Source organism: Streptomyces sp. NPDC002623, from assembly GCF_053592635.1.
This window is the reverse complement of sequence record NZ_JBSFWB010000019.1, coordinates 128,252-185,512: the sequence shown is the minus strand read 5'-3', so window position 1 is coordinate 185,512 and position 57,261 is coordinate 128,252. Positions and strand designations below refer to the sequence as shown.

General features: G+C 71.4%; 50 protein-coding genes (2 of these 50 only partly in view). 37 read left to right on the top strand and 13 right to left on the bottom strand.

The window, feature by feature from the left end; genetic code table 11:
* On the bottom strand, positions 1 to 18 hold the 5' end (the start) of the coding sequence (cofC, locus tag ACWD4O_RS30965; protein ID WP_451284874.1) for a 2-phospho-L-lactate guanylyltransferase. It extends 621 nt beyond the left edge of the window; the window shows 18 of its 639 coding nt (coding positions 1–18); its start codon is at positions 16 to 18; its stop codon lies off the left edge, out of view.
* A 162-nt stretch (positions 19 to 180) separates the two neighbouring features.
* Here cofC and ACWD4O_RS30960 point away from each other — a divergent pair, with 162 nt between their 5' ends.
* From ACWD4O_RS30960 to ACWD4O_RS30950, 3 genes are read left to right on the top strand one after another with little or no spacing between them, the layout of a single operon-like run.
* On the top strand, positions 181 to 1,014 hold the full coding sequence (locus tag ACWD4O_RS30960) for a lysophospholipid acyltransferase family protein (protein WP_451284872.1): 834 nt from the start codon (positions 181 to 183) through the stop codon (positions 1,012 to 1,014).
* Positions 1,011 to 2,021 (top strand): NAD(P)H-dependent glycerol-3-phosphate dehydrogenase, encoded by a 1,011-nt coding sequence (locus tag ACWD4O_RS30955; protein WP_451284870.1) that lies wholly within the window; start codon positions 1,011 to 1,013, stop codon positions 2,019 to 2,021. Before ACWD4O_RS30960 ends, ACWD4O_RS30955 begins: the two co-directional genes overlap by 4 nt.
* Positions 2,022 to 2,080: 59 nt before the next feature.
* Positions 2,081 to 3,238: a D-alanine--D-alanine ligase family protein gene (locus ACWD4O_RS30950; protein ID WP_451284869.1), complete on the top strand. Its 1,158-nt coding sequence runs from the start codon at positions 2,081 to 2,083 to the stop codon at positions 3,236 to 3,238.
* Positions 3,239 to 3,327: 89 nt separating this feature from the next.
* Here ACWD4O_RS30950 and ACWD4O_RS30945 read toward each other — a convergent pair whose 3' ends face one another.
* Complete coding sequence (locus ACWD4O_RS30945; protein WP_451284867.1) at positions 3,328 to 3,810, bottom strand: DUF3515 domain-containing protein; 483 nt, start codon at positions 3,808 to 3,810, stop codon at positions 3,328 to 3,330.
* 20 nt (positions 3,811 to 3,830) lie between these two features.
* Positions 3,831 to 4,064 (bottom strand): Lrp/AsnC family transcriptional regulator, encoded by a 234-nt coding sequence (locus ACWD4O_RS30940; RefSeq protein ID WP_451048086.1) that lies wholly within the window; start codon positions 4,062 to 4,064, stop codon positions 3,831 to 3,833.
* A gap of 206 nt (positions 4,065 to 4,270) precedes the next feature.
* On the opposite strand from ACWD4O_RS30940, the gene ACWD4O_RS30935 reads away from it, so the two are divergent.
* A complete protein-coding gene (locus ACWD4O_RS30935) occupies positions 4,271 to 5,236 on the top strand; it encodes a thiamine-phosphate kinase (RefSeq protein ID WP_451284865.1) in 966 nt (321 codons plus the stop codon).
* Complete coding sequence (gene thiD / locus ACWD4O_RS30930) at positions 5,233 to 6,057, top strand: bifunctional hydroxymethylpyrimidine kinase/phosphomethylpyrimidine kinase (RefSeq protein WP_451284863.1); 825 nt, start codon at positions 5,233 to 5,235, stop codon at positions 6,055 to 6,057. Before ACWD4O_RS30935 ends, thiD begins: the two co-directional genes overlap by 4 nt.
* Here the strand turns inward: thiD and ACWD4O_RS30925 are convergent.
* From ACWD4O_RS30925 to rpmB, 3 genes are all read right to left on the bottom strand, one after another.
* Positions 6,008 to 7,213, bottom strand: a complete 1,206-nt coding sequence (locus ACWD4O_RS30925; RefSeq protein WP_451284861.1) for an FAD-dependent monooxygenase — start codon at positions 7,211 to 7,213, stop codon at positions 6,008 to 6,010. The genes thiD and ACWD4O_RS30925 overlap by 50 nt on opposite strands.
* Positions 7,214 to 7,248: 35 nt before the next feature.
* Positions 7,249 to 10,353, bottom strand: coding sequence for an AfsR/SARP family transcriptional regulator (locus tag ACWD4O_RS30920; RefSeq protein ID WP_451284859.1), 3,105 nt, complete (start codon positions 10,351 to 10,353; stop codon positions 7,249 to 7,251).
* A 152-nt stretch (positions 10,354 to 10,505) separates the two neighbouring features.
* Positions 10,506 to 10,691 (bottom strand): 50S ribosomal protein L28, encoded by a 186-nt coding sequence (gene rpmB / locus ACWD4O_RS30915; protein WP_013000438.1) that lies wholly within the window; start codon positions 10,689 to 10,691, stop codon positions 10,506 to 10,508.
* A 287-nt stretch (positions 10,692 to 10,978) separates the two neighbouring features.
* On the opposite strand from rpmB, the gene ACWD4O_RS30910 reads away from it, so the two are divergent.
* A complete protein-coding gene (locus ACWD4O_RS30910) occupies positions 10,979 to 12,721 on the top strand; it encodes a DAK2 domain-containing protein (RefSeq protein ID WP_451284857.1) in 1,743 nt (580 codons plus the stop codon).
* A gap of 52 nt (positions 12,722 to 12,773) precedes the next feature.
* Here ACWD4O_RS30910 and ACWD4O_RS30905 read toward each other — a convergent pair whose 3' ends face one another.
* Entirely contained in the window at positions 12,774 to 15,770 is a 2,997-nt protein-coding gene (locus ACWD4O_RS30905) for a tetratricopeptide repeat protein (protein ID WP_451284856.1), read from the bottom strand.
* Positions 15,763 to 17,625, bottom strand: coding sequence for an HSP90 family protein (locus tag ACWD4O_RS30900; protein ID WP_451284854.1), 1,863 nt, complete (start codon positions 17,623 to 17,625; stop codon positions 15,763 to 15,765). Before ACWD4O_RS30900 ends, ACWD4O_RS30905 begins: the two co-directional genes overlap by 8 nt.
* A gap of 167 nt (positions 17,626 to 17,792) precedes the next feature.
* Here ACWD4O_RS30900 and recG point away from each other — a divergent pair, with 167 nt between their 5' ends.
* The 8 genes from recG (at position 17,793) to mutM (ending at position 25,116) form a co-directional block, all read left to right on the top strand.
* A complete protein-coding gene (gene recG / locus ACWD4O_RS30895; protein WP_451284852.1) occupies positions 17,793 to 20,015 on the top strand; it encodes an ATP-dependent DNA helicase RecG in 2,223 nt (740 codons plus the stop codon).
* A gap of 88 nt (positions 20,016 to 20,103) precedes the next feature.
* On the top strand, positions 20,104 to 20,724 hold the full coding sequence (gene rsmD, locus ACWD4O_RS30890) for a 16S rRNA (guanine(966)-N(2))-methyltransferase RsmD (protein WP_451284894.1): 621 nt from the start codon (positions 20,104 to 20,106) through the stop codon (positions 20,722 to 20,724).
* Between the two features lie 26 nt (positions 20,725 to 20,750).
* The gene (coaD, locus tag ACWD4O_RS30885) at positions 20,751 to 21,230 is read left to right on the top strand and encodes a pantetheine-phosphate adenylyltransferase (protein WP_358806600.1); all 480 of its coding nucleotides are present in this window, start codon (positions 20,751 to 20,753) and stop codon (positions 21,228 to 21,230) included.
* Positions 21,231 to 21,288: 58 nt separating this feature from the next.
* Complete coding sequence (locus ACWD4O_RS30880; RefSeq protein ID WP_451284850.1) at positions 21,289 to 22,338, top strand: cell division initiation protein; 1,050 nt, start codon at positions 21,289 to 21,291, stop codon at positions 22,336 to 22,338.
* Between the two features lie 161 nt (positions 22,339 to 22,499).
* A complete protein-coding gene (locus tag ACWD4O_RS30875) occupies positions 22,500 to 23,153 on the top strand; it encodes a YceD family protein (RefSeq protein WP_451284848.1) in 654 nt (217 codons plus the stop codon).
* 2 nt (positions 23,154 to 23,155) lie between these two features.
* On the top strand, positions 23,156 to 23,329 hold the full coding sequence (gene rpmF / locus ACWD4O_RS30870) for a 50S ribosomal protein L32 (RefSeq protein ID WP_007493396.1): 174 nt from the start codon (positions 23,156 to 23,158) through the stop codon (positions 23,327 to 23,329).
* Between the two features lie 19 nt (positions 23,330 to 23,348).
* On the top strand, positions 23,349 to 24,164 hold the full coding sequence (gene rnc / locus ACWD4O_RS30865) for a ribonuclease III (protein WP_351911645.1): 816 nt from the start codon (positions 23,349 to 23,351) through the stop codon (positions 24,162 to 24,164).
* A 91-nt stretch (positions 24,165 to 24,255) separates the two neighbouring features.
* Positions 24,256 to 25,116, top strand: coding sequence for a bifunctional DNA-formamidopyrimidine glycosylase/DNA-(apurinic or apyrimidinic site) lyase (gene mutM / locus ACWD4O_RS30860; protein ID WP_451284846.1), 861 nt, complete (start codon positions 24,256 to 24,258; stop codon positions 25,114 to 25,116).
* Here mutM and ACWD4O_RS30855 read toward each other — a convergent pair.
* Positions 25,089 to 25,490, bottom strand: a complete 402-nt coding sequence (locus tag ACWD4O_RS30855) for a winged helix-turn-helix transcriptional regulator (RefSeq protein ID WP_451284844.1) — start codon at positions 25,488 to 25,490, stop codon at positions 25,089 to 25,091. The two genes, mutM and ACWD4O_RS30855, sit on opposite strands and share 28 nt — an antisense overlap.
* Positions 25,491 to 25,596: 106 nt before the next feature.
* Here ACWD4O_RS30855 and ACWD4O_RS30850 point away from each other — a divergent pair, with 106 nt between their 5' ends.
* Positions 25,597 to 26,211, top strand: coding sequence for a flavodoxin family protein (locus ACWD4O_RS30850; RefSeq protein ID WP_451284842.1), 615 nt, complete (start codon positions 25,597 to 25,599; stop codon positions 26,209 to 26,211).
* A gap of 28 nt (positions 26,212 to 26,239) precedes the next feature.
* On the opposite strand, the gene ACWD4O_RS30845 is transcribed toward ACWD4O_RS30850, so the two are convergent.
* Positions 26,240 to 27,388, bottom strand: coding sequence for a CAP domain-containing protein (locus tag ACWD4O_RS30845; protein WP_451284840.1), 1,149 nt, complete (start codon positions 27,386 to 27,388; stop codon positions 26,240 to 26,242).
* Between the two features lie 197 nt (positions 27,389 to 27,585).
* On the opposite strand from ACWD4O_RS30845, the gene ACWD4O_RS30840 reads away from it, so the two are divergent.
* The 4 genes from ACWD4O_RS30840 to ACWD4O_RS30825 all read left to right on the top strand — a co-directional run bounded on the left by ACWD4O_RS30840 (position 27,586) and on the right by ACWD4O_RS30825 (position 33,898).
* Positions 27,586 to 27,867 carry an acylphosphatase gene (locus tag ACWD4O_RS30840; RefSeq protein ID WP_307165601.1) on the top strand — a complete coding sequence of 94 codons (282 nt, stop codon included), beginning with the start codon at positions 27,586 to 27,588 and terminating at the stop codon, positions 27,865 to 27,867.
* Positions 27,868 to 28,247: 380 nt separating this feature from the next.
* Entirely contained in the window at positions 28,248 to 28,451 is a 204-nt protein-coding gene (locus tag ACWD4O_RS30835; protein ID WP_020128723.1) for a hypothetical protein, read from the top strand.
* A gap of 279 nt (positions 28,452 to 28,730) precedes the next feature.
* Positions 28,731 to 32,288: a chromosome segregation protein SMC gene (smc, locus tag ACWD4O_RS30830; protein ID WP_451284838.1), complete on the top strand. Its 3,558-nt coding sequence runs from the start codon at positions 28,731 to 28,733 to the stop codon at positions 32,286 to 32,288.
* Between the two features lie 284 nt (positions 32,289 to 32,572).
* Positions 32,573 to 33,898: a sugar porter family MFS transporter gene (locus ACWD4O_RS30825; protein ID WP_451284892.1), complete on the top strand. Its 1,326-nt coding sequence runs from the start codon at positions 32,573 to 32,575 to the stop codon at positions 33,896 to 33,898.
* A 105-nt stretch (positions 33,899 to 34,003) separates the two neighbouring features.
* On the opposite strand, the gene ACWD4O_RS30820 is transcribed toward ACWD4O_RS30825, so the two are convergent.
* Positions 34,004 to 34,972 carry an LLM class flavin-dependent oxidoreductase gene (locus tag ACWD4O_RS30820; protein WP_451284836.1) on the bottom strand — a complete coding sequence of 323 codons (969 nt, stop codon included), beginning with the start codon at positions 34,970 to 34,972 and terminating at the stop codon, positions 34,004 to 34,006.
* Positions 34,973 to 35,113: 141 nt separating this feature from the next.
* Between ACWD4O_RS30820 and ftsY the strand changes: the two genes are divergently transcribed.
* Positions 35,114 to 36,325 carry a signal recognition particle-docking protein FtsY gene (gene ftsY, locus ACWD4O_RS30815; protein WP_451284834.1) on the top strand — a complete coding sequence of 404 codons (1,212 nt, stop codon included), beginning with the start codon at positions 35,114 to 35,116 and terminating at the stop codon, positions 36,323 to 36,325.
* A 168-nt stretch (positions 36,326 to 36,493) separates the two neighbouring features.
* Here the strand turns inward: ftsY and ACWD4O_RS30810 are convergent, their stop codons facing one another.
* Positions 36,494 to 37,150, bottom strand: coding sequence for a bifunctional DNA primase/polymerase (locus ACWD4O_RS30810; protein ID WP_451284832.1), 657 nt, complete (start codon positions 37,148 to 37,150; stop codon positions 36,494 to 36,496).
* Between the two features lie 447 nt (positions 37,151 to 37,597).
* Here ACWD4O_RS30810 and nsdA point away from each other — a divergent pair, with 447 nt between their 5' ends.
* The 6 genes from nsdA to ftsH all read left to right on the top strand — a co-directional run bounded on the left by nsdA (position 37,598) and on the right by ftsH (position 47,320).
* Positions 37,598 to 39,082, top strand: coding sequence for a transcriptional repressor NsdA (gene nsdA, locus ACWD4O_RS30805; protein WP_351911635.1), 1,485 nt, complete (start codon positions 37,598 to 37,600; stop codon positions 39,080 to 39,082).
* 336 nt (positions 39,083 to 39,418) lie between these two features.
* The gene (locus ACWD4O_RS30800) at positions 39,419 to 40,762 is read left to right on the top strand and encodes an ammonium transporter (RefSeq protein ID WP_451284831.1); all 1,344 of its coding nucleotides are present in this window, start codon (positions 39,419 to 39,421) and stop codon (positions 40,760 to 40,762) included.
* Positions 40,759 to 41,097, top strand: coding sequence for a P-II family nitrogen regulator (locus ACWD4O_RS30795; protein WP_003997576.1), 339 nt, complete (start codon positions 40,759 to 40,761; stop codon positions 41,095 to 41,097). The genes ACWD4O_RS30800 and ACWD4O_RS30795 overlap by 4 nt, the downstream gene beginning before the upstream one ends.
* Before the next feature lie 26 nt (positions 41,098 to 41,123).
* A complete protein-coding gene (locus tag ACWD4O_RS30790) occupies positions 41,124 to 43,583 on the top strand; it encodes a [protein-PII] uridylyltransferase (protein ID WP_451284828.1) in 2,460 nt (819 codons plus the stop codon).
* 156 nt (positions 43,584 to 43,739) lie between these two features.
* The gene (gene ffh, locus ACWD4O_RS30785; RefSeq protein ID WP_451284826.1) at positions 43,740 to 45,290 is read left to right on the top strand and encodes a signal recognition particle protein; all 1,551 of its coding nucleotides are present in this window, start codon (positions 43,740 to 43,742) and stop codon (positions 45,288 to 45,290) included.
* Positions 45,291 to 45,385: 95 nt separating this feature from the next.
* A complete protein-coding gene (gene ftsH / locus ACWD4O_RS30780) occupies positions 45,386 to 47,320 on the top strand; it encodes an ATP-dependent zinc metalloprotease FtsH (protein ID WP_451284824.1) in 1,935 nt (644 codons plus the stop codon).
* A gap of 144 nt (positions 47,321 to 47,464) precedes the next feature.
* On the opposite strand, the gene ACWD4O_RS30775 is transcribed toward ftsH, so the two are convergent.
* Positions 47,465 to 48,358, bottom strand: a complete 894-nt coding sequence (locus ACWD4O_RS30775; protein WP_451284822.1) for an SAM-dependent methyltransferase — start codon at positions 48,356 to 48,358, stop codon at positions 47,465 to 47,467.
* A gap of 199 nt (positions 48,359 to 48,557) precedes the next feature.
* On the opposite strand from ACWD4O_RS30775, the gene proS reads away from it, so the two are divergent.
* From proS to lepB (ACWD4O_RS30720), 11 genes are all read left to right on the top strand, one after another.
* On the top strand, positions 48,558 to 49,973 hold the full coding sequence (gene proS, locus ACWD4O_RS30770; protein WP_451284821.1) for a proline--tRNA ligase: 1,416 nt from the start codon (positions 48,558 to 48,560) through the stop codon (positions 49,971 to 49,973).
* Between the two features lie 259 nt (positions 49,974 to 50,232).
* Complete coding sequence (locus tag ACWD4O_RS30765) at positions 50,233 to 50,829, top strand: hypothetical protein (protein ID WP_451284819.1); 597 nt, start codon at positions 50,233 to 50,235, stop codon at positions 50,827 to 50,829.
* Between the two features lie 290 nt (positions 50,830 to 51,119).
* Positions 51,120 to 51,542, top strand: coding sequence for a 30S ribosomal protein S16 (gene rpsP / locus ACWD4O_RS30760; protein ID WP_451284817.1), 423 nt, complete (start codon positions 51,120 to 51,122; stop codon positions 51,540 to 51,542).
* 5 nt (positions 51,543 to 51,547) lie between these two features.
* Positions 51,548 to 51,787: an RNA-binding protein gene (locus tag ACWD4O_RS30755; protein ID WP_003973401.1), complete on the top strand. Its 240-nt coding sequence runs from the start codon at positions 51,548 to 51,550 to the stop codon at positions 51,785 to 51,787.
* Between the two features lie 85 nt (positions 51,788 to 51,872).
* Positions 51,873 to 52,433 carry a ribosome maturation factor RimM gene (gene rimM, locus ACWD4O_RS30750; RefSeq protein WP_451284815.1) on the top strand — a complete coding sequence of 187 codons (561 nt, stop codon included), beginning with the start codon at positions 51,873 to 51,875 and terminating at the stop codon, positions 52,431 to 52,433.
* A complete protein-coding gene (trmD, locus tag ACWD4O_RS30745; RefSeq protein ID WP_451284813.1) occupies positions 52,433 to 53,266 on the top strand; it encodes a tRNA (guanosine(37)-N1)-methyltransferase TrmD in 834 nt (277 codons plus the stop codon). The genes rimM and trmD overlap by 1 nt, the downstream gene beginning before the upstream one ends.
* A 137-nt stretch (positions 53,267 to 53,403) precedes the next feature.
* Positions 53,404 to 53,754 carry a 50S ribosomal protein L19 gene (rplS, locus tag ACWD4O_RS30740; RefSeq protein WP_351911624.1) on the top strand — a complete coding sequence of 117 codons (351 nt, stop codon included), beginning with the start codon at positions 53,404 to 53,406 and terminating at the stop codon, positions 53,752 to 53,754.
* A 45-nt stretch (positions 53,755 to 53,799) separates the two neighbouring features.
* Entirely contained in the window at positions 53,800 to 54,498 is a 699-nt protein-coding gene (gene lepB / locus ACWD4O_RS30735) for a signal peptidase I (protein WP_451284812.1), read from the top strand.
* Positions 54,491 to 55,588, top strand: a complete 1,098-nt coding sequence (lepB, locus tag ACWD4O_RS30730) for a signal peptidase I (protein ID WP_451284811.1) — start codon at positions 54,491 to 54,493, stop codon at positions 55,586 to 55,588. The genes lepB (ACWD4O_RS30735) and lepB (ACWD4O_RS30730) overlap by 8 nt, the downstream gene beginning before the upstream one ends.
* A complete protein-coding gene (lepB, locus tag ACWD4O_RS30725) occupies positions 55,476 to 56,456 on the top strand; it encodes a signal peptidase I (RefSeq protein WP_451284810.1) in 981 nt (326 codons plus the stop codon). Before lepB (ACWD4O_RS30730) ends, lepB (ACWD4O_RS30725) begins: the two co-directional genes overlap by 113 nt.
* Positions 56,457 to 56,565: 109 nt before the next feature.
* Positions 56,566 to 57,261 carry the 5' portion of a signal peptidase I gene (gene lepB / locus ACWD4O_RS30720; protein WP_451284808.1) on the top strand. The gene runs 84 nt beyond the window's last position, so only the first 696 of its 780 coding nucleotides appear in the window; the start codon lies at positions 56,566 to 56,568; its stop codon lies beyond the right edge, outside the window.

Sequence of the window (57,261 nt, the reverse complement as noted above, 5' to 3'; positions counted from 1 at the left end):
GACCAAGGTCCACTGCACCGGCGTACCGTTCCTCTCTTGTCGCGGCCATTGTCACCCGGTCCATCCGTCGGTCGGGCGGGCGGGCGTACCGTGTTCTCGACAGACCGGCGGCCCGGGGCGACACTTGTGCGGCCCCAGGCCCCGGAGCAGGCTTGGGAAGTCCTAGAGGAAGGTGTCCGCGTGCCCAGCCGCAGAATCGGCTTCTGGTACCGCTTCGCAGCGGTCCTCTGCAAACCCTGGCTGGTGGTTCTGATCAAGCGGGACTGGCGCGGAATGGAGCACATTCCGGCCGAGGGTGGATTTATCACCGCGGTGAACCACAATTCGCATGTCGATCCCTTCGCATACGCGCACTTTCAGTACAACAGTGGGCGCGTGCCGCGATTCCTCGCGAAGAGCGGGCTTTTCAAGGAGGGATTCGTCGGCGCCGCGATGCGCGGCACCGGACAGATCCCCGTCTACCGCGAGACCACGGACGCGCTCAGCGCTTTCCGGGCCGCGATCGAGGCCGTGGAACGCGGAGAGTGCGTCGCGTTCTACCCGGAGGGCACCATCACCCGGGATCCCGACCAGTGGCCCATGGTCGCCAAGACGGGCGCCGCGCGCGTCGCCCTGACGACCAAGTGCCCGGTGATCCCCGTCGCCCAGTGGGGCGCCAACGAACTTCTGCCGCCGTACGCCAAGAAGCTCGACGTCCTTCCGCGCAAGACCCACCATGTGCTCGCGGGCCCGCCCGTGGACCTGGCGCGGTTCTACGGCCAGGAGATGACCCCCGAGCTCCTCAAGGAGGCGACGGAGGTCATCATGGCGGCCGTCACCGGCCAGCTGGAGGAGATCCGCGGCGAGAAGGCGCCCGAGACGCCTTACGACCCGCGCCTGGAGCGGATCGAGCAGCGCCGCCGCACCCAGGAGGAGACCGGTGCCGAGACCGGTGCCGAGACCGACGCGGAGGCCGGTGCGGAGCCCGGTCACGCGCAGGTCAGTCACGAGCACGAGGGGGAGAACAGCAAGTGAGCAAGTCCGTGAAGGCGGCGGTGTTCAGCGCCGGTTCATGGGGGACGGCCTTCGGTATGGTCCTCGCCGACGCGGGGTGCGAGGTCACCCTGTGGGCGCGGCGCCCGGAGGTGGCCGAGGCGATCAACACCGGCCGTGCCAACCCCGACTACTTCCCCGGCATCGAGCTTCCGGAGAACCTGCGGGCCACGACGGATCCCGCCGAGGCCGCCGCCGACGCCGACTACACGGTCCTGTCGGTGCCCTCGCAGACCCTGCGCGCCAACCTCGCCGCCTGGACGCCGCTGCTCGCCCCGAACACCGTCCTGGTGTCGCTGATGAAGGGCGTCGAGCTCGGCACGACCATGCGGATGAGCGAGGTGATCGAGGACGTCGCCAAGGTGGGCCAGGACCGGATCGCCGTGGTCACCGGACCCAACCTGGCGAAGGAGATCGCCTCCCGCATGCCGGCCGCGGCCGTCGTCGCCTGCACCGACGAGGCCGTCGCCCAGCGGCTCCAGGCCGCCTGCCACACGCCGTACTTCCGCCCGTACACCAACACCGACGTGGTGGGCTGCGAGCTGGGCGGCGCGGTCAAGAACGTCATCGGCCTCGCGGTGGGCATCGCGGACGGCATGGGGCTCGGCGACAACGCCAAGGGCTCGCTGATCACGCGCGGCCTGGCCGAGACCACCCGGCTGGGCCTGGCGATGGGCGCGGACCCGCTCACCTTCGCCGGACTCGCGGGCCTCGGCGACCTGGTGGCGACCTGTTCCTCGCCGCTGTCGCGCAACCACACCTTCGGCACCAACCTCGGCAAGGGCATGACCCTGCAGGAGACCATCGCGGTCACCCGGCAGACCGCCGAGGGCGTCAAGTCCTGCGAGTCCGTGGCGGATCTGGCCCGCCGGCACGGCGTCGACATGCCCATCACCGAGACGGTCGTCGACATCGTCCACGAGGGCAAGCCTCCGGTGGTCGCCCTCAAGGAGCTGATGTCGCGCAGCGCGAAGCCCGAGCGACGCTGAGCGAACCCGGTGGGCGGACGCTGACTCGCGGCCCTACCACCGGGTACCCTCATGCCGATATGAGCACCGAGAACCTCCCCCAGAGCCCCCAGGCGCCCGCTCGCAAGCCGCGGGTGGCCGTCGTCTTCGGCGGACGCAGCTCCGAGCACGGGATCTCCGTGGTCACGGCCGGCGCGGTCCTGCGGGCCATCGACCGGACCAAGTACGAGGTCCTGCCGATCGGCATCACGCGCGAGGGCCGCTGGTTCCTCACCGCCGACGAGCCCGAGCGGATGGCGATCACCGACCGCCGTACGCCCGACGTCGACGAACTCGCCGAGTCGCGGGACGGCGGCGTGGTGCTCCCCGTCGACCCCGCCAACCGCGAAGTCGTCTACTACGAGCCCGGATCCGTGCCCAAGGCGCTCGGCGAGGTCGACGTCGTCTTCCCGGTGCTGCACGGCCCCTACGGCGAGGACGGCACCCTGCAGGGCCTGCTGGAGCTCTCCGGCGTCCCGTACGTGGGCTCGGGCGTGCTCGCCTCGGCCGTCGGCCAGGACAAGGAGTACATGAAGCGGGTGTTCACCTCCTTCGGGCTCAAGGTCGGCCCGTACGTGGTGATCCGGCCGCGCGAGTGGGCGCAGGACGAGTCCGCCGCCCGCAAGAAGATCATCGACTTCGCCGGCGAGCACGGCTGGCCGCTCTTCGTGAAGCCCGCGCGCGCGGGCTCGTCCATCGGCATCACCAAGGTCGACGACCTCTCCGGGCTCGACGAGGCGATCGCCGAGGCCCAGCGCCACGACCCGAAGATCCTGATCGAGGCCGCGCTGCGGGGCCGCGAGATCGAGTGCGGCGTCCTGGAGTTCGAGGACGGCCCCCGCGCCTCCGCCCCGGCGGAGATCCCGCCGCCGGACGCGCACGCCTACTACGACTTCGACGCCAAGTACATCGACTCGACCCCGGGGATCGTCCCCGCGCCGCTGACGCCCGAGGAGACCGCCGAGGTCCAGCGCCTCGCGGTGGACGCGTTCGAGGCGGCGTCCTGCGAGGGCCTGGTCCGCGCGGACTTCTTCCTCACGGAGGAGGGCGAGTTCGTCATCAACGAGATCAACACGATGCCCGGCTTCACCCCGATCTCGATGTACCCGGCGATGTGGCAGGCGAGCGGCATCGAGTACCCGGAGCTGGTGGACCGCCTGGTCCAGGCGGCGCTGCGCCGTTCGACGGGGCTGCGCTGATCCGCTGAAGGGGCGCGGGGAACTGCGCGACCGGCCACAACGGCGCTGCACCGGAACGACGGCGCAGCGCGGCACGTCCAGCGGAGCGCCTAGTCGGCGATCCCCTCGGGGATCGCCTTCTTGACGGAGGCGGCGACGTCGACGAGCGGTGCCAAACCGTCTCCCGTGCGGTCCTCGGGGATCGTCACCTCGACGTAGGCCCTGCGCAGCGTCGTGGTGAACCGGAACGAGCCGCCGTCCTGCTCCTCCAGCAGCCAGCCGACGCCGTCGACCTCGACGCCGTCCGCGTTCTCGTCGCTCATCTTCTCGGGTCGTTCGACACCGCAGCGCAGTATGATCGCCGGGTTCCCCCAGCCCGCGGTCAGAGCGGACGCGGGTGAGGGATCCCGGCGGCCCTGGTCGTCCACGGTGGACGGCAGCTCCTTGTCCAGGTTTCGGCACAGCTCGGTGACCGTTGCCGAGGGGCTGGGAACCGCCGCCGACGTGTCACCGTCTGCTGAGGAGCAGCCCACCGCAGCGAGCAGGAGGGCGAGCGAGGGCAGGCCGATGGGCCGGTGACGGAAAAGGTTCACCGGCCAAGGTTAGACGGGGGCTACAGATGCACGACCGGGCAGGTCAAAGTGCGGGTGATCCCGTCCACCTGCTGGACCTTGGCGACCACCATGCGGCCGAGGTCGTCCACCGTGTCGGCCTGGGCCCGCACGATCACGTCATAGGGTCCCGTCACGTCCTCGGCCTGGACCACGCCAGGAATCTTGCTGATCTCCTCGGCGACGATCGACGCTTTGCCGACCTCCGTCTGGATGAGGATGTACGCCTGTACCACGGAACCTCCAGGGCGGCCACGAGGATCATGTGGGAAAAGGAAACGCCACGGTATCGCGTCGCCGCTCACCGCGGGGAGACCTGCGGGGACGGCGGCTCGCGCGCCGGGGTGCGGGCACGGCAGAACTTGACGGCTCTCTCGACCGTATCGAGGACACTGGTTACGCGCGACCGGGCACGGACAGGCAAAGAAGGGGCGAAAGGGCAATGAAGGGCACTGTTGGTGAGCTCGGGGAGTTCGGGCTCATCAGGGAGCTCACCTCCCGTCTCACCACCACCTCGGCGGTCCGGGTCGGCCCCGGCGACGACGCCGCGGTGGTCGCCGCGCCCGACCGGCGGGTGGTGGCCAGCACCGACATCCTGCTGGAGGGCCGGCACTTCCGCCGAGACTGGTCCACGGCCTACGACGTCGGCCGCAAGGCCGCCGCGCAGAACCTCGCCGACATCGCCGCCATGGGCGCGGTGCCGACGGCCGTGCTGCTCGGCCTCGTCGTGCCCGCCGAACTGCCGGTCACCTGGCCGTCCGAGCTGATGGACGGCCTGCGCGACGAATGCCAGGTCGCCGGCGCCTCCGTGGTCGGCGGCGACGTCGTACGGGGCGACACGATCATGGTGTCGATCACCGCCCTCGGCGATCTGCGCAACCAGGAACCGGTCACCCGGGGCGGCGCCCAGCCCGGCGACCTCGTCGCGGTGACCGGCTGGCTGGGCTGGTCCGCCGCCGGGTACGCGGTCCTCTCCCGCGGCTTCCGCTCACCCCGCGCCTTCGTGGAGGCCCACCGCCGCCCCGAGCCGCCGTACCACGCAGGTCCGGCCGCCGCCGGGCTCGGCGCGACGGCGATGTGCGACGTCAGCGACGGGCTGATCGCCGACCTCGGGCACATCGCCGAGGCCAGCAAGGTCCGCATCGACATCCGCTCCGGCGCCATCGACATCCCGACGCAGATGAACGACATCGGGCAGGCCGTCGGCGTCGACCCCATCCAGTGGGTGCTCACCGGCGGCGAGGACCACGCGATCGTGGCCACCTTCCCGCCGGACGTGAAACTCCCCGCCCGCTGGAAGGTGATCGGCGAGGTCCTCAACCCCTCCGCCCTGCCCCAGGTGACGGTCGACGGGGCGCCCTGGACCAGCAAGGGCGGCTGGGACCACTTCGGGGACCTGGAACAGTGAGGCCTCGCGTCCTGACGGTGGCCGGCTCCGACTCCGGCGGCGGGGCCGGGATCCAGGCCGACCTGAAGGCGATGCTCGCGCTGGGCGTGCACGGCATGAGCGTGATCACGGCCGTCACCGCGCAGAACTCTCTCGGCGTGCAAGGGGCTTGGGAGCTGCCGGCGGAGGCCGTGCGGGCGCAGTACCGCAGCGTCGTCGACGACATCGGCGTGCAGGCGGTGAAGACGGGCATGCTCGCCTCCGCCGAACTCGTCGAGGCCGTGGCCGAGTTGATCGCGGGCACGGACGCTCCCGTGGTCGTCGACCCGGTCGGCGTCTCCAAGCACGGGGACAGCCTGCTGGCCGCCTCCGCGCTGGACTCCGTACGGAAGAAGCTGCTGCCGGTCGCCACCGTCGCCACCCCGAACCTCGACGAGGTGGCCCAACTGACGGGCATACAGGTCGAGTCGGAGGAGCAGCTGCGGGCCGCGGCGGACGCCGTGCTGGCGTACGGGCCGCGCTGGGTGCTGATCAAGGGCGGCCACCTCCCCGGCGACGCGGTCGACCTGCTGACGGACGGCGCCGAGGAGCACTGGCTGCGCGCGCCGAGGTACGACAACCGGCACACGCACGGCACCGGCTGCACGCTCGCGTCCGCGATCGCGTCGCAGCTGGCGAGGGGACGGTCCGTGCCGGAGGCGGTGGCGGCGGCCAAGAGGTACGTCACCGGGGCGATCGCCGCCGGGTTCGCCCTCGGCGCGGGGATCGGTCCCGTGGACCACGGGTGGGATCTCACCCGGGGTACGGCCGGAGCCCGATGTCCGTCGCCGCCTTCTCGGTGAGCCGCTTGAAGAAGCCTCCCATCAGGCGCGAGCTGAGCAGCCGGTACATCCGGTCCCGGCTGCGGATGCGCCGTTCGGTCGCCGGGGCGAAGAACGGGCCCACGTTGCCGGAGATCTTCTGGCAGCCCTTGGCGAAGGACCGGATCCGGCTCTCGTACTCGGCGAACGCCGTGCCGTGGTCGCCGCCCGCGAGAGCCAGCTCGCCCGCCAGCACATACGCGCCGACGATCGCGACGCCCGTCCCCATGCCGCCCATGGTCGCGCCGTACCCGGCATCCCCGAGCAGCGCCACCCGGCCCTCGGCGAGGCGGTCGACATGGATCTGGGCGATCTCGTCGAAGTACACCCGGTCGGCCTCCGCCAGCGCCTTGAGCACGTTCGGCGCCTCCCAGCCCATCCCGGCGAACCGCTCGGCGAGGATCCGTTTCTGCGCGGCCATGTCCCGCCGGTCGTACGACAGTTGCTCCGACCTGAAGACCAGCAGCGCGCCCGCACGGTCCGGGTCCCCGTCGTAGTTGCCGAGGGCGATCGCGCGGCCCGGCTCGCTGTACAGCCGGCCGGTGCGGTTCAGCCCCAGGTCGTTGGGGACCTCGAAGCCGGCCACGTAGTGGTCGAGGAAGCGCAGGTGGCGGGACTCGTCGCCGAAGACCAGCCGCCGGGTGTTCGAGTGCAGGCCGTCGGCGCCGATCACCAGGTCGAAGCGGCGCGGGGCGCCCGCCTCGAAGGTCACGTCGACGCCGGCGGCGGTGTCCGTGAGGGTGGCGATCGAATCGCCGAAGACGTACTCGACGTCGTCCCGGGTGCGCTCGTACATGATCTGCGCGAGCTCGCCGCGAAAGACCTCGACGTCGCCGCTCATCATCTCCGACGGCAGGTCCACCCGAGGCGAGCCGTCCGCGGCGACGACGATCTGGCGGCCCATGTGCGTCTGCCGGGCGTGGATCTCGTCCCAGATGCCCATGGCGGTGAGGATCTCGCGGTGGACGTGCCCGCGGAAGTCGACCGCGAAGCCGCCCGCGCGCAGGTCCGTGGACTTCTCGACGACGGTGACACGGGCGCCGTACCGCAGGAGGTTCAGCGCGAGGGCCGGGCCGGCGACGCTCGCGCCGGAGATCAGGACGTCGAGATGGCTGAGGCTGCGCTGTGCGTTCGTCATGTGCACCAGCCTCACGGCGGCCGCTGACCGTCCTCCTACCGTGCGCTGACCGCCGCCGACCGCAGCGCGCGCCCCCGCTCGAACGCCTCGTCGTACGCCTGGGCGTATGCCTGGTCGTGCGCCGTCGAGGACAGCTTCGTACGGACGTCCCGTTCGAGGCGTACGACATCGGGGTCGCCGTGGGTCTCCGCGCCCCGCAGGCCCGCCGCCGCGCCCAGCAGCTCGGCCGACCGCTCCGGTCCCTCGGCGACCTCCGCCAGCACTTCGGCGACGACGGCGACGATCTCGGCGCCGGGCTGCTCCTCGGCGATGACGAGAGCCTGCGCGCACCACTCACGGGCCTGCTCGACGTCCCCCTCCGCGGCGGCCGTACGGCCCAGCCCGACGAGGATGAGGACGGTCTCGCCGCGGCTGAACCAGTTCGCCGAGCACGCCTCCAGGGCGCTTTCGTAGTGCACGCGCGCGTGAGCGGTGTCCCCGGACAGCCGGGCCGTGTCGCCGAGCCCGCGCCGGGCGGCCGCCAGCTTGTCGGAGGCGCCCGCGGTGCGCGCGAGGGCCGCGGACTGCGTGAAGTGCGCGGCGGCGTCCTCGGCGTCGCCCCGGTGCAGCAGCACGAACCCGCGCGAGCGCAACAGGTCCGCCGTCTCCTCCGGCGCCTGGAGCTCGCGCACGTATGTCAGGCCCTCGTCGAGCAGTTCCAGGGCGCGTGCGTACTTCCCGCGCCGGTTCGCGTACCCGCCCAGCGGATCCAGGCAGTTGGCCATGCCCCAGCGGTCGCCCGTATCCCGGAAGCCGGCCAGCGCGCGCGTGAAGGCGTCCTCGGAGGCGGACGCCTCGCCGGCGAACTGGTGCTGGTAGGCGACCCCCAGGTCAAGCAGCGCGTGCCGCCAGGCGCCCTCGCCCAGCTGCACGCGCACGTGGTCGTTGAGCGCCGTCGACATGGGGCCGCCGGTCAGCGACCACAGCACCATCGTGAACGGCAGCCGCAGCGGCCCCTTCAGCGACTCCATGAGCGCTTGCACGCGCGCGATGCGGTCGGCCTCGGCGGGGTCGTCGCCGCGCCCGGTGACGGTGTTCATCAGACACAACGCGTACTCCTCGGCCAGTCCCTCGGGCGGCTCGTCGCCCACGGCCGCGAGGAGCGCGCGGGCCTGCGGCACCTGCGCGCCGTGCAGCCCACGCAGCCGCCGGAACCAGGTCAGCGCCGCCGTCAGCCGCAGTGCCGCGCCGGGGTCGACGGCGGTCAGATGGCCCACGGCCGCGTCCAGGTCGGCGAGCTCGGCGTCCAGCCGGGCCAGCCAGGGGAGCTGCTCCCGGCCGCGCAGACACGGTTCCGCATCCTCGGCCAGCCGCAGGAAGTACCTGGCGTGCGCCGCTTGCGGGGCCGATTCGGCGGTGTGTCCGTCGGTGTGTCCGTCGGCTCGCTCGCGGGTGCGTCCGTCGGTGTGCTCGTAGGTGTGCTCGTAGGTGTGCTTCTCGGCGGCGAACGCGCGGATCGTCTCCAGCATGCGGTAGCGGCCCTCGGTCACCTCCAGGAAGGACTTCTCCACGAGCGAGGCCAGCAGATCCTCCGGGTACGGCACCGCGCACACCGCCTCCACCGCGTCCAGCGCGGCACCCCCGGAGAACACCGTGAACCGCCGGGCCAGCTCCCGTTCCTCCTCGTCCAGCAGGTCCCAGCTCCACTCCACGACCGCGCGCAGCGTGCGGTGCCGGGGCGCCTTGGAACGGTCGCCGCGGGACAGCAGCCGGAACCGGTCGTCGAGCCGGTCGGCCAGCTCCTGCGGGGTCAGGGTGCGCAGCCGGGCCGCCGCCAGCTCGATCGCCAGCGGCAGTCCGTCCAGGGCCGCACAGATGTCGGCCACACGCGCGTGGCCCTCGAAACCGGGCCGCACGGCACGCGCGCGGTCCAGGAACAGCCGCACCGCGGGATCCGGCGGCAACGGCGGCACGGGCACCAGCGCCTCGCCGGTGATCCCGAGGGACTCCCGGCTGGTCGCCAGCACCCGCACCCCCGGGCAGGTCGCGAGCAGCAGGGCGGACAGCCGGGCCGCGTCCTCGACCAGGTGCTCGCAGTTGTCGAGGACCAGCAGCAGCTCCCGGTCCTCCAGCGCGACCAACAGCCGGTCGGCGCCGTCCCCGGCGGGCGTGCGGAACCCTTCCCGCACCCCGAGCGCCGCGAGCACGGCGTACGGGATCCGCGCCCCGTCGGTGAGCGGCGCAAGCTCGACGAAGCACACGTCCGCACGCGTGCGTGCCGCCTCGATCGCCAGTCGGGTCTTCCCGGCGCCGCCCGGTCCGGTGAGGGTGACGAGCCGGGCGTGGGGGTCGGACAGGGCCTCGGCGATCCGGGCGAGTTCGCTCTCCCGGCCGATGAACCGGGTGAGCTGCACGGGGACGGAGGGCCGCGCGGGTCCGTCGCCCCGGAGCAGCTCCAGGTGGAGCGCGGCCAGCTCGGGCGACGGGTCCGCGCCCAGCTCGTCGGCGAGGGTGCGCCGGGCCTGCTCGAACACCGTGAGCGCCTCGGCGGGCCGCCCGCCCGCGTGCAGGGCCCGCATCAGCTGTCCGTACAGCCGCTCGCTCAGCGGGTGCGCGGCCAGCAGCGCCCGCAGCTCGGGCACCAGCTCGGGCCCGCCGCCGAGCCCGAGATCCGCTTCGACGCGGTCCTGGACGGCCGTCAGCCGCAGCTCGTCGAGCCGGGCCCGCTCGGCGTGCGCGTCGGGGAGGTCGGGCAGGGCCGGGCCGCGCCACAGGGCGAGCGCCTCGCGCAGCAGGCCGGCCGCACCGGGACGGTCCCCGGCGGCGAGCGCGGCGCGCCCCGCACCGGCCAGGCGCTCGAAGCGGTGGCGGTCGACGGCGTCGGGCGGGACGGCCAGGCGGTAGCCGGTGGAGGTGGCCTCGATCTCGGCGTGCGGGGCCAGCCGGCGGCGCAGCCGGGAGATCTGGGACTGGAGCGCGTTCGCGGCTCCGGCGGGCGGCTCGGCGCCGTACAGACCGTCGGTCAGGCGCTCCAGCGGGACGCCGTGCCCCGCGTCGAGCAGCAGCAGGGTGAGCAGGGCCCGGGGGCGGGGACCGCCGGGGTCGACGGGGGTGCCGTCGTCGGTGCGGAGGTCGAGGGAGCCCAGGATGCCGAAGCGCATTCACCCGAGTCTGGCAGGCGCAGGGATCCGGGGGCCCGCCCATGGACCGGCCGGGTGCTCCTGAACGGGCGGAGCACAGCAGAAAGCCGGCCCACACGAGGTGGACCGGCTCAATGCAGCGAACCAGCAGTGGCCGCGCACTTAGCTGTGCGTCAGCGCGAGACCTTGCCGGCCTTGATGCACGAGGTGCAAGCGTTCACGCGCTTCGGCGTCCCGCCGACCACGGTACGCACGCGCTGGATGTTCGGGTTCCAGCGACGGGACGTACGGCGGTGCGAGTGCGAGATGTTGTTGCCGAAGCTCGGCCCCTTGCCACAGACGTCGCAGTTGGCAGCCACGGGTCACTCCAAAGACTTCAGATGCACTTACGGTTGATCCCGGCATGCCGGGATCAGGATCGTAGGATCTGAGTGGCGGTGCCAGGGGGAAAGCCCGACGGGATCGGGCAACCGGAGCAGCATACAACGACTGCGCCAGTACAACGAAACTACCATGGCTGCTCAGGGCCCCTGCCCCCGGCCCCGGTGGTGCCGGCCGGTTCTCCGGTCCGGTTCCGGCCCGTTTTCCGGCGGACACCGGCGCTGGGTTTACGCTGCGTCCAGTCCAGCAGCTCAAGGAGGCGCAGGTGGCGCAGGTGCCGCAGACATTCTTCGATGCTCTCGCGGTGCGCACCTGGTGCGGCCTCGCGCTCACGGCGCTGGGCCGGGCCCGCGAGGAGATCGACGCCATCAACGTCTACCCGGTCGCGGACGGGGACACCGGCACCAATCTGTATCTGACCGTCGAGTCGGCGGCGACCGCGGTCGAGGCGGTGTTCGCCGGATACGAGTTCGGTTCCCCTTCGGGGGTCCGGTCCGTTTCCGGGGGCGCGTCCGTCGAGCAGCCTTCGCTCGCCGACGCCTCGCGCGCGATGGCGCACGGCGCGCTCATCGGGGCGCGCGGGAACTCGGGGACGATCCTCGCGCAGCTGCTGCGCGGCATGGCCCAGGTGCTCGCCGCCGAGCGCGGGGCCCCGCACACCGACGGGGACGGGCTGCGCCTGGCCTTTCGGCAGGCGGCCGACTCCGCCCGGCTGGCCGTCGCCCACCCCGTCGAGGGCACCGTCCTGTCGGTCGCCTCGGCCGCCGCCGACGCGGCCGGGGGAGCGGAGGGGGACTGCGGGACGGTCGCCAGGGCGGCCTACCAGGGCGCGTGTGCGGCGCTCGCCGCGACCCCGGGGCAGCTGGCCGTACTGGAGCGCGCCGGGGTGGTCGACGCGGGCGGCCGGGGGCTGGTCGCGGTCCTCGCGGCCCTGGTGGAGACGTTCACGGGAGAGGCGCCGGGGCTCTCCGCCGCGGTGTCCGCGTCCACCGTCTCGCACACGCGCGTGCAGTCGGCCGGGGCAGCGGACGCGGAGGATTGCGCCGACGGGGCGGACGGGGCTGAAGGCGAGGGTGGCGAGGGCGGTCCCGCCTTCGAGGTGATCTACCTCCTGGAGGCCGAGGACACGGCGGTGGCACGGCTGCGGCAGCGCCTGGACGCCCTGGGGGACTCGCTCGTCGTGGTCGGCGGCGACGGCCTGTGGAACGTCCACGTGCACGTGGACGACGCGGGCGCCGCCGTGGAGGCCGGCGTCGAGGCGGGCCGGCCCTACCGGATCCGCATCACGCACTTCGGCGTCGGCGACGCACACACGCGCGGGGGCGAGCGCCCGCCCCGCGAACGCGTCCAGCGCGCGGTCGTCGCCGTCGTGCCCGGCGAGGGCCTGGCCGGGCTGTACACCGAGGCGGGCGCGACGACCGTGCTCGCGCGCCCCGGGGAGCCGCCCGCCAGCGGCGAGCTCGTCCAGGCCGTACGACGGGCCCACGCGCGCGAGGTCGTGCTGCTGCCCAACGACGCCGACCTGCGGCACACCGCCGCCGCGGCCGCCGAGCAGGCCCGCACGGAGGGCATCCGGGTGGCCCTGATCCCGACCCGCTCCGCGGTCCAGGGGATCGCCGCGCTCGCCGTCCACGAGCCGGACCGCCGCTTCGACGAGGACGTCGTCTCGATGACCTCGGCGGCCGGCGCCACCCGCTACGCCGAGGTCGTCGTCGCCGAGCGCCAGTCGTGGACCATGGCCGGCATCTGCCAGGCCGGCGACGTCCTCGGGCTCGTCGACGGCGATGTGGCCGTCATCGGCTCCGATGTCACCGCCACCGCCGAGTCCGTCCTGAACCGCATGCTGTCGGCCGGCGGCGAACTGGTCACCCTCGTGCTCGGCGACGAGGCCCCCGAAGGCGTCGCCGAGCACCTGGAGGCGCGGGTGCGGGAGGCGTACCTCGCCGTCGACACGGTGGTGTACCGGGGCGGGCGGCAGGGGGCGTTGTTGTTGATCGGCGTGGAGTGAGCGAAGACGAGTGGTCGAGTGAGCGCATACGAGTAGGTGACGAAGGGATCGTTCAACGATCCCTCTGCTCCTCCGCCACCTGCAACAACTGCTCCGCCTCGGCCCGCCGCGCCCGCACGGTCTCGTCCTCCTCCTGATCGCCGCTGCCGCCGACGGCGCCGGCCTCGGCGTCGGCATCGACGTCCGCGTAGGACCGCAGCACCGCACGCGCGCGTGCCGCCGCGTCCGCGGGGCGGCCCAGGTCCGTCTCCAGCCAGCCCGCGGCCAGCTCCGCGCCGGTCCGGGCGTGCAGGGCGTCGTCGCCCAGAGCGACGAACACCGCGACGGCCTCGGACATCTGGGACAGCGCCCCGTCCAGCGCGGCCCGGATCGAGTCGTCGTCGGCGTCCTCGGCGGCGGAACGCGCGAGCAGGTCCCCGAACTGGCGGTGGGTGTGGCCGAGTTCGGCGACCAGCCGCCGACGGGCCTCGTCGTCGTCCGCCGCGTCGAACGCGTCCGCGCACTCCTCCACGGCGCGCGTCATCAGATCGCGCGCGGCGTCCGGAGCGTCCTGCGTGCGCAACGCCAGCCACGCGCGGGCGCGCAGGGAACGGACCAGCCCGTGCACATTGCCGAGGTCCCGCCACAACTCGCCCGCACGCGCGTAGGCCTGGTCCGCCTCGACGTGCAGGCCGGCGTGGCCGAGCGACTCCGCGGCCAGATGGGCGAGGGTCGCATGGTCGTGCTGCTCGGGCCAGTGCCGGGCGATCTCGGCGGCCTGCAGGCGACGTTCGGCGGCGTCCCGGTGCTCCCCGAGCTCGCTCAGACAGTCGCCGAGCCACCACTGCGTCTGGACGACCGCACCGTCGCCGTGCGTCTCGACGGTCAGGTCCGCCAGCGCCGACTCCAGCACCTCCGCGCCCTCGGCCCAGCGGCCCAGCCGGACCAGGAACCCGCCGAGCTGGTGCCGCGCCCATGCGCCGAACGTCGGGCCCGCGCCCGCCTCGTCGGCCCAGTGCGCCGCCTCCAGGGCGTGCTCCGCGGCCTCGTCGGCCTGTCCCCGGCCGCCGACGACCTCGGCGAGCTGGAGATGCAGCTGGGCCCGCCCGACCGCCTCCAGGAACGGTCCGCCGTGCTCCAGGGCCGCCCGCAGCGCCCGCTCCGCCTCCACCATGTCGTCCAACTGATGGGCGAGACCGGCCAGCCGGGCCTCGTACTCCACGGCGAACCACGGCAGCCCCGCCTCGACGAACTCGGCCGCGGCCCGCGCGAGCAGCTCCGCGCCCGCCTCCGGGTCCCCGGAGTGCGTCGCGAGCTCCGCGAGCATCGCGTGCCCCTCGGCGACCCGGGCGGCGAGCCGTACGTCGTTCCCGGCCCGCCCGTCCACGAGCGCCAGCAGCTCTCCCACGGCCGCCTCCGCCGCCGTCAGAACGGCTTCGTCCACCGGCCCCTCGGCCTCGTGGACGCGGCGCATCAGGATCCTCGCCCGCCCCATCAGCACGCCCGCCGCCTGGGGCACCTCCGTGCCGCCCTCGGCGTACAGCGCGAGGACCCGGTCGTACGGGTCGGCGACCGCCGCGAGCGCCTCGTCGACCTCGCCCGCGAGCGCACGGACGTACGCCGCACGCGCGCGTGCGGCGAGCGCCTCTCCGGGGTCGCCCGCCGCCGCGTACAGCTCGGCGGCGTGCTCGAACGTTTCCGCACCCTCCGGGCCGAGCCCGATCGCCTCATGGTCGGCGATCTCCGCACGGTCACGCGCCGCCAGCTCCACCCGCTCCGCGCCTTCCGCGCCCGCGGCCACCTCGGCCACCCGCGCCCACGCCTCGACGGCCTGCGGCCGGAGGGTGTCCGACAGCCGCCGGGCCTCGACGAGCAGAGCCGACAGATCCGGCTCGCCGCACGCCTCGGCCGGAGTCGGCGCCACGGGCGCCGGCGCGGCCACCGCGGACGCCGGACGCGCGGCCCGCACCCCCAGGGGCAGTCGCTCCACCAGGGGCCGCTGCTCCATACGCGCGCGTGTCCGCTCGCTGACATGCGTCGTGCCGTTGCGCTCGTCGAAGCGCGCGGCCAGCGCGAGGGCCTGCGCGCGCGCGTGCGCCGCGAGTTCCACGGCCGTCCACTCCCGCCCGGCCGCCCCGGGCACCTGCCGACCGCCGAGCCCGAGCTCGCACAGGCGCTCCATGAGCAGCACGACGACGCTCAGGAACTCCATCCTGCTGCGCGGCTGCCCCTCGTCCGTGAAGTACGCCGGCCGCTCCGCGAGCAACTCCAGGCCCCGCGCCTCGTTGCCGGTCAGCGCGCAGAACTCGACGTGGTCGGCGTAGGCGCCCCGCATGCTCTCCATGGGCCGCACCAGCCGGAAACCCCGCAGATGGTGCGCGCGCGCCTCCTCCGCACGCCCCAGCCGCAGCAGCGGCAGCAGGGACGACGCGAGCACGGTGTGCGGCTCGTGCGCGCACGAGTACTCACCGTCCAGGACCGGCGCCCACACCTCGAGCGCCTGCGCGTCGCGCCCCCGCTCCGTCTGCCACCAGCCCTGCCCGTGCAGCTCGCACGCATGGCAGTCGGCCATGGCGTCCCGGTCCGCCGCCAGCCAGGCGGCGAACGCCCGCTCGGCCCGCTCCATGTCCCCCACGTGCGCGGCCACGCTGAACTCGGCGCTGCGCACCGCCCGCTCGGAGTGCCCGGCGAGCCGGTAACGGTGCTCCATCTCGCCGAGCCACTTCTCCACCGACGCCAGCGGCACATGCGGCTGGTCGAGCATGCCGGCCGACATCCACTTGAAGACCCAGTGCAGCGAGTGCGTCTCGAACTCGTCGAAGTCCTCGGGCCGCTCGTCCCACATGCGCAGCAGCCGCGCGAAGGGGACGAACATCTTCGCCTTCTCGGAGCTGTAGTTGTAGACCTTCAGCTGGTGCCCGAGCGCCTCGATCACGGCCAGCGGGATCTTCAGCCGCTCGGCGTCCACCAGCAACTGCTCCGCGCGCGCGTTGCGGGCCGGCCCCTCCGGCTGCTCGCCGTTCTCCGCCATCGCCCGGCGCAGGGAGTCGAAGTCCGTGATCTCACCCATCAGTGTCCCCCTGCCCGTCCGCAGCGCGCCCGTCCGCCGACTGCCCGTGTGTGGCCCATTCGAGGAGCCCGATGAACGCCCGGTTCAGCAGCGCCGAGTCCGCCGGCCGCAGCGGACGCTGCGCCATCAGCAGCGCCTGCCCGTAGAGCGACTCCGTGGCGGTGCCGATCAGCTCGGGATCGTTCAACGAACTGATCCGCCGGATCAGCGGGTTGAGATGGTTCAGCACCAGACGCGCGCGCGGGGCGCTCCCGCGCAGGGAGCCCAGGATGCCCGCCCACAGATCGTCGGCCTGTGTCTCCGCCTGCGCGCGTGCCTGTTCGTGCCGAGCCCCCCGGTCGTCGAGATGCAGCGCGGGCACCGACAGCGGATGAAAGGCCCGCAGGACGACGTCACAGCCCAGCGGGTCGAGCTTCGCCCGCGCGGCGGCCAGGAAGCCCGCCAGCGCCAGCTCGTCGGCCGCGTCGACGGCGTCCAGGTGGGCGGTCACGGTGTCCGCGTCCAGCTCGGCGACGACCGTCCCCGGCCGTACCGACGGCAGCGCCTCGACCAGCTCGCTGTCGTACGTGTAACCGCCGTTGACCACCCCGATGCCCTGCGCGGACGCGATCGGCGCGACCTGCCGGTACTCCTCCACCGTCCGCGTGAAGTGCACCACCGGGTGCCGCTGCGCGAACTCCTCCAGGGACAGCCTTCCGTCGGTCGTCTCGAAGGGCAGCCACGGCAGCATCGTCCGCAGCATCTCCCGGTCGTGCCGAGCCAGGGACTTCACGCCCAGGTGGTGCACCGCCAGGAACGCCGCGAGCCGCTCCGGATCACCGGCCGCCAGACCCGTCAGCCACGACCGGATCCGTTCCCCCAGGGCCTCCCGGACCGCGGCCAGCGTCTCGTCCTCGTACAGCGACTCCCGCGAGGCCGTCGGCCGCAGACTGTCGGTGTCCAGGACGCAGCGCACGAAGAACGCCCAGTCGGGCAGCAGCTGTTCGCCCCGCTCGGTCAGCAGCATGCCCTTCAGATGCACCCGGTGCGTGGCCCGCTGCGCCGGACTGACCGCCGCCGGCAGCACGTAGGCCACCCCGCGGATCCCCGCCAGCGGCACGTCCAGCTCGACCGAGTCCAGCGGCGTGAACCCGAACAGCTCGTGACAGTGCCGGGCCAGCGCCACCCGCCGGTTGGCCGGGGAGGCGTACGCCCGGTCCCAGGGCGCGGGCAGATCGGTGACCGCCTCCTCGCCGACCCGGACGTCGTAGGGCAGCAGCGAACCGAAGTCCCGGGCCAGCGCCAGCACCCGCGCCTCGGTGAGCCATTCGCCGGCGCCGGCCCGCGCCACCAGATGCACGGTGGTGCCCGGCTCGGGGCGCTCCGAGTGGGGCAGCGTCCGCACGGTGTACGAACCGTCGTCGCGCGCCGTCCACTCCACGGGCGGCGCGTCGGGCGTACGGGCGCTGCGGCTGACCACCCGGATCCGCTCGGCCACCACGAAGCAGGCCAGCAGCCCGATGCCGAACTGCCCGAGGAAGTCCGAACGCACGTCCTGCAGACCCTCGGCGCGCTTGGAACTGCGGCCGATGGTCGCCAGCAGGCTGTGCACATCGGCCTCGGTGAGCCCGATGCCGGAGTCCTCGACCCGGAGCCGGCCGTCCGCCGCGAACAGCCGCACCCGCGCCGGGGCGTCCGGCTCCTCGGTCCGCCGGGCGGTGATGGCGTCCACGGCGTTCTGGAGCAGTTCGCGCAGATAGACCTTGGGACTGGAGTAGAGGTGATGGGACAGCAGGTCCACCAGACCGCGCAGGTCGACCTGGAACGTATGGGGCGGCTGGGGTGCCTGGGATGACTGTGAGGTCTGGGAGTCCATCGCTGCAGCGCCGCGGGCTGGGGGATGAGCACGGCGCGGGGTCGGGCGGTCCCGGTGGGGCGGTGACCGCGGATGATGGCCGGAGCGCGTCATCCTAGAGCCCGAACGAGCCGTCTGACCAGGGGTTTCAGGACACGTATACGGCAATGTCAGTGGCGTGGTGTGCAATGGATCTCGTGCCCGCACTGGAAGAACCACTGAAAAAAGTGCTCGGCCCCGCCACCGCGAAGGTGATGGCCGAGCACCTCGGCCTGCACACCGTCGGCGACCTCCTGCACCACTACCCCCGCAGATACGAGGAGCGCGGCCAGCTCACCCACCTCGCCGACCTGCCGATGGACGAGCACGTCACCGTGGTCGCCCAGGTCGCCGACGCCCGCCTGCACAGCTTCGCCTCCGCCAAGGCGCCCCGGGGCAAGGGCCAGCGCCTGGAGGTGACGATCACCGACGGCAGCGGCCGGCTTCAGCTGGTCTTCTTCGGCAGCGGCGTGCACAAACCCCACAAGGATCTGCTGCCCGGCACCCGCGCGATGTTCGCGGGCAAGGTCTCGGTTTTCAACCGCCGTCTCCAACTCGCCCACCCGGCCTACGAACTGCTGCGCGCGGACACCGAGGAATCCGTCGAGACCTGGGCCGGCGCCCTCATCCCGCTGTACCCGGCGACCGCGAAACTCGAGTCCTGGAAGATCGGCAAGGCGATCCAGACCGTCCTGCCCAACGCGCAGGAGGCCGTCGACCCGCTCCCCGACTCCCTGCGCGACGGCCGGGGCCTGGTCTCCCTCCCCGAGGCCCTCCTGAAGATCCACCGCCCGCACACCAAGGCCGACATCGCCGACGCCCGCACCCGCCTCAAGTGGGACGAGGCCTTCGTCCTCCAGGTCGCCCTCGCCCGCCGCCGCCACGCCGACGCCCAACTCCCGGCCGTCCCCCGCAGGCCCGCTCCCGACGGCCTTCTCACCGCCTTCGACGCCCGCCTCCCCTTCACCCTCACCGAAGGCCAGCAGAAGGTCTCCAAGGAGATCTTCGACGACCTGGCGACGGACCACCCGATGCACCGGTTGCTGCAGGGCGAGGTCGGATCGGGGAAGACGATGGTCGCGCTGCGCGCCATGCTCGCCGTGGTCGACGCGGGCGGTCAGGCCGCGATGCTCGCGCCCACCGAAGTGCTCGCCCAGCAGCACCACCGTTCCGTCGTCGAGATGATGGGCGATCTGGCCGAGGGCGGGATGCTCGGCGGATCCGAACAGGCCACCAAGGTCGTGCTGCTGACCGGGTCCATGGGCATGGCCGCCCGCCGGCAGGCCCTGCTCGACCTCGTCACCGGCGAGGCCGGGATCGTCATCGGCACCCACGCGCTCATCGAGGACAAGGTCCAGTTCCACGATCTCGGCCTGGTCGTGGTCGACGAACAGCACCGCTTCGGCGTCGAACAGCGTGACGCCCTGCGCGGCAAGGGCAGGCAACCCCCGCACCTGCTCGTCATGACGGCCACGCCGATCCCGCGCACGGTCGCCATGACCGTCTTCGGCGACCTGGAGACCTCCGTCCTCGACCAGCTCCCGGCCGGCCGCTCGCCCATCGCCAGCCATGTCGTCCCGGCCGCCGACAAGCCCCACTTCCTGGCCCGCGCCTGGGCGCGCGTCCGCGAGGAGGTGGAAGGCGGCCATCAGGCGTACGTCGTCTGCCCGCGCATCGGCGACGACGTGGAAGAGCCCGGCGACCCGAAGAAGCCCGGCAAGGCCAAGCAGAAGTCCCCGGAGGACGAGGCCGAAAAGCGCCCCCCGCTGGCCGTCCTCGACATCGCCGAGCAACTGAGGAGCGGCCCCCTCCACGGCCTCGAGGTCGAAGTCCTGCACGGCCGGATGCCCCCGGACGACAAGGACGCCGTCATGCGCCGCTTCGCCGCCGGCGAGACCGACGTCCTGGTCGCCACGACCGTCATCGAGGTCGGCGTCAACGTCCCGAACGCCACCGCGATGGTGATCATGGACGCCGACCGCTTCGGCGTCTCCCAGCTGCACCAACTGCGCGGTCGCGTGGGCCGAGGCTCGGCACCCGGCCTGTGCCTCCTCGTCAGCGAGATGCCGGAGGCGAGCGCGGCCCGCCAGCGCCTCGACGCGGTCGCCGCCACGCTCGACGGCTTCGAGCTCTCCCGGATCGACCTCGAACAGCGCCGCGAGGGCGACGTCCTGGGCCAGGCCCAGTCCGGCGCCCGGACGAGCCTGCGCGTGCTCGCCGTCATCGAGGACGAAGAGGTCATCGCGGAGGCGAGGGAGGAGGCGGCGAGCGTGGTGGCGGCAGACCCGGAGCTCAGCGCCTACCCAGGCCTGAGAACAGCCCTGGCCGCCCTTTTGGACGAGGAACGGGAGCAGTACCTGGAGAAGGGTTAGGGCTGCGCAACGCGCGGGCGCGGGGCTGTCGCGGGGCTGTACTGGACCTGCGGCTACCGCCGCGCGTGCTCGACCGGCCACACTGGACCTGACACCCGAAACCGCCCACGACCAAGGATCGAAGATGACCCGCGTGATCGCCGGCGCAGCCGGCGGACGCCGATTGGCCGTCCCCCCGGGCAACGGAACCCGCCCCACTTCCGACCGCGCCCGAGAGGGGCTCTTCTCCACCTGGCAGTCCCTGCTCGGCGGCCCCCTGGACGGCGAACGAGTCCTCGATCTCTACGCCGGATCGGGGGCAGTGGGCCTGGAAGCCCTCTCCCGCGGCGCGAGCCACACCCTCCTTGTCGAGGCCGACGCGAGAGCCGCCCGCACCATCAGGGAGAACGTGAAGGCCCTCGGCCTCCCCGGCGCCGAGGTCCGCGCGGGCAAGGCCCAACAAGTCATCCAGACGGAGCCCGCCGCGCCCTACGAACTCGTCTTCCTCGACCCTCCCTACGCCGTCACGGACGACGATCTTCGGGAGATTCTGCTCACACTCCGCACGGGGGGCTGGCTCGCGGCCGATGCCCTCGTCACCGTGGAGCGCAGCACCAGAGGCGGAGAGTTCGGTTGGCCGGACGGCTTCGAAGCGCTCCGGGCCCGTCGTTACGGCGAGGGAACGTTTTGGTACGGTCGCGCCGCCTCTACGTGTGAAGACGCACGATGACCGGACTGGAGAGCGAGGGACCACAAGTGCGCCGTGCCGTCTGTCCCGGGTCGTTCGACCCGATCACCAATGGACACCTCGACATCATTTCCCGCGCCTCCCGTCTCTATGACGAGGTCTATGTCGCGGTCATGATCAACAAGTCCAAGAAGGGCCTGTTCGAGATCGACGAGCGGATCGACCTGATCCGCCAGGTCACCGCCGAGTACGGCAACGTCCGGGTCGAGGCCTTCCACGGCCTCCTCGTCGACTACTGCAAGCAGCGCGACATCCCGGCCATCGTCAAGGGCCTGCGCGCGGTCAGCGACTTCGACTACGAGTTGCAGATGGCCCAGATGAACAACGGCCTCTCGGGCGTCGAGACGCTCTTCGTGCCCACCAACCCGACCTACAGCTTCCTCTCCTCCTCGCTCGTCAAGGAGGTCGCGACCTGGGGCGGAGACGTCTCCCACCTGGTCCCGCCGCTGGTTCTCGAAGCCCTGAACAAGCGCCTCCGCAGAGACTGATGGGGCTACAGTCGTCCCGTCCGTCTCCAACACAGCTGTAGAGAGTGGCGAGCAATCGGTGGACGTGCAGAAGAAGCTCGACGAGATCGTCACCTCGGTCTCCAGTGCCCGGTCGATGCCGATGTCGGCCTCGTGCGTGGTCAACCGCGCCGACCTGCTCGCCCTGCTGGAAGAGGTGCGTGCGGCCCTTCCCGACTCGCTCGCCCAGGCCGAGGAGCTGATCGGCGGCCGTGAGCAGATGGTCGAGCAGGCCCGCCAGGAGGCCGAGCGGATCATCTCCACCGCCCACGCCGAGCGCGGCTCCCTGATCTCCGACACCGAGATCGCCCGCCGCTCCCAGGCCGAGGCCGACCGCATCCTCGCCGAGGCCCGCAAGGAGGCCGAGGAGGTCCGCGCGGACGCCGACGACTACGTCGACTCCAAGCTCGCCAACTTCGAGGTCGTCCTCACCAAGACGCTCGGCTCCGTCGGCCGCGGCCGCGAGAAGCTCCTCGGCACCGGTCCCGGCCTCGACGAGAACGGCTACGACGACGAGGACGCCCCGGAGCGCAGCCACGACCCGGAGACCCTGCGCCGCGACGCCGACGCCTACGTCGACACCAAGCTGGGCGCCTTCGAGGCGGTGCTCGCCAAGACCCTGGAGGCCGTCGGCCGCGGCCGCCAGAAGCTGCACGGCCGCATCGCCTCGGACGACCTCGGCGCCCTCTCCGAGGACCTCTCCACGTTCCAGCACTCCTCCGACGCCGACTACCTCGCCGACCTGGCCGCCCTCGCGGAGCGGGACACCGCGGCCGAGCAGCCCGTCCAGCAGCCGTACGAGCAGCCGCAGGAGGCCTACGCCTACCAGCAGCCGCAGCCGGACCCGTACGGCGGCGGCTACGGGCAGCAGCCGGCCTACGGCCAGCAGGACGCGTACGGCTATCAGCAGGCCGATCCCTATGCGTACCAGGGCTACGACACCCAGCAGGCCCCCTTCGACCCGAACCAGGCCGTGCAGCAGCCCCAGCAGCCTCAGCAGGGGTACGCCCTCGACGAGACCAGTCTCTTCGACACCGGCATGATCAGCGCCGAGCAACTGCGCGCCTATGAGCAGGGGCGCGGGCTGTAGCAGCCCCGCGCCGGCCCCCGAAGGGTCTCGATCCGCCCCGGATTGGGCTGTGGACGAAAGCTCCAGTATCCTGGCTCTTCGGTCGCGTGTACGTCCGCGATCAACGCTGCCCGCAACACCGTGGGGCAGCGTCCCCTGAGCTCAGAAGATCGAAAGCAGGAATGGCTCTGAACGCCCGCCTCGACCACCGCAAGCCTCTCGTGTTCGACACACACGAGCTGGGGCGGCGGCCTGGTGCGCTGCAGCGCCTGACCCGTGAGATCGACGCTCCCAAGGATCTCGGGATCCCGGGAGTCGTCGGAGTGCCGGATGGCGCTCCGGTGGAGCTCGAGCTCCGACTCGAGTCGGTCATGGAAGGGGTGCTCGTCACAGGCACCGTCCGTGCACAGGCCGAGGGGGAGTGCGTAAGGTGTCTGGAGCCGCTCGAGCTCGATCTCGAAGCGGACTTCCAGGAGATGTTCTCGTACCCTGACGCCGACGACCGGGGCCGCCCCAAGGCGGAGCCGGCCGACGACGCCGAGGAAGACGAGGACATGCTCTTCATCGAGGACGGCCTGTTCGACCTCGAACCCGTGCTGCGCGATGCGGTGGTGCTCGCACTGCCGATGCAGCCGGTGTGCCAGGACGACTGTCTGGGCCTGTGCTCCGAGTGCGGAGCACGGCTCACGGACGACCCGGACCACCACCACGATGCCACCGACATTCGTTGGGCGGCACTGCAGGGACTCGCCGGTTCACTCGGAGACGGCGAGAAGGACGAGATGAGCGGCGGCGCGCTTCCTTCAGCGCACGCCGACGAGAAGCAGGAGAAGTAGCCGTGGCTGTTCCGAAGCGGAAGATGTCGCGCAGCAACACGCGCCACCGCCGGTCGCAGTGGAAGGCTGCGGTCCCCACCCTGGTTGCGTGCGAGCGCTGCCACGAGCCCAAGCTGCAGCACATTGCGTGCCCGTCTTGCGGCACCTATAACAAGCGCCAGGTCCTCGAGGTCTGAGCGGCTGGTGAGAGGCTTCATGTCTGACGCCAAGGCGGACACGACCGCCAAGAAACAGGCGGACAACACGGCCTCGTCCCACACGCTTCTGGAAGGGCGGCTCGGCTATCAGCTCGAGTCCGCCCTTCTGGTGCGTGCGCTGACCCACCGTTCCTACGCGTACGAGAACGGCGGTCTGCCGACGAACGAGCGGCTGGAGTTCCTCGGGGACTCCGTGCTCGGCCTCGTCGTCACGGACACGCTGTACCGCACCCACCCCGATCTGCCCGAAGGCCAACTGGCCAAGCTGCGGGCCGCGGTGGTCAACTCACGTGCGCTGGCGGAGGTCGGTCGTGGTCTCGACCTGGGCTCCTTCATCCGGCTCGGCCGGGGTGAAGAGGGCACGGGCGGCCGGGACAAGGCGTCCATCCTCGCCGACACCCTCGAAGCGGTGATCGGCGCGGTCTATCTCGATCAGGGCCTCGACGCGGCCTCCGAACTGGTGCACCGCCTGTTCGACCCGCTCATCGAGAAGTCCTCGAACCTCGGTGCCGGCCTGGACTGGAAGACCAGTCTCCAGGAGCTCACCGCGACCGAAGGGCTCGGCGTCCCCGAGTACCTGGTCACGGAGACCGGCCCCGACCACGAGAAGACCTTCACTGCTGCCGCCCGCGTCGGAGGCGTCTCGTACGGCACCGGCACCGGCCGCAGCAAGAAGGAGGCGGAGCAGCAGGCCGCCGAGTCCGCCTGGCGGTCCATCCGGGCCGACGCGGACGAGCGAGCCAAGGCGGCAAAGGCGGCCCAGGCCGCTCCGGCCGCCGACGGCAGCCCGGACCCCGAGTCCGCCTCCGCCTGACAAAGCAGTGAAAGCGGCCCAGCCGTAGAACAGCAGTACGAGACGAGCGCCCGCCTCCACTGGGAGGCGGGCGCTCCGTACAGGGGAGCCCATGCCCGAGTTGCCCGAGGTCGAGGTCGTCCGACGCGGTCTGCAGCGGTGGGTCGCCCATCGCACGGTCGCCGAGGCCGAGGTGCTGCACCCGCGTGCCGTACGCCGTCACCTGGCCGGCGCCGACGACTTCGCGCACCGCCTCAAGGGCCACCGCATCGGCGCCCCGAGCCGCCGTGGCAAGTATCTGTGGCTGCCGCTGGAGGACACCGACCAGGCGATCCTGGCCCATCTCGGCATGAGCGGTCAGCTCCTGGTCCAGCCGCACGAGGCTCCCGACGAGAAGCATCTGCGGGTGCGCGTGCGCTTCGCGGACGAGGTGGACACCGAGCTCCGCTTCGTCGACCAGCGCACCTTCGGCGGTCTGTCGCTGCACGACACCACCGCCGACGGCCTCCCGGACGTGATCGCGCACATCGCCCGCGACCCCCTCGACCCGCTCTTCGACGACGAGGCGTTCCATCAGGCCCTGCGCCGCAGGCGGACCACCATCAAGCGGGCCCTGCTCGACCAGTCCCTGATCAGCGGCGTCGGCAACATCTACGCGGACGAGGCGCTGTGGCGCGCCCGGCTGCACTACGAACGTCCGACCGCGAACCTCACGCGCCCGCGCACGCTCGAACTCCTGGGCCATGCCCGGGACGTGATGAACGCGGCGCTCGCCGTCGGCGGCACCAGCTTCGACAGCCTGTACGTCAACGTCAACGGCGAGTCGGGCTACTTCGACCGTTCCCTGGACGCCTATGGGCGTGAGGGGCTGCCCTGCAAGCGGTGTGCCACACCGATGCGCCGACGCCCGTGGATGAACCGGTCCAGCTACTTCTGCCCGAAGTGTCAGAAAGCGCCGCGGACCCCGTCGTAGCGCTCGCGTGCGTCGAGGACGTCGCCCATCCGCCCTTCCAGCAGGTGGATGAGGCTCAGCAGGCGCTCGGCCACCTCGTGCCCGAGCGGCGTCAGTTCGTAGTCCACGCGGGGCGGGTTGGTGGGCTGGGCCTCTCGGTGCACCAGCCCGTCGCGCTCCAGCGCGTGCAGGGTCTGGGACAGCATCTTCTCGCTCACGCCGTCGACCCGGCGGCGCAGCTCGTTGAAGCGCAGCGAGCCCTCGTGCAGCGCTCCGAGCGTGAGACCGCCCCAGCGGCCCGTGACGTGTTCCAAGGTGCCGCGCGACGGGCAGGCCTTGGCGAACACGTTGAACGGGAGGTCCCGGTCCTCCGCACGCTCCTGGGTGATGTCCATGCGCCAAGCCTACCCGAGGGCAGCGCTAACCAACAGGTTGCACTAACCAGAAGTTAGTGCTTTCCTTTGGTTACCGCCTTTGAGCTGCCCATTTCGAGGAGTACGCATGTCTGTCACCGCCGCGCCCTTCGGCGCCGTCGCCCCCGTTGTCTCCGTCGCCTACCACTCCGGCTACGGCCACACCGCGGTTCTCGCCGAGGCCGTCCGCACCGGAGCCGCCGAGGCCGGCGCAGAGGTGCGTCTGATCGACGTCGACGGGATCACCGAGGAGCAGTGGACGCTGCTCGACGGCTCCGACGCGATCGTGTTCGGCTCGCCGACCTACATGGGCACCGCGTCCGGGGCCTTCCACGCCTTCGCCGAGGCGACCTCCGCGCGCTGGGCGACCCAGGCGTGGAAGGACAAGCTGGCCGCAGGGTTCACCAACTCCGGCTCCAAGAGCGGCGACAAGCTGCACACGCTGCAGTTCTTCCAGATCCTGGCCGCGCAGCTCGGCATGCACTGGGTCAACCTCGGTCTGCTGCCCGGCTGGAACAGCAGCACGGGTTCCGAGACCGACCTCAACCGCCTCGGCGTCTTCCTCGGCGCGGCCGCGCAGACCAACGTCGACGAGGGCCCGGAGGCCGTCCACAAGGCCGACGTGGCGACGGCGGAGCACCTGGGCCGCCGGGTCGCCGAGACCGCGAAGGTCTTCCTGACCGGCCGGGCCCAGGCTGCTTGATCGTTTCTGCGGGTTTCGTTCCGCGCGCTCAGTACCCGAAGTCCTGCGTCCACCAGGGTCCGCCGGACCCGAAGTGGACACCGACGCCCAGCGTCTTGAAGTCGCAGTTCAGGATGTTCGCCTTGTGACCGGGGCTGTTCATCCAGGCCTCCATGACCGCGGCCGCGTCGGCCTGGCCGCGGGCTATGTTCTCGCCCCCGAGGTCGGATATGCCGGCCTCGGCCGCCCGGTCCCAGGGGCTCGCGCCGTCCGGGTCGGTGTGGTCGAAGAAGCCCCGGGCGGCCATGTCGTCGCTGAACTTCTCGGCGAGCTGCGACAGCGAGCTGTTCGCGGAGACGGCACTGCAGCCGACCTTGGCACGCTCCTGGTTGACGAGTTTCAGCACCTCGGCCGCGGCCTGCGCCTCGGCCGAGACCGTCACCGGGGACTCGGGCTTCGCCGGCGCCCTGGTGGCCGTCTTCGACTTCGACGGAGTGGTCTCAGGCTTCTTCGAAGGCGTGACCTCGGGCTTCTCGGTCGCCGTCTCGGTGGGCGAGACGGACGCCGACGCCGACGCCGAAGGCGACGAGGTGGTCGCGGAGGCGGAGGGCGAGACGGACGGCGAGGTGGACCGGTCGGTGTCGCGGCTGGTCGAGGAACCGCTGCGACCGGTCTGGGCGGAGCCGGACGTGCCGCCCTGCTCCGCGGCCGAGTTGGTCGGCGAGTCGACGGCCTGCACCTTGTCGCCCGAGCCGCTGCCGCCGCCGAGCCGGTAGCTGTCGAGACCGGGCACCACACCCGTGGCCACCGCGACGGTGCCGATCGCGACCGCCGCGGAAACGCCGAGCAGGCCGGTCTTGACCGGTGTGGCGACCCTCTTCTTCCGGCGGCGGTTCGCACCGCCGCCCGAGCCCGTCCGCAGGGCGCCGCCCCCGGACGGGAAACCGTCGGAGGCAAGCACCGCGGTGTCGGCGCGGGCGCGCTCGTCGTCCGTGGCGAACAGATAGTCCTGGCTTCTTGCGACGGAGTCGGCGTACGCCTCCGGGTTCAGATACGGCGCGATGCCCATGGTGGGGCTGTCGCTCCCGTACCGGTCCTGCGGGGTGTGACTGTCCGCGTGCGAGCCGTGCGTCTGTGTGACCCCCGTGGCGCGGCTCGTGGCGGCGCGGCCGGCGGCGGAGCGTCGGTGGCGTCCCATGTCCTTGCCTTCCTGGTCCAAGCGGTGTTCCCACGGTCGGCCAAGGTCCTGGGGCGGCGCGCGCCCCCTGCTCCCTCTGGTCAACCTGACTCACCTGATCGAGTGAGTTTCATATGAGAATCGTTGGGTGGGGACGGTACCGCATGGTGCTGGGGACGGAAGTGCTCCGAGTGACTTTGCCCGGTTAGGTTGCACCCATGAGCGAGGATGTACGGCTGGTCGCCTGGGTGCGCGGACACGTCCAGGGCGTGGGATTTCGCTGGTTCACGCGGGCGAAGGCGCTGGAGATCGGCGGCCTGAGTGGTTTTGCTCTCAATTTGGCCGACGGCCGGGTCCAGGTGGTCGCCGAGGGGGCCCGTGAGGGCTGTGAGGGACTGCTCGGCTGGCTCCTGGGCGACGACACGCCCGGGCGCGTGGACGGTGTCACCGAGATATGGGACACACCGCGCGGCGGTTACGACGGCTTCGCGATCCGCTGAGGACTGCACGCGCGGAGGCCCCGGAGAAGCGGAGGGGCATGCCACCAGCATGTGCCCCGAGCAGAAAGGGGCAGGTGGTTGCCAAGAATCGCTTGCAGTGGGAGGCTCCGCAGGTAAGGATGATCGCCACGCCTCGAGAGCCCCGCAGGAGTCGCAGCGCCGCCGTCTCGGCCGCGCGCCACCGGGATGCCCGCCAATACGGGGCGTGATCGTGTTGACCGTCAAACTTTTTGGTGAGACGCTGAAAGCACCCCGCGCACCTTAGCTGTTTGGCATGGATGAACGTCAGCAAGAACAAGATCCTGCCAGGCACCGCGGGTGCGAATCCCTCACGACCCACACCGCTTCGGTCGGTCACTCAGTGTGGAGGACCATCCATCATGGCAAAGGCGCTTCTCGGTTACGTCGGCGGCTCCGACCCGCGACTCCTCGCCGAGATGCGACGGCTCCAGCAGCGTGTACAGGACCTGGAATCCGAGCTCGGACGGATCCAGGCCGAGAACGACGCGCTGACGGCTGCCGCTTCTCACGAATCGCTTCTGGAGAGCATCGACGCACGCCAGGCGGAGCCTGCGCTCACCTGATCGCTGCACCGCTGCACAACGGCATACGCAGTGGTCGGGCGGCTCATCGAACCCGCGTCGGACCGCTAAGTTGTCAGAGTTTGCAAGGGACGCTTCGGCGTCCCTTCTTTCTTTCCTGCTCTTGTCCGCCCCTCGGTTTCCCGGCTTCCCCGCTCTCCCCCTGCGTTGCCTCCCCCGCGCACCCTTTCAGTCTCTTAACGTTTGGTGTGCCCTGCGCGTTCACGGGTGAAACCGCGGGTTCATGGAGTGAGACACCCCCGAAAGGTAGAGTCCAGCGGCGTGCACCTCAAGGCCCTGACCCTCCGAGGGTTCAAGTCGTTCGCCTCCGCGACCACGCTCCGGTTCGAACCGGGGATCACCTGCGTCGTCGGACCGAACGGCTCGGGCAAGTCCAATGTCGTCGACGCGCTCAGCTGGGTCATGGGCGAACAGGGCGCCAAGTCGCTGCGCGGCGGCAAGATGGAGGACGTCATCTTCGCCGGCACCACCGGGCGTCCCCCGCTGGGCCGCGCCGAGGTGTCCCTGACCATCGACAACTCCGACGGGGCACTGCCCATCGAGTACGCCGAGGTCACCATCACGCGGATCATGTTCCGCAACGGCGGCAGCGAGTACCAGATCAACGGCGACACCTGCCGCCTCCTCGACATCCAGGACCTGCTGTCCGACTCCGGCATCGGCCGCGAGATGCACGTCATCGTCGGCCAGGGCCAGCTCGACTCCGTCCTACACGCCGACCCCATGGGCCGGCGCGCCTTCATCGAGGAGGCCGCGGGCGTCCTCAAGCACCGCAAGCGCAAGGAGAAGGCGCTGCGGAAGCTGGACGCGATGCAGGCCAACCTCGCGCGCGTGCAGGACCTGACCGACGAACTGCGGCGCCAGCTCAAGCCCCTGGGCCGCCAGGCGGCGGTGGCGCGCAGAGCGGCCGTCATCCAGGCCGATCTGCGCGACGCCCGGCTGCGCCTGCTCGCCGACGATCTCGTACGGCTCCGGGAGGCACTGCAGACCGAGGTCGCCGACGAGGCCGCGCTCAAGGAGCGCAAGGAGGCCGCCGAGCAGGAACTGCGCAAGGCGCTCCAGCGGGAGTCCCTCCTGGAGGACGAGGTGCGGCAGCTGACGCCGCGCCTGCAGCGGGCCCAGCAGACCTGGTACGAGCTGTCGCAGCTCGCCGAACGCGTCCGCGGCACGATCTCGCTCGCCGACGCGCGCGTGAAGAGCGCCACCTCCGCGCCCCCCGAGGAGCGGCGCGGCCGCGACCCCGAGGACATGGAGCGCGAGGCCGCCCGGGTCCGTGAGCAGGAGGCCGAGCTGGCGGCCGCCCTCGAAGCGGCCCAGCACGCCCTGGACGACACCGTCTCCCACCGCAGTGACCTGGAGCGCGAGCTCGCCGTCGAGGAACGGCGGCTGAAGGACGTCGCCCGGGCCATCGCCGACCGCCGCGAGGGGCTGGCCCGGCTGAACGGCCAGGTCAACGCGGCCCGTTCGCGCGCCGCCTCCGCCCAGGCCGAGATCGACCGGCTGGCCGCCGCCCGGGACGAGGCCCGGGAGCGGGCCGTCACCGCGCAGGAGGAGTACGAGGAGCTGAAGGCGGAGGTCGACGGCCTGGACGCCGGTGATCAGGAGCTGGGCGCACAGCACGAGGCGGCCAAACGGCAGCTCGCCGAGGCGGAGTCCGCGCTCACCGCCGCCCGCGAGGCGGTCACCGCGGCCGAACGCAGCCGCGCCGCGACCCAGGCCCGCCGCGAGGCCCTGGCCCTGGGCCTGCGCCGGAAGGACGGCACCGGTGTGCTGCTCGGCGCCCGCGACCGGCTGAACGGCCTGCTGGGTCCGGCGGCCGAACTGCTGACGGTGACGCCGGGATACGAGACCCCGCTCGCGGCGGCCTTCGGAGCTGCGGCGGACGCCCTGGCCGCGACCTCTCCGGCCGCCGCCGCCGAAGCGATTCGCCTGCTGCGCAAGCAGGACGCGGGCCGGGCCGCGCTGCTGCTCAGCGGCGGTCCGCAGGACGAGGCGGCGCAGCAGCCGCACACCGATGGGCCGCCCTTCGCCGCCGACCTCGTCAAAGGTCCGGTGGACCTGATGTCCGCCGTGCGACGACTGCTGCGCGGGATCGTCGTCGTCGGCACGCTGGAGGATGCCGAGGAGTTGGTCTACGGCCGTCCCGATCTCACCGCGGTCACCGCCGAGGGCGACCTGTTGGGGGCGCACTTCGCCCACGGCGGGTCCGCCGGCGCGCCCAGCCTGCTGGAGGTGCAGGCGTCCGTCGACGAGGCCGCCGCCGAGCTCGAAGAGCTGGCCGTGCGGTGCGCGGAGCTGACGGAGGGGCAGGCCCTGGCCGGGGAACGGCGCAAGGAGTGTGCCGCGCTCGTCGAGGAGGTGGGGGAGCGGCGGCGGGCCGCCGACCGGGAGAAGTCGGCGGTGGCTCAGCAGCTCGGGCGGCTCTCGGGGCAGGCCAGGGGAGCGGCCGGTGAGGCCGAGCGGTCCACGGCGGCCGCGGCGCGCGCCCAGGACGCGCTCGACCGGGCCGTCGAAGAGGCCGAGGAGCTCGCGGAACGGCTCGCCGTCGCCGAGGAGATGCCGGTCGAGGAGGAGCCCGACACCGCCGTGCGGGACCGGCTCGCCGCCGACGGGGCCAACGCCCGGCAGACCGAGATGGAGGCGCGGCTCCAGGTCCGCACCCACGAGGAGCGGGTCAAGGGGCTGGCCGGCCGGGCCGACTCGCTGGACCGGGCCGCGCGGACGGAACGCGAGGCACGCGCGCGTGCCGACCAGCGGCGGGCACGGCTGCGGCACGAGGCCGCCGTCGCCGAGGCCGTGGCCGCCGGTGCGCGGCAACTGCTCGCGCACGTCGAGGTGTCCGTCGGGCGGGCCGAGGCCGAGCGGGTCGCCGCCGACGCCGCCAAGGCGCGGCGGGAACAGGAGCTGGCCGCGGCCCGCACCGCCGGGCGCGACCTCAAGGCCGAACTCGACAAGCTGACGGACTCGGTCCACCGCGGCGAGGTGCTCGGCGCCGAGAAGCGGATGCGGATCGAGCAGTTGGAGACCAAGGCGCTGGAGGAGCTGGGGGTGGAGCCCGCGGGGCTGGTCTCCGAGTACGGGCCGCACCAACTCGTGCCGCCCTCGCCGCCCGCCGAGGGCGAGGTGCTGCCGGAGGATCCCGAGGACCCGCGCAACCAGCCGAGACGGTTCGTGCGGGCCGAGCAGGAGAAGCGGCTGAAGTCGGCCGAGCGCGCCTATCAGCAGCTCGGCAAGGTGAATCCGCTGGCCCTGGAGGAGTTCTCCGCGCTGGAGGAGCGGCACAAGTTCCTCAGCGAGCAGCTGGAGGACCTCAAGAAGACCCGCGCCGATCTTCTTCAAGTGGTGAAGGAGGTCGACGAGCGGGTCGAGCAGGTCTTCACCGAGGCGTTCCGGGACACGGCCCGCCAGTTCGAAGGCGTGTTCAGCCGGCTCTTCCCGGGCGGGGAGGGGCGGCTGATCCTGACCGACCCCGACAACATGCTCACCACGGGCGTCGACGTCGAGGCGCGTCCTCCCGGCAAGAAGGTCAAGCGGCTCAGCCTGCTCTCCGGCGGCGAGCGGTCGCTGACCGCCGTGGCCATGCTGGTGTCGATCTTCAAGGCCCGGCCCAGCCCGTTCTATGTCATGGACGAGGTCGAGGCGGCTCTCGACGACACCAACCTGCAGCGGCTGATCCGCATCATGCAGGAGCTGCAGGAGTCCTCGCAGCTGATCGTGATCACGCACCAGAAGCGCACGATGGAGGTCGCCGACGCACTGTACGGCGTCTCCATGCAGGGCGACGGCGTGTCGAAGGTCATCAGCCAGCGCCTGCGCTGAGCCCCCTCAACTCTTCACTGAGCCCCCTCAACACTTCAAGGCTTGTACATATTCGTATGCGAGGTGGGTTCTTCGTGCCTCTTTTCTCACACTTCCTGGATTCTTGACTTCGAGACTTGAAGGCATAGTCTCTCCAACGTCTTATTTACCTTCAGGTACCACGTATCTGGCGGCGGTCCGAGGAGTCGAACGTGACCAGCGCAGAGCAGGCACAGCAACCAGGAGCCGGCACGGCTCACCCCGATCATCTCGGGCACGTCATCTTCATCGCGGCGGCGGCCGCGATGGGCGGATTCCTCTTCGGCTACGACAGCTCCGTGATCAACGGCGCCGTCGAGGCCATCCGGGACCGCTACGACGTCGGCTCGGCGGCCCTGGCCCAGGTCATCGCCATCGCCCTGATCGGCTGTGCCATCGGCGCCGCGACCGCCGGCCGCATCGCCGACCGCATCGGCCGCATCCGGGTCATGCAGATCGCCGCCGTGCTGTTCACGGTCAGCGCCGTCGGCTCGGCACTGCCCTTCGCGCTGTGGGACTTCGCCCTCTGGCGGGTCATCGGCGGCTTCGCCATCGGCATGGCCTCGGTCATCGGCCCCGCCTACATCGCGGAGGTCGCCCCGCCCGCCTACCGCGGCCGCCTCGGCTCCTTCCAGCAGGCAGCGATCGTCATCGGCATCGCCATCTCACAGCTGGTCAACTGGGGCATCCTGAACGCCGCCGGCGGTGACCAGCGCGGCGAGATCATGGGCCTCGAGGCCTGGCAGGTCATGCTCGGCGTGATGGTCGTCCCGGCCGTCCTCTACGGTCTGCTCTCCTTCGCGATCCCCGAGTCGCCGCGCTTCCTGATCTCCGTCGGCCGGGACGAGCGGGCCCGTGAGGTGCTCAAGGAGGTCGAGGGCGACAAGATCGACCTGGACGCCCGCGTCACCGAGATCGACCACGCCATGCGCAGCGAGCACAAGTCGACCTTCAAGGACCTGCTCGGCGGCACGTTCTTCTTCAAGCCGATCGTCTGGGTCGGTATCGGCCTCTCGGTGTTCCAGCAGTTCGTCGGCATCAACGTCGCGTTCTACTACTCCTCGACGCTGTGGCAGTCGGTCGGCGTCGACCCGACCGAGTCGTTCTTCTACTCCTTCACGACGTCGATCATCAACATCGTCGGCACCGTGATCGCGATGATCTTCGTGGACCGCATCGGCCGCCGGCCGCTCGCCCTCATCGGCTCCGTCGGCATGGTCGTCGGACTCGCGCTGGAGGCCTGGGCGTTCTCCTTCGACCTGGTCGACGGCAAGCTGCCGGCCACGCAGGGCTGGGTCGCCCTGATCGCCGCCCACGTCTTCGTCCTCTTCTTCGCCCTGTCCTGGGGCGTGGTCGTCTGGGTCTTCCTCGGCGAGATGTTCCCCAACCGGATCCGCGCCGCCGCCCTCGGTGTGGCCGCCTCCGCACAGTGGATCGCCAACTGGGCCATCACCGCGAGCTTCCCGTCGCTGGCCGACTGGAACCTCTCCGCGACCTACGTGATCTACACGGTCTTCGCCGCGCTCTCCATCCCGTTCGTCCTGAGGTACGTCAAGGAGACGAAGGGCAAGGCGCTGGAGGAGATGGGCTGAGCCCCGTACCCGAGGCCCGCTTGCCTGAGGCCGCCCCAGAACTCGAGGAGCCGGGCCAAGTCCCCGCTGCCCGCTCCTCGACCCCGTAAGGCGTCCCGCCCCGGCTCACCCGAGCCGGGGCAGGACGTCTTCGCAGAACAGCCGCAGACTCCGCCACCCCTCCGCCACCGGCATTCCGCCCGCCAGCGGATGCAGGACGAGGTTGTCGAGCCCCTGCGCCACGCACTCGTCCGGTGTCAGAATCCGGTACACGCCCTCGTCCCTGAGCTCCCGTGTGCTCGTCGCCGCCGACCGCACCGCCGAGCGGATGTCGGCGGACTGCCAGGAGGCGTAGGTGCGGGCCTCGTGCAGGAAGTGCTCACCGCACTCGGCCCACGCCCGGTCCGGATCCGCGGCGAGGTGCAGCAGCGGGGTCTCGGCGGTCGGCATCATCGTCCAGCCGTCCGTCCCGTACTCCACCAGCCGCTCCTTGTAGTACGCCTCCAGCTCCGGCAGGTGCGCGCTGGGGAAGAAGGGCAGGCCGAGCCGGGCGGCCCGGCGGGCGGCCGCCTTCGAGGAGCCGCCGACCAGCAGCAGCGGGTGCGGCTCGGTCTGCGGGCGCGGGGTGACCCGTACCGTACGGCCCCGGAACTCGAACTCCTCGCCGGTCCAGGCCTTGAGCAGGGTGTCGAGGAGCTCGTCCTGGAGACGCCCGCGCCGCTTCCAGTCCACGCCGGCCCGCTCGTACTCCTCGGGCCGGTAGCCGATCCCGGCGACCGTGACCAGCCGGCCGCCGCTCAGCAGGTCGAGCACCGCGATGTCCTCGGCCAGCCGCAGCGGGTCGTGCAGCGGGCCGATGATCGCCGAGACCGTGACCGCCAGCCGCCGGGTCGCGCCCAGCACCGCGCCCGCGAAGGCGAACGGCGACGGCAGCCAGTTGTTCCCGACGCCGTGGTGCTCCTCGGTCTGCACGGTCGTGACCCCGTGCTCGTCGGCGTACGCGGCCATCTCCAGAGCGGCCCGATAGCGGTCGCCCAGCTCGGCGCGGGTCGCGCCGGGGGCGACGAGATTGAAACGGACGACGGTGACGGGCATGGGAAGCCCCCTTCGCCGGGTGGGTGGACGGGTGCCGATGCGGCAGGACGTTAGCTGACGGCTCGTCAGGTAACCAGGGGTACGGCACACCCGTGTGGCCCCCCGCCCGGGCGAGGAGGGGTCACGCATACTGGAGCGGTTATGGAAATCGTCATCCTTGCTGTAGTCATCGCCGTGGTCGTGCTCGGTGTGATCGGCGGGCTCGTCGTCGGCAGCCGACGGAAGTCGCTGCCCCCGCCGCCCCCCACCGCGCCCGACATCACTGCGCCTCCCGCCGAACCGCAGGTCGGCGACGAGGCCGAGACGCCGCGCGACGAACCGCGCCGCACCATCGAGGAGGTGGATCTTCCCGACGGCGGGCCGACCGGCGTCGCCGTCGAGGAGCCGCCCGCCGGCCCCGCCGTCGAGGTCCCCGAACTCGAGATCCCGGAGCCCACCGCGGGGCGGCTGATCCGCCTCCGCGCCCGTCTCTCCCGCTCGCAGAACGCCCTCGGCAAGGGGCTGCTCACGCTGCTCTCGCGCGAGCACCTCGACGAGGACACCTGGGAGGAGATCGAGGAGACGCTGCTCACCGCCGACGTCGGCGTGCTGCCCACCCAGGAGCTGGTCGAACGGCTGCGCGAGCGCGTGCGGGTGCTCGGCACCCGTACCCCCGAGGAGCTGCGCGGCCTGCTGCGCGAGGAGCTGCTCAAGCTGATCGACACCGACGTCGACCGCACCGTGAAGACCGAGCCCGAGGACCGCAAGCCGGGCATCGTGATGGTCGTCGGGGTCAACGGCACCGGCAAGACCACCACCACCGGCAAGCTCGCGCGCGTGCTCGTGGCCGACGGCCGGACCGTCGTCCTCGGCGCCGCCGACACCTTCCGGGCCGCCGCCGCCGACCAGCTCCAGACCTGGGGCGAGCGGGTCGGCGCGCACACCGTGCGCGGTCCCGAAGCCGGCGACCCCGCCTCCGTCGCGTTCGACGCGGTGAAGGAGGGCAAGGAGATGGGGGTCGACGTCGTCCTCATCGACACCGCCGGACGGCTGCACACCAAGACCGGGCTCATGGACGAGCTCGGCAAGGTCAAGCGGGTCGTCGAGAAGCACGCTCCGCTGGACGAGGTGCTGCTCGTCCTCGACGCCACCACCGGGCAGAACGGGCTCGTCCAGGCCCGGGTCTTCGCCGAGGTCGTCGACATCACCGGCATCGTGCTGACCAAGCTGGACGGCACGGCCAAGGGCGGCATCGTGATCGCGGTCCAGCGCGAGCTGGGCGTCCCGGTCAAGCTGGTCGGACTCGGCGAGGGGGCGGACGACCTGGCGCCGTTCGAGCCGGAGGCGTTCGTGGATGCCCTTGTCGGGGACTGACCGACCGCCTGCCGGCAACGGCAAGGCCGCGAGCAAGGCCGCGAGAAGCGCCCGCCCCCAGGTGCAGTGGGAGCGGGCGCTTCGCTGTGTGCGGCCGGAAGGAAGGGACGGGAAGGAGCCGGATGAGACCGGCAGGGGCCGGTAGGGACTGGCAGGGACCGGCAGGGCCTAGGCCCGGGACCGGTGGGCCAGATATGCCAGCGTCCCCAGCAGTAGTCGCGCCTCCGGTGGGCGGGTCGTCGAGTCCAGGGCGGGTGGGCGCAGCCAGCGCACCGGGCCCAGGCCGCCGCGGTCGGAGGGCGGGGCCGTGATGTGCGTGCCGGGGCCGAGGCCGCGCAGGTCGAGGGAGGCCGGGTCGTCCCAGCCCATGCGGTAGAGCAGGCCGGTCAGCTCGGCGGCGGCGCCGGGGGCGACGAAGAACTGGGTGCGGCCCTCGGGGGTGGCGATGACCGGGCCGAGCGGGAGGCCCATGCGTTCGAGGCGGACCAGGGCGCGACGCCCGGCGGGCTCGGCGACGTCGATCACGTCGAACGCGCGGCCGACGGGCAGCATCACCGCGGCGCCGGGGAACTCCGACCAGGTCCGGCTGACATCGTCGAGGGTGGAGCCGGCCGGCACCCGCGGGGCGAACTCCAGCGGATGCGCGCCCGGCTCGCGGCACTCGGGGCGGCCGCACGAGCAGGCGCCCGCCGCGGCGCGCGCCCCCGGCACCGCGTCCCAGCCCCACAGCCCCGTGAACTCGGCGACCGCGGTGCACTCGGACGAGCGACCGCGCCTGCGCGCGCCGGAGCGGATCTCGCGAATGCCGCCGATCGTGAAGCCCATGCCCCCTCCAACGGGTCCGACGCGCCGATGGTTACGCAGTGGTCGCGCTCAGTGACTCTCTGTGCTTTCGCTTCCCGGTGGCCGCTCGATCCAGTCGGCGTCCGGAAGCGCTCCTGGTGGTGTGTTCGGCTGCGCGCGCCCCTGAGTGCTTCGCTCCGCTCACTCCGGGCCGTCCTGTGTCAAGTGAATCGCGTACGGGCCATCGGGAGTTCATTCGAAGGGGTGGCGAATGGTGGCGTTTCCGGGACGGCCGTGGCTGGAGCCGTGATCGTAGGATTACTTTGAGTGTGCGGGTCCTGGAGGCACATGCGCTTGTGGGTATGCCGGAGGCAACTCGGCTTTCCGTTCGAAGGGTGACAAGTACCGGACGGAGAGCCGTATTTACCGGCATTCTGATAAGGCTTGGCGCACTCAGTGACAAGTGGTCTCAGGGATGGGGGCGTTCCAGTGAGCGGCAACGGCGGAAGCGGAAACAACGCTGCGAGCGCGGACAAGCGCCCGAACGAGCTGCTCACGTCGTGGTTCGTGCGCAGCGGCTGGTCGAAGGGCGAACTGGCACGTCAAGTCAACCGGCGCGCACGCCAGTTGGGCGCCAACCACATCTCCACGGACACCTCACGCGTGCGCCGCTGGCTGGACGGCGAGAACCCCCGCGAGCCCATCCCCAGGATCCTGTCCGAGCTGTTCTCCGAGCGGTTCGGCTGCGTCGTCTCCGTCGAGGACCTCGGGCTGCGCGCGGCGCGTCAGGCCCCCTCCGCGACCGGCGTCGACCTGCCGTGGACGGCCCCCCAGACGGTGGCCCAGCTCAGCGAGTTCTCGCGCAGCGACCTCATGCTGGCCCGGCGCGGCTTCCTCGGGACCTCGCTGGCCCTGTGCGCCGGACCGTCCCTCATCGAGCCCATGCAGCGCTGGCTGGTCCCCTCGCCGCCCGCCCCGCTCGAGGAACCCGACTCGGTGCCGACCAGCCGGGCCCGCGGCCGGCTCTCCCGGCCCGAGCTGGACCTGCTGGAGTCCACCACGGTGATGTTCCGGCAGTGGGACGCGCAGTGCGGCGGCGGGCTGCGCCGCAAGGCGGTCGTCGGTCAGCTGCACGAGGTGACGGACCTGCTCCAGGAGCCCCAGCCCGAGGCCACGGCGCGCAGGCTCTTCAAGGTCGCCGCCGAACTGGCGGAGCTCGCCGGCTGGATGAGCTACGACGTCGGGCTGCAGCCGACCGCGCAGAAGTACTTCGTCCTCGCCCTGCACGCGGCCAAGGAGGCCGGCGACCGGCCGCTCGGCTCGTACGTGCTGTCCAGCATGAGCCGCCAGATGATCCACCTCGGCCGGCCCGAGGACGCCCTGGAGCTGATCCACCTCGCGCAGTACGGCAGCCGGGACTGCGCGAGCCCGCGCACCCAGTCCATGCTGTATGCGATGGAGGCCCGCGCCTACGCCAACATGGGGCAGCCGGGGCGCTGCAAGCGGGCCGTCCGGATGGCCGAGGACACCTTCGCCGAGGCGGACGAGTGGGACGAGCCGGACCCGGACTGGATCTGCTTCTTCTCCGAGGCCGAGCTGTACGGCGAGAACAGCCACTCCTTCCGCGACCTCGCCTATGTCGCGGGCCGCAGCCCCACCTACGCCTCACTGGCCGAGCCCCTGATGCGCAAGGCCGTGGAGCGGTTCGCGGGCGACTCCGACCATCAGCGGTCGTATGTGCTGAACCTGATCGGCATGGCCACGGTCCATCTGCTGCAGCGGGAGCCCGAACAGAGCGCCACCCTCGCCACCCAGGCCATGAAGGAGGCCAAGAAGGTGCGCTCCGAGCGCGTCAACACTCGTATCCGAAAGACCGTCGACAGCGCTGTACGCGATTTCGGGGATCTCACCGAAGTCGTGGACCTGACCGAGCGGCTCACCATCGAACTTCCGGAGACGGCCGAAGCGGTCTGAAGGATCCGGAGCGTCGAGAAAACCCTTGAACCCCGGCCGCGGCCGGCCCTCCCGAACAGCCCGACTCGGCTCCCCCATGCCAGGTCATCGGAAGGCCGACCGTGGCCGGTTCCACTTCCTTCAGTGAAGGTTGCGCCACGATAACGATCCATTCGGCGAACATCAGGCAGTTCATCGAGGCGTAACGCACAGGGCGTCTTCGTCACGGCGGCGAAACAACGAGGGGCTTCCACCGAAACGGCGCTGCGTCAATCTCATGGCGCATAACCGGCCCACCCCTCACCACCCGCTCTGGCTTCGCCCGCACGGGGCCGTACCTACGACGAGGAGACGCCGATGGCACAGGCCGCCATCACGCTTGCGGCGGACGCACCCACGCTGTCGTCCGCGAACACAGGCTTCATGCTCATCTGTTCCGCCCTGGTGCTGATCATGACCCCGGGCCTCGCCTTCTTCTACGGAGGCATGGTCCGCGTCAAGAGCACGCTCAACATGCTCATGATGAGTTTCATCAGCATCGGGATCGTCACCATCCTGTGGGTGCTGTACGGCTTCTCGATGGCCTTCGGCACGGACTCCGGCAGCGTCATCGGCTGGAACTCCGACTGGGTCGGCCTCAGCAACATCGGACTGACGGAGCTGTGGGACGGTTACACCATCCCGATCTTCGTGTTCATGATCTTCCAGATGATGTTCGCGATCATCACGCCCGCCCTGATAAGCGGTGCCCTCGCGGACCGCGTCAAGTTCTCCGCCTGGGCGCTGTTCGTCGCCCTGTGGGCCACGGTCGTCTACTTCCCGGTCGCGCACTGGGTATGGGGCGCCGGCGGCTGGGCCTTCGAGCTGGGCGTCATCGACTTCGCCGGCGGTACGGCGGTCCACATCAACGCCGGTGCCGCGGCCCTCGGCGTGATCCTGGTCATCGGCAAGCGCGTCGGCTTCAAGAAGGACCCGATGCGCCCGCACAGCCTCCCGCTGGTCATGCTCGGCGCCGGTCTGCTGTGGTTCGGCTGGTTCGGCTTCAACGCCGGCTCGTGGCTCGGCAACGACGACGGCGTCGGCGCGCTGATGTTCGTCAACACGCAGGTCGCCACCGCCGCCGCCATGCTGGCCTGGCTCGTCTACGAGAAGATCCGCCACGGCGCGTTCACCACGCTGGGCGCCGCCTCCGGCGCGGTCGCCGGTCTGGTCGCCATCACCCCGTCCGGTGGTGCGGTCACCCCGCTCGGCGCGATCGCCGTCGGCGCCATCGCCGGTCTGCTGTGCGCCATGGCCGTCGGCCTGAAGTACAAGTTCGGCTACGACGACTCGCTCGACGTCGTCGGCGTCCACCTCGTCGGCGGTGTCGTCGGCTCCCTGCTGATCGGCTTCTTCGCCAGCGGCAAGGGCCAGTCCGACGTCGAGGGCCTCTTCTACGGCGGCGGCCTCGACCAGTTCTGGAAGCAGTGCGCCGGTGTCTTCGCGGTCCTCGGCTACTCCCTGGTGGCCTCCGCGATCCTCGCCTTCCTCATCGACAAGACCCTCGGCATGCGGGTCACCGAGGACGACGAGATCGCCGGCATCGACCAGGCCGAGCACGCCGAGACCGCATACGACTTCAGCGGTGCCGGTGGCGGCGCCGCCCGCACGACCGCCCTTCCGACCGCGGTCGCAGGCGCGAGCAAGAAGGTGGACGCATGAAGCTCATCACCGCCGTCGTGAAGCCCCACCGGCTCGACGAGATCAAGGAAGCACTGCAGGCCTTCGGCGTGCACGGTCTCACGGTCACCGAGGCCAGCGGCTACGGTCGTCAGCGGGGACACACCGAGGTCTACCGTGGAGCCGAGTACACGGTCGACCTGGTCCCCAAGATCCGCATCGAGGTGCTGGCCGAGGACGACGACGCCGAGCAGCTGATCGACGTCATCGTCAAGGCGGCCCGCACCGGCAAGATCGGTGACGGCAAGGTCTGGTCCCTCCCGGTCGAGACGGCCGTACGGGTCCGCACCGGCGAGCGCGGCCCGGACGCGCTCTGACGGCAGAACAGAACAGGAGTCGCTGGGTGACGAGTACGGACATGCGCAAGGATGCAGAGGACTCGGGACCCAGCGGCTACGCGGCGGCCCGGCTGCGCCTCCTCACCGAGGAGGTGCGGTCCGGGCCGCCGCGCCGTGCAGCCCTCGCACAACTGACCGACGACTGGCTGACGGGGCTCTTCACCGCCGCGGCCGAGGACCTCCGAGGGGTCTCCCTGGTCGCCGTCGGCGGCTACGGCCGCGGCGAGCTCTCCCCGCGCAGCGACCTCGACCTCCTCCTGCTGCACGACGGCGCCGACCCCAAGGCGATCGCCGGCCTCGCCGACCGCCTCTGGTACCCCGTCTGGGACCTGGGCCTCGCCCTCGACCACTCCGTCCGCACCCCGGCGGAGGCCCGCAAGACCGCCGGGGAGGACCTGAAGGTCCAGCTCGGCCTGCTCGACGCCCGCCACCTCGCCGGCGACCTCGGTCTGACCGCGGGACTGCGGACGTCCGTCCTCGCCGACTGGCGCAACCAGGCGCCCAAGCGCCTCCCCGAACTCCAGGAGCTGTGCGCCGAGCGCGCCGAGCGCCAGGGCGAGCTGCAGTACCTGCTGGAGCCGGACCTCAAGGAGGCCCGGGGCGGACTGAGAGACGCCACCGCACTGCGCGCCGTCGCCGCCTCCTGGCTGGCCGACGCGCCCCGCGAGGGCCTCGACGACGCCCGCCGCCGGCTCCTCGACGTCCGCGACGCCCTGCACCTGGCCACCGGCCGCGCCACCGACCGCCTCGCCCTCCAGGAGCAGGACCAGGTAGCCGCGGAGCTCGGCCTGCTCGACGCCGACACGCTGCTGCGCCAGGTGTACGAGGCGGCGCGCGTCATCTCGTACGCGAGCGACGTCACCTGGCGCGAAGTGGGGCGCGTGCTGCGCTCGCGCGCCGTGCGGCCGCGGCTGCGCGCCATGCTCGGCGGCGGGAAGCCCGTCGCCGAGCGCTCTCCGCTGGCCGAAGGCGTCGTGGAGCAGGACGGCGAGGTGGTGCTCGCCCGCGCCGCCCGCCCCGAACGCGACCCCGTGCTCCCGCTGCGCGCCGCGGCCGCCGCCGCGCAGGCCGGCCTCCCGCTCTCCCTGCACGCCGTACGCCGCCTCGCCGCCACCGTGCGCCCCCTGCCCACGCCCTGGCCCGCCGAGGCGCGCGAGCAGCTCGTGACCCTGCTCGGCTCCGGCCAGCCCACCATCGAGGTCTGGGAGGCGCTGGAGGCCGAAGGGCTGATCACCCAGCTGCTGCCCGACTGGGAGCGGGTGCGCTGCCGGCCGCAGCGCAACGCCGTGCACATCTGGACCGTCGACCGGCACCTCATCGAGACCGCCGTGCGCGCCTCCGAGTTCACCCGCCGGGTCAGCCGCCCCGACCTGCTCCTGGTCTCCGCGCTGCTGCACGACATCGGCAAGGGCTGGCCCGGCGACCACTCGGTCGCGGGCGAGATCATCGCCAAGGACGTCGCCGCCCGCATCGGCTTCGACCGGTCGGACGTCGCCGTCCTCTCCACACTCGTCCGGCACCACCTGCTGCTCGTCGAGACGGCCACCCGGCGCGATCTGGAGGACCCGGTCACGGTCCGCTCGGTCGCCGAGGCGGTCGGCTCGCAGAGCACCCTGGAACTGCTGCACGCGCTCACCGAGGCGGACGCCCTGGCCACCGGGCCCGCCGCCTGGTCCACCTGGCGGGGTTCGCTCGTGGCGGACCTGGTCAAGCGGGTCGGGGCGGTGCTCGCCGGGAACGAACCCGAGGAACCCGCCGCCGCCGCGCCCACCGCCGAGCAGGAACGCCTCGCCATCGAGGCGGTCGCCACCGGCAGCCCCGTGCTGGCGCTGCGCGCACAGACCGAGGCGCCGGCCGATCCCGCGGGGGAGCCCCAGCCGTCCGGCGACCCCGAGCCGCTCGGCGTGGAACTGCTCATCGCCGTGCCCGACCAGGAGGGCGTGCTGCCCGCCGTGGCCGGCGTCCTCGCCATGCACCGGCTGACCGTGCGCACCGCCGAGCTGCGCGCCCAGGACCTGCCGACCGGCGTCGAGGGCTCCGTCCTGCTGCTGAACTGGCGGGTCGCCGCCGAGTACGGCTCGCTGCCCCAGGCCGCCCGGCTGCGCGCCGACCTCGTACGCGCCCTGGACGGCTCCCTGGACATCGCCGGCCGGCTCGCGGAACGGGACGCCGCCTACCCCCGGCGGCGGGGCTGGGTCGCGCCGCCGCCGCGCGTCACGGTGGCCTCCGCGGCCTCCCGGCACGCCACGGTCATCGAGGTGCGCGCCCAGGACGCGCCGGGGCTGCTGTTCCGCATCGGCGCGGCACTGGAGGACGAGGGACTGCGGGTGCGCAGCATGCACGTCTCGACGCTGGGCGCCAACGCCGTCGACGCGTTCTACGTCACCGGAGCGGACGGCGCGCCCCTGCCGGGCGACGAGGCCGCCTCCGTGACCCGCAAGCTGGAGGAGACCCTGCGCGCGTGACCTCACGGTCATGCAACGCCTCGAGCCGACGAAGCCCCCCGACGCGGGGGTTTTCGTCCCGGTCCGCTGATCACAGCGGGCGGGGACGATTCTGCGGCTGGGCCAGATACCCTGGAGGGCAGCCCACCGCCCCCGACTCCGAGGACCGACGTCGCCGTGTTCGATACCCTCTCCGACCGCCTCAGCGCGACTTTCAAGAATCTCCGCGGCAAGGGCAGGCTGTCCGAGGCGGACATCGACGCCACGGCCCGCGAGATCCGCATCGCCCTCCTCGAAGCCGACGTGGCCCTGCCGGTCGTCCGCACGTTCATCAAGAACGTCAAGGAGCGCGCCCTCGGTTCGGACGTCTCCAAGGCGCTGAACCCCGCCCAGCAGGTCCTGAAGATCGTCAACGAGGAACTCGTGACGATCCTCGGCGGCGAGACCCGGCGGCTGCGGTTCGCCAAGCAGCCGCCGACCGTGATCATGCTCGCGGGTCTGCAGGGCGCCGGTAAGACCACCCTCGCGGGCAAGCTCGGCCACTGGCTGAAGGGGCAGGGCCACTCGCCGCTCCTGGTCGCCGCCGACCTCCAGCGCCCCAACGCCGTCAACCAGCTCAGCGTCGTCGCCGAGCGGGCCGGCGTGGCCGTGTACGCGCCGGAGCCCGGCAACGGCGTCGGCGACCCGGTCAAGGTCGCCAAGGACTCCATCGAGTTCGCCAGGACCAAGGTCCACGACATCGTGATCGTGGACACCGCCGGCCGCCTCGGCATCGACGCCGAGCTGATGCAGCAGGCCGCGGACATCCGCGACGCCGTCTCGCCCGACGAGATCCTCTTCGTCGTCGACGCGATGATCGGTCAGGACGCGGTCAACACCGCCGAGGCCTTCCGGGACGGCGTCGGCTTCGACGGTGTCGTGCTGTCGAAGCTCGACGGCGACGCCCGTGGTGGCGCCGCGCTCTCCATCGCCTCGGTGACCGGCAAGCCGATCATGTTCGCGTCGAACGGCGAGAAGCTCGACGACTTCGACGCCTTCCACCCTGACCGGATGGCCTCCCGCATCCTCGACATGGGTGACCTGCTCACCCTGATCGAGCAGGCGGAGAAGACGTTCAGTCAGGAAGAGGCCGAGAAAATGGCCTCCAAGCTGGCGTCCAAGAAGGGCCAGGACTTCACCCTGGACGACTTCCTGGCCCAGATGGAGCAGGTCAGGAAGATGGGCAGCATCAGCAAGCTGCTCGGCATGCTGCCCGGCATGGGCCAGATCAAGGACCAGATCGCCAACCTCGACGAGCGGGACGTCGACCGCACGGCCGCGATCATCAAGTCGATGACCCCGGGCGAGCGCCAGGACCCGACGATCATCAACGGCTCGCGCCGCGCCCGTATCGCCAAGGGCTCCGGTGTCGAGGTCAGCGCGGTGAAGGGCCTGGTCGAGCGGTTCTTCGAGGCCCGCAAGATGATGTCCCGGATGGCCCAGGGCGGCGGCATGCCCGGCATGCCGGGGATCCCGGGCATGGGCGGCGGCCCCGGCCGCACCAAGAAGCAGCCCAAGCAGGCCAAGGGCAAGCAGCGCTCCGGCAACCCGATGAAGCGCAAGCAGCAGGAGCTGGAGGCGGCACAGCGCCGGGAGGCCCAGGCCCAGGGCGGCAACCCGCTCGGGCTGCCGCAGCAGGGCGCACAGGACTTCGAGCTGCCGGACGAGTTCAAGAAGTTCATGGGCTGACGGCCCCGCCGCACCCGACGCCGAGGGCGCTCTCCCCGCACGGGAGGGCGCCCTCAGCGCATGCCGTGGCCCGTTCCGTGCCGTAACGTCCAGATATGGGCAATGCCGCGCCGTCCCGCAGGGCACCGGACCAGCCTTGGCGCACCGAGGGCACTCCCGAGGAGCCGCCGCGGCGGCCCGGCGGACGCAGGGGACGCGGCCGATGGTGGAGCCTCGCGGTCACCGCGGTGATCGTCTTCCTGCTGGTCTACGTGGGGCTGAACTACCTCGGTCAGGGCGACGAGCCGACGATCTCGTACACGGAGTTCAGCCGGCAGGTCGACGAGGGCAATGTCGAGAAGATCTACTCCAAGGGCGACGCCATCCAGGGCCAGCTCAAGCAGGCCCGGGACGATCCCGACGGCGACGGCGAGTACACCAAGTTCAAGACCCAGCGGCCGGCCTTCGCGGACGACGATCTCTGGCAGAGCCTGGACCGCCGCGATGTCACCGTGACCGCGCAGCCGGTGGTGCAGCAGCGCGGTCTGGTGTCCAACCTGCTGCTGTCACTGGTGCCGATCGTGATCCTGGTCGCGGTGTGGATCTTCTTCGCGCGGCGGGTCGGCGGCGGCATGGGCGGTGCGGGCGGCATGCTCGGCCGCAAGGCGCCGCCCAAGCCGGTCGAACTGCTGCCCGGCACCCAGCGCACCACCTTCGCCGACGTGGCCGGCATCGACGAGGTCAAGGGCGAGCTGGACGACGTCGTCGACTTCCTGGAGCACCCGGACGTCTATCGCCGGATGGGCGCCAAGATGCCGCGCGGGGTGCTGCTGGCCGGTTCGCCGGGCACCGGCAAGACCCTGCTGGCGCGGGCGGTGGCGGGCGAGGCGGGTGTGCCGTTCTTCTCGGCCTCGGCCTCCGAGTTCATCGAGATGATCGTCGGCGTTGGCGCCTCCCGGGTCCGGGAACTGTTCGCCGAGGCGCGCAAGGTGGCCCCGTCGATCATCTTCATCGACGAGATCGACACCATCGGGCGGGTCCGCAGCACGGGCGCCTCGGTCAGCGGTCACGACGAGCGTGAGCAGACGTTGAACCAGATCCTCACCGAGATGGACGGCTTCTCCGGCTCGGAGGGCGTGATCGTCATCGCGGCGACCAACCGCGCCGACATCCTCGACCCGGCGCTGACCCGGCCCGGTCGCTTCGACCGGGTGGTCAACGTCTCCCCGCCGGACCGCGCCGGACGCGCGGCGATCCTGGCGATCCACACCCGGGAGATCCCGCTCGCCGCCGACGTGGACCTGGTCCAGGTGGCGCGTACGACCCCGGGCATGACCGGTGCGGATCTGGCCAATCTCGCCAACGAGGCCGCCCTGCTCGCCGTCAAGCGAGGGCAGGAGCAGGTGACCGCGTCCGACCTCTCCGAAGCCCTGGAGAAGGTGCAGCTCGGGGCCGAGCGCACGCTCGTGATGCCCGAGGAGGACCGCCGGCGCACCGCCTACCACGAGAGCGGCCACGCCCTGCTCGGCATGCTCCAGCCCGGCGCCGACCCGGTCCGCAAGGTCACCATCGTGCCGCGCGGCCGGGCGCTCGGCGTGACGCTCTCCACCCCCGAGGTGGAGCGGTACGCACACTCCGAGGAGTACCTGCGCGGCCGCATCATCGGCGCCCTCGGCGGGATGGCCGCCGAGCATGTGATCTACGGGGTGGTCACGACGGGTGCGGAGAACGACCTCGAACAGGTCAGCAACATCGCCCGCGGGATGGTCGCGCGCTGGGGCATGAGCCCGCGGGTCGGCCGGCTCTCCGCCCTCCCGAGCGACGCCCAGCAGGCCTACGGCCTCGCCGCCGCGCCGGCCACCCTCGACGCCATCGACCACGAGATGCGCCGGATCGTCGACGAGTGCTACGAGGAGGCGTGCCGCAGACTCCGCGACCACCAGGACCAGTTGGACGCCCTCGCCCAGGCGCTGCTGGAGAACGAGACGCTGGAGGAGGCGGACGCCTACCGCATCGCCGGGATCGCCAGGCTGACCAAGGGAGAGGCGTAAGCGCTCCGCTGGGGGTGCCGCGAAGTGCCGCGATCTGCCGTCGTTCCGCCGCGGCGCCGTCGTGGCTGGTCGCGCCCGCGCGGCGGAGCCGCATATGTCAGCGCCCCGCGCCCCTTCAGGGCGCTGCCGCACCCGGGGCGTGTCTCAGGGCGTGCGCGCGATGAGGTACCGGAACACGTTCGGCATCCACACCGTCCCGTCCGGGCGCCGGTACGGGTGCAGTGCCTCCGTCAGTTCCTTGTCGACCTGCGCCTGGTCCGTCGCCGCGACCGCCGCGTCGAACAGGCCGGTGGACAGCAGGCCCCTGAGGGCGCTCTCCACGTCCGCGTACCCGAACGGGCAGGCCACCCGCCCCGAGCCGTCCGGCCGCAGCCCGGCCCGTCCGGCGACCTCCTCCAGGTCGTCGCGCAGCGCCGGACGCAGCCGGACCGTGCCGCCGCGCAGCGGATCGGCCAGCTTCGCCGCGACCCGCAGCACCGCCGACGTGGCGCAGCGCTCCGGCGGGCCCCAGCCGGCCAGCACCACGGGCGCGCCGCGCACGGCGAGCGGCTCGGCCTCGGTGAGCTGAGCGGCGAGCCGGTCCGCGTCGCCCGCGCGGCACCCGATCGGCTCGAAGGCGGTCACCAGGTTGTACGCGGGCGTCGCCGCGTCGACCGCGTTCTTCGGGGAGCGGTCGGTGAGCCGGATGCCGCCGCCGCTGCCGGCGTTTCCCGCACGCACGTGCGTGGCGCGCTCCTCGGGCTCCTGCGGCAGCAGCCGCTCGCGGGCGAGGGCCAGCCGTTCGGGGGAGGAGGGCTCGACACCCGTGAGGGCGGCCGCGCCTCTGGCGGCGGCCATCAGCAGGGCGAGCCCGGAGCCGCAGCCGAGGGCGAGGAGCCGGGTGCCGGCTCCTACGTCCAGTCGCTCGTGGACGGCCTCGTAGAGCGGCACCAGCATCCGCTCCTGGATCTCCGACCAGTCACGCGCGCGTGCACCCAGGTCCGCGCGGGACGTCGGTCCCGCGTGAGGCAGGTGCTGTCGCACGAGCGTAGGTGTCATGGATAAGCGCCCCAATCCGCCGAGAATCGACGCAGTAACCGATCAGGTGGCCCCCGTGCAGTGCGCTCGCACTTCCCCCGTATGTCAGGTAACTCCCCGTACGCGACGGCGTCCAGGGGTCTCGGGGCCCGGCTTGTGGACTTGCTGTGCCTGTGGCCAGAATTCACATTCCGGCAACTTGGGCCCGTACCATCGCGCCATGGCAAAGGCACCCGTTCTCACCCCGCGGGCAGACGATTTCCCGCGCTGGTACCAGGATCTGATCAACAAGGCGGAGCTGGCCGACAACGGCCCGGTGCGCGGCACGATGGTGATCCGACCGTACGGTTACGGGCTGTGGGAGCGGATGCAGGCGGAGATGGACGCCCGCATCAAGGAGACGGGCACCGAGAACGCGTACTTCCCGCTGCTGATCCCGCAGTCGTACCTCACGCGCGAGGCGGACCATGTCGAGGGTTTCGCGCCCGAGTTGGCCGTGGTCACGCACGGCGGCGGCAAGGAGCTGGAGGAGCCGGCGGTCGTCCGGCCCACGTCCGAGACGATCATCAACGAGTACTTCTCCAAGTGGGTGCAGAGCTACCGCGACCTGCCCCTGCTGATCAACCAGTGGGCCAACGTGGTCCGTTGGGAGCTGCGGCCCCGGCTGTTCCTGCGTACCTCCGAGTTCCTGTGGCAGGAGGGGCACACAGCCCACGCCACCTACGAGGAGGCCCGCGACTTCGCCGCGCACATCCATCGCGAGGTCTACGGCGACTTCCTGGAGAACGTCCTCGCGATCGACTTCGTCGCCGGCCGCAAGACCGTCAAGGAGCGCTTCGCGGGGGCGATCAACACGCTGACCCTCGAGAGCATGATGGGCGACGGCAAGGCCCTCCAGATGGTCACCAGCCACGAGCTGGGCCAGAACTTCGCCAAGGCCTTCAACACCCGGTACCTCTCGAAGGACGGCGCCCAGGAACTGGTCTGGCAGACCTCCTGGGGTTCGACGACCCGCATGATCGGCGCGCTGGTGATGACCCACGGCGACGACGACGGTCTGCGGGTGCCGCCGCGGCTGGCGCAGATCCAGGTCGTCGTCCTGGCGATCAAGGGCGACGAGGCGGTTCTGGCCAAGGTTCGCGAGCTGGGCGACCGGCTGAAGGCGGCGGGCATCCGCGTCCGGGTCGACGACCGCACCGACGTCCCGTTCGGACGGCGCGCGGTCGACTGGGAGCTCAAGGGCGTGCCCGTCCGCATCGAGATCGGGCCCCGTGACCTGGAGAACGGCACGGCGATGCTGGCCCGCCGGATCCCGGGAGGGAAGACGCCGGTGGCGATCGACACGATCGTCGGCCTGCTGCCCGCCCTCCTGGAGGAGGACCAGGCGCTGCTGCTGCGGCAGTCCCGCGAGCGCCGCGAGTCGCGTACGGCGGACGTGTCGACGATCGAGGAGGCGGCCGAGGCGGCCGTCGCCGGCGGCTGGGCGCGCATCCCGTGGGCGACCCTCGGCGAGGAGGGCGAGGCCAGGCTGGCCGAGCAGTCGCTGACCGTACGGTGTCTGGTCGCCGAGGACGGGTCGGTGCCGGACGACGGAGACGCTCCCGGTAACGTCGCGATCGTCGCGCGCGCTTACTGAGACAGCGCCCTCCGCCGAGAGAGCGACCGAAACGCCCCTTGCGCCTCTGCGGATCATCCCTGCCCCGGCGCGCGGACATGGTCTACGCGCCGGGTCGTAAGGGGCCTACGCACCAGCTTGGTATGAGCTGTGAGGCTTCTCCGCAGATCAGCGCACCCGCCCTCGTCTCCACGCATCAGTGGCAACTGACGGGTACGTGCAAATTATTTGGGATGCCCCGGAATAGGAACACAGGGGCACCCCCGCTCGTTGTCATTACGTGAGCACGACACAGACACCACCAGTTCTCGCCGCAGAGCTGGCAGAGGCGTGGGCCGACATTCAGCGGTACCACCCCGAACTGCCGGATCTCGCCGCGCCAGAGTCCCTGATCGGGGAGTCGTCGTCCGCCTGCGGTCACGAGCTCTCCTTCGAGCGACTGCTTCACGAAGCAGTCCATGGCATCGCCGCCGCCCGAGGCGTCCGCGACACCTCCCGTGCCGGCCGCTACCACAACCGCAGATTCCTCGCGATCGCCGAGGAGCTGGGCCTGGACCACCCGGAGGAACCGCACCCGAGCAGCGGTTTCTCCCTGGTCACGCTCAACCCCGAGGCCAAGCGCCGCTACCGGCCGACGATCGAGCGCGTCCAGCGGGCCCTCAAGGCCCATACGGCGGCCACCTCCGCCGACACCACCCGCACGTTCCGCGGCCCGGCGGCCCGCCACGGCTCCTCCGGCGGAGGAGTCCGGGTGAAGGCCGTCTGCGACTGCGGGCGCAATGTGCGGGTCGTGCCCTCGGTCCTGGCCCAGGCGCCGATCGTGTGCGGGGGCTGCGGCAAGCCGTTCCGGATCCCGGAGATCGTCGGCGCGGCCTAGTCACGGGCAGGTCATGCACCGGCATCTCGTGGCTGCCGGTTCAGCGTGGCGCGGGGCGCCGTCGCCTTGTCGACGGCTCCCCGCGGGCGCCGGGCGCCCGTCAGGCATGCCCTGAACCACCCGTGGCCGGAAGGGGCCCAGGTGGTGTGGCACAATGGCTAGCTGTACTCGACAGTCGCACAGGACCCCTCTCTCCTCCGGCTGACGCGTCCATCGGGCACTCGGGTACCGCAACCCCACGCGGCAATCTGCCGTGCCCAACCACGTCAAAACCAGGAGAACCCACTCCCGTGGCAGTCAAGATCAAGCTGAAGCGTCTGGGCAAGATCCGTTCGCCTCACTACCGCATCGTCGTCGCCGACTCCCGCACCCGTCGTGACGGCCGTGCGATCGAGGAGATCGGCAAGTACCAGCCGACGTACAACCCGTCGGTCATGGAGGTCGACGCCGACCGCGTGGCGTACTGGCTGGGTGTCGGCGCGCAGCCGACCGAGCCCGTGCTCGCCATCCTGAAGAAGACCGGCGACTGGCAGAAGTTCAAGGGCGAGCCCGCCCCGGTGCCGCTGCTCGTCGCCGAGCCGAAGAAGGCTCGCCCGCTGTTCGAGGCCCTCGGCGGCGACGACTCGGGCAAGGGTGAGGCCATCACCCAGAAGAAGAAGGCCGAGAAGAAGGACGAGGCTGCGGCCGAGTCCTCTGAGTCGACCGAGGCCTGAGCAGCATGCTCGAAGAGGCGCTTGAGCACCTCGTGAAGGGCATCGTCGACAACCCCGACGATGTGCAGGTCGCGTCCCGCAACCTGCGCCGCGGGCGCGTGCTCGAGGTCCGGGTCCACCCGGACGACCTCGGCAAGGTGATCGGCCGCAACGGCCGCACCGCACGCGCTCTGCGCACCGTCGTGGGCGCCATCGGCGGCCGGGGCGTCCGCGTCGACCTCGTCGACGTGGACCACGTTCGCTGAACGCGTTTCGCAGCACCGGCTCGGGCCGGGGAGGGCCACTGGGCCGTCCCCGGCCCGTAGTCGTTACGACAGGAGATCCAGAGAAGTGCAGTTGGTTGTCGCTCGCATCGGCCGCGCCCATGGCATCAAGGGCGAGGTCACCGTCGAGGTCCGTACCGACGAGCCGGAACTCCGGCTCGCTCCCGGTGCCGTGCTGGCCACCGATCCGGCCGCCACCGGCCCGCTCACCATCGAGACCGGCCGCGTCCACAGCGGTCGCCTCCTGCTGCGCTTCGAGGGCGTACGCGACCGCACCGCCGCCGAGGCCCTGCGCAACACCCTCCTGATCGCCGACGTCGATCCGGAGGAACTGCCGGAGGACGAGGGCGAGTACTACGACCACCAGCTCATGGACCTGGACGTGGTCACCAAGGACGGCGTCGAGGTCGGCCGGATCACCGAGATCTCGCACCTGCCCTCGCAGGACCTGTTCATCGTCGAGCGGCCCGACGGCACCGAGGTGATGATCCCGTTCGTCGAGGCGATCGTCGTCGAGATCGACCTCGAGGAGCAGCGGGCCGTCATCGACCCGCCGCCGGGGCTGATCGACGACCGGGCGGAGATCGCCTCCGAACGGGACGCGGCCGAAGGCGAGGGCACGGAGTAATGCGCCTCGACGTCGTCACGATCTTCCCCGAGTACCTCGACCCGCTGAACGTCTCCCTCGTCGGCAAGGCACGCGCGCGTGGGCAGCTCGACGTCCGGGTGCACGACCTGCGGCAGTGGACGTACGACCGGCACAACACCGTCGACGACACCCCCTACGGCGGCGGGCCGGGCATGGTCATGAAGACCGACCCCTGGGGTGCCGCCCTCGACACCGTCCTCGCCGACGGTTACGAGCGGGGCGCGCACGCACCGGCGCTCGTCGTGCCGACCCCCAGCGGCCGCCCCTTCACCCAGGAACTGGCGGTCGAGCTCTCCGCACGCCCCTGGCTGATCTTCACACCGGCCCGCTACGAGGGCATCGACCGACGGGTCATCGACGAGTACGCCACCCGGATCCCGGTCTACGAGGTCTCCATCGGCGACTACGTCCTGGCCGGCGGAGAGGCCGCCGTCCTCGTCGTCACCGAGGCCGTGGCGCGACTGCTGCCCGGTGTGCTCGGCAACGCCGAGTCGCACCGCGACGACTCCTTCGCGCCCGGCGCCATGGCCAACCTCCTGGAAGGCCCCGTCTACACCAAGCCGCCCGCCTGGCGCGGCCGGGAGATCCCCGAGGTGCTGCTCAGCGGCCACCACGGGAAGATCGCCCGCTGGCGCCGCGACGAGGCCCTGCGCCGCACCACGGCCAACCGGCCCGACCTGATAGAGCGCTGCGATCCGAAGACCTTCGACAAGAAGGACCGCGAGATGCTCTCCATCCTGGGCTGGATGCCCGACCCGGAGGGTGCGCCCTACGGTCGATTTTGGCGCAGGACCGAGGGCATGGAAGAATAGGTCGCTGTTGTGCGCCGTCCGGTGTGCGCCCCTGCCGCAGGGGGACACGACGCCCGCCTCGACGGGCACACGGCACTCAATCCTCGAACATCTAGTTCCGTTGATGACCTGTGGCATCAGCGAAGAAAGCAGACGAAATGTCTCACCTGCTCGACAATGTCGACGCCGCGTCGCTGCGCACCGACATCCCGGCCTTCCGCCCGGGTGACACCGTCAACGTCCACGTCCGCGTCATCGAGGGCAACCGCTCCCGTGTGCAGCAGTTCAAGGGCGTGGTGATCCGCCGCCAGGGCGCCGGAGTCCGCGAGACCTTCACGGTCCGCAAGGTCTCCTTCTCCGTCGGCGTCGAGCGCACGTTCCCGGTGCACACCCCGATCGTCGAGAAGATCGAGCTCGTCACCCGCGGTGACGTGCGTCGCGCGAAGCTGTACTACCTCCGTGAGCTGCGCGGCAAGGCCGCGAAGATCAAGGAGAAGCGCGACAACTGAGTGCCTTCAGGGGTTCATAGAGGGGCCGGATAGCATCTGGCCCCGATGGACACCGAAGCTCGAACGACGACGGAGCGCGACCGCTCCTCCAGCCCTGAACCAGTGGGCGCGGAGGGCCGGTCGCGTTTCGCGTTGGTGGCGTGGATCACGGAGCGGATCCCGGGCGGCCGGATCAGTCTCACCCTGCTGCTCTGCCTGGTGTTTTTGCTGGTCCTCAACGCTTTCGTGGCGCAACCATTCCAGATTCCCAGCGGATCCATGGAAAACGGATTGAGGATCGGCGACCGGGTTCTCGTAAATAAGTTGGCGTACCGTTTCGGTGCCGAGCCGCGGCGCGGCGACGTCATCGTGTTCGACGGCACCGGGTACTTCGGGAACTCCGACTACATCAAGCGCGTCGTGGGTGTAGGGGGAGACCACGTTGTCTGCTGCGACAAGGAGGGGAGCATCCAGGTGAACGGCCGGTCGGTCGACGAGTCGACGTTCCTGTACCCCGGCGACAGCCCGTCCACGGTGGACTTCGACGCGGTCGTACCGGACGGCGCACTGTTCGTCCTCGGCGACCATCGCAGTCACTCCAGCGATTCCCGGGACCACCTGGGCTCACCGGGCGGCGGCATGATCCCCGTCGGCGCGGTGATCGGCCGTGCCGACTGGGTCGTCTGGCCCTACGCCCACCTCACGCGTCTGCCCCGACCGGGTGCCTACGCGCGAGTGCCCGGCACGGAGGGCGCCCATGGGTAACCGCGGCAAGCCGCGCGGCGTGCCCAGCTCCGCCGCGGACCAGCTCCTGCCCACCGGCGTCCGGCGCGCCGCCAGCCCGTCTGGCGGCCGCTCGCGCGCGGAGCGGCGCAAGCTCCAGCGCAAGGTCAAGCGCAAGCGCAGGCGGTCGGCCGTCCGGGAGATACCGCTGCTGGTCGGCGTCGCCGTCCTGATAGCCCTGGTGCTGAAGACGTTTCTCGTACAGGCCTTCGTGATCCCGTCCGGCTCCATGGAACAGACGATCCAGATCGGCGACCGCGTCCTGGTCGACAAGTTCACCCCGTGGTTCGGCTCGAAGCCCGAGCGCGGGGACGTCGTCGTCTTCAAGGATCCCGGCGGCTGGCTGGACGACGAGCAGACCACGACCAAGAAGGAGGACCCGATCGTCGTCAAGCAGATCAAGGAAGGGCTCACCTTCATCGGTCTGCTGCCGTCCGACAACGAGAAGGACCTCATCAAGCGGGTCGTCGGGGTGGGCGGCGACCGCGTCGTGTGCTGCGACACGCAGGGCCGGGTGACCGTCAACGGTCTTCCCCTGGAGGAGGGGGCGTATCTGTACCCCGGCAACGAGCCCTCCGCCACGGCCTTCGACATCACCGTCCCCCAGGGGCGGCTGTGGGTGATGGGCGATCACCGGGCCAACTCTGCGGACTCCCGCGCCCATCAGAACACCGACTACGGCGGCACCGTCTCGGAGGACGAGGTGGTGGGGCGCGCCATGGTCATCGCCTGGCCGCTGGGTCACTGGGTCCGCCTCAAAGAACCGCAAACTTTCTCTTCCGTGTCCGGCTCGACGGCCACGACGACCGCGTCCGCCCAGCTGTCGCATAGGGTTGCTCCCGGCGATCCGAACGGATCGGTTCGACAACTCCCGAGCCCTGCGGAACTCCCGCTCGTTATGGGAGTGGTGGGCCTGCGTCGTATGTGGGGCAGGCAGCGGCACAGAGTGAGGAGTTGGCGTGGGGGATGTGGCGGTTGGCGCACGGTCCGGGCACGACGGCGAGGATCATCGCGGACACCCCGTGGAAGCCGCCGACCCGGCTCTGGACGGCGGCGTGACCTCCGGGAGTGACCCCGCGGCGGGCGGCGACGGCCCTCCGGCGGACGAGCCGCCCGGGACCGACGAGGTGGGGTCCGGCGACTCGGCCCCGAAGCCGAGGAAGCCGCGCTCCTTCTGGAAGGAGCTGCCGATCCTGATCGGCATCGCGCTCGTCCTCGCGCTGCTGATCAAGACGTTCCTGGTGCAGGCGTTCTCCATCCCGTCGGCCTCGATGGAGAACACCCTCAGGATCGGCGACCGGGTCCTGGTGGACAAGCTGACCCCGTGGTTCGGCTCCGAGCCGGAGCGCGGCGAGGTCGTCGTCTTCCACGACCCCGACGACTGGCTGGCCGGCGAGGCCACCGTCGACCCGAACGCCTTCCAGACCTTCCTCAGCTGGATCGGCCTGATGCCGTCCGCGGAGGAGAAGGACCTGATCAAGCGGGTCGTCGGGGTCGGCGGGGACACCGTCTCCTGCAAGGGCACGGGCCCGCTCACGGTCAACGGCAAGGCGCTGAACGAGCCTTACGTGTACCCCGGCAACACTCCGTGCAGCCAGGACGACCAGGGCGGTCAGTTCACGGTGAAGGTCCCCAAGGGGTACGTCTGGGTGATGGGCGACCACCGGCAGAACTCCCGTGACTCGCGCTACAACCAGTCGGACGAGAACCACGGCATGGTGCCCGTCGACCAGGTCGTCGGCCGTGCCATCGTCAAGGCATGGCCGCTCACCCGCTGGGGCACGCTGCCGGTGCCGGACACCTTCGACCAGGACGGCCTGAGCGACCAGTCCGCAGCCTCCGCGGCCCTGACGGTCGCCCCGCAGGGCCTGGCCCTCGCCGGGGTCGTGCCGGTGGTCCTGTGGCGTCGTCGGCGCACGGCGGACGCCGAGACCCGCTGATCTTCCCTCTGTCGCTCGGCAAACCCTTTCCCAAGGTTGCGGCCCTGGCCGGGAATGCCGAGGAAGAGGGGCTGCCCCGGTTCGGTACCGCCGGGTAGGGTGCGGATCCATGGGTGGCGAGAGCACTACGCGTACGGCCCCGCACAGCGGGGGCATCAGCAGTGGCCCGGTGGGCAGCCGGACCGGACAACGTCTGTCCGGACTGGCCGTCGCACTGGGCCTCGTGCTGTTCCTCGCCGGATTCGGCTGGGGCGCGCTGGTCTACCGGCCGTACACCGTGCCCACCTCCTCCATGAGCCCGACGATCGCCGCCGGCGACCGCGTCCTGGCCGAGCGGATCGACGGCGGCGAGGTGCGCCGTGGGGACGTCGTCGTCTTCACCGACAAGACCTGGGCGAGCGACTCGGCCGTGGTCAAGCGGGTCGTCGCGATCGGCGGCGACACGGTCGCCTGCTGCACCGACGGCAAGCTGACCGTCAACGGCAAGCAGATCGAGGAACCGTATCTGCCGGCGGGCAGCCTGGCCGAGATCAAGAACTTCCCGACCGTGACCGTCCCCGACGGCAGGCTCTTCCTGCTCGGTGACGAGCGGGAGGGCTCCCTGGACTCCACCGCCCACCTCTCGGACGCGGCGCAGGGCACGGTCGCGCGGAGTGCCGTGACGGCGCGCGTCGACGCCGTCGTCTGGCCCATGAACGGCATGCTGAAGCGTCCGACGGGCTTCGAGACCCTCGGCGACCTCTCCCGGCCCGGTCCGCTGCGCACGATGGGCTGGATGATCGTCGTCGGTGCGGTGCTGGTGCTG

Bases quoted from the DNA above. Each gene is read 5' to 3' on its own strand.
- ACWD4O_RS30950 (WP_451284869.1), top strand. From the start codon at position 2,081: ATGAGCACCGAGAACCTCCCCCAGAGCCCCCAGGCGCCCGCTCGCAAG.
- ACWD4O_RS30935 (WP_451284865.1), top strand. From the start codon at position 4,271: ATGAAGGGCACTGTTGGTGAGCTCGGGGAGTTCGGGCTCATCAGGGAG.
- ACWD4O_RS30925 (WP_451284861.1), bottom strand. From the start codon at position 7,213: ATGACGAACGCACAGCGCAGCCTCAGCCATCTCGACGTCCTGATCTCC.
- ACWD4O_RS30920 (WP_451284859.1), bottom strand. From the start codon at position 10,353: ATGCGCTTCGGCATCCTGGGCTCCCTCGACCTCCGCACCGACGACGGC.
- ACWD4O_RS30905 (WP_451284856.1), bottom strand. From the start codon at position 15,770: ATGGGTGAGATCACGGACTTCGACTCCCTGCGCCGGGCGATGGCGGAG.
- ACWD4O_RS30900 (WP_451284854.1), bottom strand. From the start codon at position 17,625: ATGGACTCCCAGACCTCACAGTCATCCCAGGCACCCCAGCCGCCCCAT.
- recG (WP_451284852.1), top strand. From the start codon at position 17,793: ATGGATCTCGTGCCCGCACTGGAAGAACCACTGAAAAAAGTGCTCGGC.
- ACWD4O_RS30875 (WP_451284848.1), top strand. From the start codon at position 22,500: ATGGCTCTGAACGCCCGCCTCGACCACCGCAAGCCTCTCGTGTTCGAC.
- rnc (WP_351911645.1), top strand. From the start codon at position 23,349: ATGTCTGACGCCAAGGCGGACACGACCGCCAAGAAACAGGCGGACAAC.
- mutM (WP_451284846.1), top strand. From the start codon at position 24,256: ATGCCCGAGTTGCCCGAGGTCGAGGTCGTCCGACGCGGTCTGCAGCGG.
- ACWD4O_RS30855 (WP_451284844.1), bottom strand. From the start codon at position 25,490: ATGGACATCACCCAGGAGCGTGCGGAGGACCGGGACCTCCCGTTCAAC.
- ACWD4O_RS30850 (WP_451284842.1), top strand. From the start codon at position 25,597: ATGTCTGTCACCGCCGCGCCCTTCGGCGCCGTCGCCCCCGTTGTCTCC.
- ACWD4O_RS30845 (WP_451284840.1), bottom strand. From the start codon at position 27,388: ATGGGACGCCACCGACGCTCCGCCGCCGGCCGCGCCGCCACGAGCCGC.
- ACWD4O_RS30840 (WP_307165601.1), top strand. From the start codon at position 27,586: ATGAGCGAGGATGTACGGCTGGTCGCCTGGGTGCGCGGACACGTCCAG.
- ACWD4O_RS30835 (WP_020128723.1), top strand. From the start codon at position 28,248: ATGGCAAAGGCGCTTCTCGGTTACGTCGGCGGCTCCGACCCGCGACTC.
- ACWD4O_RS30825 (WP_451284892.1), top strand. From the start codon at position 32,573: ATGGGCGGATTCCTCTTCGGCTACGACAGCTCCGTGATCAACGGCGCC.
- ACWD4O_RS30820 (WP_451284836.1), bottom strand. From the start codon at position 34,972: ATGCCCGTCACCGTCGTCCGTTTCAATCTCGTCGCCCCCGGCGCGACC.
- ftsY (WP_451284834.1), top strand. From the start codon at position 35,114: ATGGAAATCGTCATCCTTGCTGTAGTCATCGCCGTGGTCGTGCTCGGT.
- ACWD4O_RS30810 (WP_451284832.1), bottom strand. From the start codon at position 37,150: ATGGGCTTCACGATCGGCGGCATTCGCGAGATCCGCTCCGGCGCGCGC.
- ACWD4O_RS30800 (WP_451284831.1), top strand. From the start codon at position 39,419: ATGGCACAGGCCGCCATCACGCTTGCGGCGGACGCACCCACGCTGTCG.
- ACWD4O_RS30795 (WP_003997576.1), top strand. From the start codon at position 40,759: ATGAAGCTCATCACCGCCGTCGTGAAGCCCCACCGGCTCGACGAGATC.
- ftsH (WP_451284824.1), top strand. From the start codon at position 45,386: ATGGGCAATGCCGCGCCGTCCCGCAGGGCACCGGACCAGCCTTGGCGC.
- ACWD4O_RS30775 (WP_451284822.1), bottom strand. From the start codon at position 48,358: ATGACACCTACGCTCGTGCGACAGCACCTGCCTCACGCGGGACCGACG.
- proS (WP_451284821.1), top strand. From the start codon at position 48,558: ATGGCAAAGGCACCCGTTCTCACCCCGCGGGCAGACGATTTCCCGCGC.
- ACWD4O_RS30755 (WP_003973401.1), top strand. From the start codon at position 51,548: ATGCTCGAAGAGGCGCTTGAGCACCTCGTGAAGGGCATCGTCGACAAC.
- trmD (WP_451284813.1), top strand. From the start codon at position 52,433: ATGCGCCTCGACGTCGTCACGATCTTCCCCGAGTACCTCGACCCGCTG.
- rplS (WP_351911624.1), top strand. From the start codon at position 53,404: ATGTCTCACCTGCTCGACAATGTCGACGCCGCGTCGCTGCGCACCGAC.
- lepB (WP_451284812.1), top strand. From the start codon at position 53,800: ATGGACACCGAAGCTCGAACGACGACGGAGCGCGACCGCTCCTCCAGC.
- lepB (WP_451284811.1), top strand. From the start codon at position 54,491: ATGGGTAACCGCGGCAAGCCGCGCGGCGTGCCCAGCTCCGCCGCGGAC.